This is a genomic window from Plantactinospora endophytica, from assembly GCF_016862915.1.
In the GTDB taxonomy this organism is placed as follows: domain Bacteria; phylum Actinomycetota; class Actinomycetes; order Mycobacteriales; family Micromonosporaceae; genus Plantactinospora; species Plantactinospora endophytica.
In genome coordinates this window covers 56,741-113,728 of the sequence record NZ_BONW01000017.1, presented here as the reverse complement: position 1 = coordinate 113,728, position 56,988 = coordinate 56,741, and the positions used below count along the sequence as shown (strand labels likewise).

51 protein-coding genes and 2 tRNA genes (2 of these 53 only partly in view) are annotated in these 56,988 nt (G+C 72.3%); 29 read left to right on the top strand and 24 right to left on the bottom strand.

The features are described 5' to 3' along the window. Positions 1-332, bottom strand: the 5' portion of a protein-coding gene (locus Pen02_RS18925) for an SCP2 sterol-binding domain-containing protein (RefSeq protein ID WP_203867411.1). It extends 121 nt beyond the left edge of the window; only the first 332 of its 453 coding nucleotides appear in the window; its start codon is at positions 330-332; the stop codon falls past the left edge of the window. Positions 333-430: 98 nt separating this feature from the next. Here Pen02_RS18925 and Pen02_RS18920 point away from each other — a divergent pair, with 98 nt between their 5' ends. The 4 genes from Pen02_RS18920 to Pen02_RS18905 all read left to right on the top strand — a co-directional run bounded on the left by Pen02_RS18920 (position 431) and on the right by Pen02_RS18905 (position 3,758). Continuing rightward, positions 431-1,078, top strand: coding sequence for a TetR/AcrR family transcriptional regulator (locus tag Pen02_RS18920; protein WP_203867410.1), 648 nt, complete (start codon positions 431-433; stop codon positions 1,076-1,078). 338 nt (positions 1,079-1,416) lie between these two features. Continuing rightward, on the top strand, positions 1,417-1,800 hold the full coding sequence (locus tag Pen02_RS18915) for an ArsR/SmtB family transcription factor (protein WP_203867409.1): 384 nt from the start codon (positions 1,417-1,419) through the stop codon (positions 1,798-1,800). Then, positions 1,797-2,159 carry a hypothetical protein gene (locus Pen02_RS18910; protein ID WP_203867408.1) on the top strand — a complete coding sequence of 121 codons (363 nt, stop codon included), beginning with the start codon at positions 1,797-1,799 and terminating at the stop codon, positions 2,157-2,159. The genes Pen02_RS18915 and Pen02_RS18910 overlap by 4 nt, the downstream gene beginning before the upstream one ends. Positions 2,160-2,198: 39 nt before the next feature. After that, positions 2,199-3,758, top strand: a complete 1,560-nt coding sequence (locus Pen02_RS18905) for a serine hydrolase domain-containing protein (protein ID WP_203867407.1) — start codon at positions 2,199-2,201, stop codon at positions 3,756-3,758. A 152-nt stretch (positions 3,759-3,910) separates the two neighbouring features. Here the strand turns inward: Pen02_RS18905 and Pen02_RS18900 are convergent, their stop codons facing one another. From Pen02_RS18900 to Pen02_RS18890, 3 genes are all read right to left on the bottom strand, one after another. Continuing rightward, a complete protein-coding gene (locus Pen02_RS18900; protein ID WP_239140943.1) occupies positions 3,911-4,888 on the bottom strand; it encodes a pectate lyase family protein in 978 nt (325 codons plus the stop codon). Between the two features lie 394 nt (positions 4,889-5,282). Beyond that, on the bottom strand, positions 5,283-6,158 hold the full coding sequence (locus Pen02_RS18895; RefSeq protein ID WP_203867498.1) for a MaoC/PaaZ C-terminal domain-containing protein: 876 nt from the start codon (positions 6,156-6,158) through the stop codon (positions 5,283-5,285). A 263-nt stretch (positions 6,159-6,421) separates the two neighbouring features. Then, a complete protein-coding gene (locus tag Pen02_RS18890) occupies positions 6,422-7,852 on the bottom strand; it encodes a 3-oxoacyl-ACP reductase (protein WP_203867406.1) in 1,431 nt (476 codons plus the stop codon). 57 nt (positions 7,853-7,909) lie between these two features. On the opposite strand from Pen02_RS18890, the gene Pen02_RS18885 reads away from it, so the two are divergent. Continuing rightward, a complete protein-coding gene (locus Pen02_RS18885; protein WP_203867405.1) occupies positions 7,910-9,202 on the top strand; it encodes an acetyl-CoA C-acetyltransferase in 1,293 nt (430 codons plus the stop codon). A gap of 33 nt (positions 9,203-9,235) precedes the next feature. On the opposite strand, the gene Pen02_RS18880 is transcribed toward Pen02_RS18885, so the two are convergent. Together Pen02_RS18880 and Pen02_RS18875 are read right to left on the bottom strand one after the other, a co-directional pair. Next, positions 9,236-9,796, bottom strand: a complete 561-nt coding sequence (locus Pen02_RS18880; protein ID WP_203867404.1) for a hypothetical protein — start codon at positions 9,794-9,796, stop codon at positions 9,236-9,238. After that, entirely contained in the window at positions 9,793-10,125 is a 333-nt protein-coding gene (locus Pen02_RS18875) for a hypothetical protein (RefSeq protein ID WP_203867403.1), read from the bottom strand. Before Pen02_RS18875 ends, Pen02_RS18880 begins: the two co-directional genes overlap by 4 nt. A gap of 168 nt (positions 10,126-10,293) precedes the next feature. On the opposite strand from Pen02_RS18875, the gene Pen02_RS18870 reads away from it, so the two are divergent. The 7 genes from Pen02_RS18870 to Pen02_RS18845 all read left to right on the top strand — a co-directional run bounded on the left by Pen02_RS18870 (position 10,294) and on the right by Pen02_RS18845 (position 17,674). Continuing rightward, positions 10,294-10,839: a GntR family transcriptional regulator gene (locus Pen02_RS18870; RefSeq protein ID WP_203867402.1), complete on the top strand. Its 546-nt coding sequence runs from the start codon at positions 10,294-10,296 to the stop codon at positions 10,837-10,839. A gap of 16 nt (positions 10,840-10,855) precedes the next feature. Further along, entirely contained in the window at positions 10,856-11,578 is a 723-nt protein-coding gene (locus Pen02_RS18865) for a GntR family transcriptional regulator (protein WP_203867401.1), read from the top strand. Positions 11,579-11,756: 178 nt separating this feature from the next. Beyond that, positions 11,757-12,341: an ArsR/SmtB family transcription factor gene (locus Pen02_RS18860; RefSeq protein ID WP_203867400.1), complete on the top strand. Its 585-nt coding sequence runs from the start codon at positions 11,757-11,759 to the stop codon at positions 12,339-12,341. A gap of 2 nt (positions 12,342-12,343) precedes the next feature. Continuing rightward, positions 12,344-13,741 (top strand): MFS transporter, encoded by a 1,398-nt coding sequence (locus Pen02_RS18855; protein ID WP_239140942.1) that lies wholly within the window; start codon positions 12,344-12,346, stop codon positions 13,739-13,741. Between the two features lie 103 nt (positions 13,742-13,844). Next, the gene (locus Pen02_RS42995) at positions 13,845-14,147 is read left to right on the top strand and encodes a pentapeptide repeat-containing protein (RefSeq protein WP_372445629.1); all 303 of its coding nucleotides are present in this window, start codon (positions 13,845-13,847) and stop codon (positions 14,145-14,147) included. Next, complete coding sequence (locus tag Pen02_RS18850; RefSeq protein WP_203867398.1) at positions 14,087-15,859, top strand: ABC transporter permease family protein; 1,773 nt, start codon at positions 14,087-14,089, stop codon at positions 15,857-15,859. The genes Pen02_RS42995 and Pen02_RS18850 overlap by 61 nt, the downstream gene beginning before the upstream one ends. Before the next feature lie 126 nt (positions 15,860-15,985). Next, positions 15,986-17,674 carry a sugar ABC transporter permease gene (locus Pen02_RS18845; RefSeq protein ID WP_203867397.1) on the top strand — a complete coding sequence of 563 codons (1,689 nt, stop codon included), beginning with the start codon at positions 15,986-15,988 and terminating at the stop codon, positions 17,672-17,674. Positions 17,675-17,708: 34 nt separating this feature from the next. On the opposite strand, the gene Pen02_RS18840 is transcribed toward Pen02_RS18845, so the two are convergent. Further along, positions 17,709-18,140, bottom strand: a complete 432-nt coding sequence (locus tag Pen02_RS18840; protein WP_203867396.1) for an uL11 family ribosomal protein — start codon at positions 18,138-18,140, stop codon at positions 17,709-17,711. A gap of 261 nt (positions 18,141-18,401) precedes the next feature. On the opposite strand from Pen02_RS18840, the gene purB reads away from it, so the two are divergent. Both purB and Pen02_RS18830 read left to right on the top strand, forming a co-directional pair. Next, positions 18,402-19,826, top strand: coding sequence for an adenylosuccinate lyase (gene purB, locus Pen02_RS18835; RefSeq protein WP_203867395.1), 1,425 nt, complete (start codon positions 18,402-18,404; stop codon positions 19,824-19,826). A gap of 132 nt (positions 19,827-19,958) precedes the next feature. After that, the gene (locus Pen02_RS18830; RefSeq protein WP_203867394.1) at positions 19,959-20,483 is read left to right on the top strand and encodes a hypothetical protein; all 525 of its coding nucleotides are present in this window, start codon (positions 19,959-19,961) and stop codon (positions 20,481-20,483) included. On the opposite strand, the gene Pen02_RS18825 is transcribed toward Pen02_RS18830, so the two are convergent. The 3 genes from Pen02_RS18825 to Pen02_RS18815 form a co-directional block, all read right to left on the bottom strand. Continuing rightward, complete coding sequence (locus Pen02_RS18825) at positions 20,446-20,760, bottom strand: hypothetical protein (protein WP_203867393.1); 315 nt, start codon at positions 20,758-20,760, stop codon at positions 20,446-20,448. The genes Pen02_RS18830 and Pen02_RS18825 overlap by 38 nt on opposite strands. Positions 20,761-20,797: 37 nt before the next feature. Further along, positions 20,798-21,316: a YbjQ family protein gene (locus Pen02_RS18820; protein ID WP_372445628.1), complete on the bottom strand. Its 519-nt coding sequence runs from the start codon at positions 21,314-21,316 to the stop codon at positions 20,798-20,800. Positions 21,317-21,569: 253 nt separating this feature from the next. Next, complete coding sequence (locus tag Pen02_RS18815) at positions 21,570-22,232, bottom strand: S1 family peptidase (RefSeq protein ID WP_372445627.1); 663 nt, start codon at positions 22,230-22,232, stop codon at positions 21,570-21,572. 380 nt (positions 22,233-22,612) lie between these two features. Here Pen02_RS18815 and purS point away from each other — a divergent pair, with 380 nt between their 5' ends. Genes purS through Pen02_RS18795 form a run of 4 tightly spaced genes read left to right on the top strand, consistent with a single transcriptional unit; the run spans position 22,613 to position 27,343 of the window. Beyond that, a complete protein-coding gene (gene purS / locus Pen02_RS18810) occupies positions 22,613-22,876 on the top strand; it encodes a phosphoribosylformylglycinamidine synthase subunit PurS (RefSeq protein WP_203867390.1) in 264 nt (87 codons plus the stop codon). Continuing rightward, complete coding sequence (purQ, locus tag Pen02_RS18805; protein WP_203867389.1) at positions 22,873-23,556, top strand: phosphoribosylformylglycinamidine synthase subunit PurQ; 684 nt, start codon at positions 22,873-22,875, stop codon at positions 23,554-23,556. The genes purS and purQ overlap by 4 nt, the downstream gene beginning before the upstream one ends. Before the next feature lie 17 nt (positions 23,557-23,573). Then, entirely contained in the window at positions 23,574-26,489 is a 2,916-nt protein-coding gene (purL, locus tag Pen02_RS18800) for a phosphoribosylformylglycinamidine synthase subunit PurL (RefSeq protein ID WP_203867388.1), read from the top strand. Positions 26,490-26,539: 50 nt separating this feature from the next. Continuing rightward, complete coding sequence (locus Pen02_RS18795) at positions 26,540-27,343, top strand: 2-phosphosulfolactate phosphatase (protein ID WP_203867387.1); 804 nt, start codon at positions 26,540-26,542, stop codon at positions 27,341-27,343. Between the two features lie 224 nt (positions 27,344-27,567). Here the strand turns inward: Pen02_RS18795 and Pen02_RS42580 are convergent, their stop codons facing one another. Then, positions 27,568-29,508, bottom strand: a complete 1,941-nt coding sequence (locus Pen02_RS42580; protein WP_275413589.1) for a carboxypeptidase regulatory-like domain-containing protein — start codon at positions 29,506-29,508, stop codon at positions 27,568-27,570. A gap of 245 nt (positions 29,509-29,753) precedes the next feature. Here Pen02_RS42580 and Pen02_RS18785 point away from each other — a divergent pair, with 245 nt between their 5' ends. The 5 genes from Pen02_RS18785 to amcA all read left to right on the top strand — a co-directional run bounded on the left by Pen02_RS18785 (position 29,754) and on the right by amcA (position 34,704). After that, positions 29,754-30,107 carry a sterol carrier family protein gene (locus Pen02_RS18785; protein WP_372445625.1) on the top strand — a complete coding sequence of 118 codons (354 nt, stop codon included), beginning with the start codon at positions 29,754-29,756 and terminating at the stop codon, positions 30,105-30,107. A 152-nt stretch (positions 30,108-30,259) separates the two neighbouring features. Next, entirely contained in the window at positions 30,260-31,828 is a 1,569-nt protein-coding gene (gene purF, locus Pen02_RS18780; RefSeq protein ID WP_239140940.1) for an amidophosphoribosyltransferase, read from the top strand. 142 nt (positions 31,829-31,970) lie between these two features. Beyond that, on the top strand, positions 31,971-33,116 hold the full coding sequence (gene purM / locus Pen02_RS18775; protein ID WP_203867385.1) for a phosphoribosylformylglycinamidine cyclo-ligase: 1,146 nt from the start codon (positions 31,971-31,973) through the stop codon (positions 33,114-33,116). 273 nt (positions 33,117-33,389) lie between these two features. Further along, complete coding sequence (gene amcB / locus Pen02_RS18770; protein WP_307837723.1) at positions 33,390-34,496, top strand: cyclophane-forming radical SAM peptide maturase AmcB; 1,107 nt, start codon at positions 33,390-33,392, stop codon at positions 34,494-34,496. Further along, the gene (gene amcA / locus Pen02_RS18765) at positions 34,465-34,704 is read left to right on the top strand and encodes a multiple cyclophane-containing RiPP AmcA (protein ID WP_203867383.1); all 240 of its coding nucleotides are present in this window, start codon (positions 34,465-34,467) and stop codon (positions 34,702-34,704) included. The genes amcB and amcA overlap by 32 nt, the downstream gene beginning before the upstream one ends. Before the next feature lie 188 nt (positions 34,705-34,892). Here amcA and Pen02_RS18760 read toward each other — a convergent pair whose 3' ends face one another. Together Pen02_RS18760 and Pen02_RS18755 are read right to left on the bottom strand one after the other, a co-directional pair. Next, the gene (locus Pen02_RS18760; RefSeq protein ID WP_203867382.1) at positions 34,893-35,108 is read right to left on the bottom strand and encodes a DUF3073 domain-containing protein; all 216 of its coding nucleotides are present in this window, start codon (positions 35,106-35,108) and stop codon (positions 34,893-34,895) included. Between the two features lie 338 nt (positions 35,109-35,446). Continuing rightward, positions 35,447-36,529 carry a Glu/Leu/Phe/Val family dehydrogenase gene (locus tag Pen02_RS18755; RefSeq protein ID WP_203867381.1) on the bottom strand — a complete coding sequence of 361 codons (1,083 nt, stop codon included), beginning with the start codon at positions 36,527-36,529 and terminating at the stop codon, positions 35,447-35,449. A 206-nt stretch (positions 36,530-36,735) separates the two neighbouring features. On the opposite strand from Pen02_RS18755, the gene Pen02_RS18750 reads away from it, so the two are divergent. Further along, a complete protein-coding gene (locus tag Pen02_RS18750) occupies positions 36,736-37,575 on the top strand; it encodes a DUF8083 family protein (RefSeq protein ID WP_203867380.1) in 840 nt (279 codons plus the stop codon). Positions 37,576-37,840: 265 nt separating this feature from the next. Beyond that, entirely contained in the window at positions 37,841-38,050 is a 210-nt protein-coding gene (locus tag Pen02_RS18745) for a BldC family transcriptional regulator (RefSeq protein WP_007073996.1), read from the top strand. A gap of 81 nt (positions 38,051-38,131) precedes the next feature. Here the strand turns inward: Pen02_RS18745 and Pen02_RS18740 are convergent, their stop codons facing one another. From Pen02_RS18740 to Pen02_RS18710, 7 genes are all read right to left on the bottom strand, one after another. Then, positions 38,132-38,845: an ABC transporter ATP-binding protein gene (locus tag Pen02_RS18740; RefSeq protein WP_203867379.1), complete on the bottom strand. Its 714-nt coding sequence runs from the start codon at positions 38,843-38,845 to the stop codon at positions 38,132-38,134. 55 nt (positions 38,846-38,900) lie between these two features. Further along, positions 38,901-39,890, bottom strand: a complete 990-nt coding sequence (locus Pen02_RS18735; RefSeq protein ID WP_203867378.1) for an ATP-binding cassette domain-containing protein — start codon at positions 39,888-39,890, stop codon at positions 38,901-38,903. 25 nt (positions 39,891-39,915) lie between these two features. Next, entirely contained in the window at positions 39,916-42,657 is a 2,742-nt protein-coding gene (locus Pen02_RS18730) for an ABC transporter permease family protein (RefSeq protein WP_203867377.1), read from the bottom strand. Positions 42,658-42,776: 119 nt separating this feature from the next. After that, a complete protein-coding gene (locus Pen02_RS18725; protein ID WP_203867376.1) occupies positions 42,777-45,983 on the bottom strand; it encodes an FtsX-like permease family protein in 3,207 nt (1,068 codons plus the stop codon). Between the two features lie 318 nt (positions 45,984-46,301). After that, the gene (locus Pen02_RS18720) at positions 46,302-46,550 is read right to left on the bottom strand and encodes a hypothetical protein (RefSeq protein WP_203867375.1); all 249 of its coding nucleotides are present in this window, start codon (positions 46,548-46,550) and stop codon (positions 46,302-46,304) included. A gap of 249 nt (positions 46,551-46,799) precedes the next feature. Then, positions 46,800-47,429 carry a hypothetical protein gene (locus Pen02_RS18715; RefSeq protein ID WP_203867374.1) on the bottom strand — a complete coding sequence of 210 codons (630 nt, stop codon included), beginning with the start codon at positions 47,427-47,429 and terminating at the stop codon, positions 46,800-46,802. 192 nt (positions 47,430-47,621) lie between these two features. Further along, positions 47,622-48,986 carry an ABC transporter substrate-binding protein gene (locus Pen02_RS18710; RefSeq protein WP_203867373.1) on the bottom strand — a complete coding sequence of 455 codons (1,365 nt, stop codon included), beginning with the start codon at positions 48,984-48,986 and terminating at the stop codon, positions 47,622-47,624. 169 nt (positions 48,987-49,155) lie between these two features. On the opposite strand from Pen02_RS18710, the gene Pen02_RS18705 reads away from it, so the two are divergent. From Pen02_RS18705 to Pen02_RS18695, 3 genes are all read left to right on the top strand, one after another. Then, a complete protein-coding gene (locus Pen02_RS18705) occupies positions 49,156-49,545 on the top strand; it encodes a hypothetical protein (protein ID WP_203867372.1) in 390 nt (129 codons plus the stop codon). 85 nt (positions 49,546-49,630) lie between these two features. After that, entirely contained in the window at positions 49,631-50,344 is a 714-nt protein-coding gene (locus Pen02_RS18700; RefSeq protein WP_203867371.1) for a DUF2786 domain-containing protein, read from the top strand. Between the two features lie 546 nt (positions 50,345-50,890). Beyond that, entirely contained in the window at positions 50,891-53,077 is a 2,187-nt protein-coding gene (locus Pen02_RS18695; protein WP_203867370.1) for an FUSC family protein, read from the top strand. 20 nt (positions 53,078-53,097) lie between these two features. On the opposite strand, the gene Pen02_RS18690 is transcribed toward Pen02_RS18695, so the two are convergent. After that, positions 53,098-53,619: an SRPBCC family protein gene (locus tag Pen02_RS18690; RefSeq protein ID WP_203867369.1), complete on the bottom strand. Its 522-nt coding sequence runs from the start codon at positions 53,617-53,619 to the stop codon at positions 53,098-53,100. Positions 53,620-53,698: 79 nt separating this feature from the next. Next, positions 53,699-55,858, bottom strand: coding sequence for an MMPL family transporter (locus Pen02_RS18685; RefSeq protein WP_203867368.1), 2,160 nt, complete (start codon positions 55,856-55,858; stop codon positions 53,699-53,701). 173 nt (positions 55,859-56,031) lie between these two features. Between Pen02_RS18685 and Pen02_RS18680 the strand changes: the two genes are divergently transcribed. Further along, positions 56,032-56,574, top strand: a complete 543-nt coding sequence (locus tag Pen02_RS18680) for a hypothetical protein (protein ID WP_203867367.1) — start codon at positions 56,032-56,034, stop codon at positions 56,572-56,574. Positions 56,575-56,752: 178 nt separating this feature from the next. Here Pen02_RS18680 and Pen02_RS18675 read toward each other — a convergent pair. Both Pen02_RS18675 and Pen02_RS18670 read right to left on the bottom strand, forming a co-directional pair. Next, positions 56,753-56,826 (bottom strand) — tRNA-Phe (locus Pen02_RS18675). A gap of 103 nt (positions 56,827-56,929) precedes the next feature. After that, a tRNA-Asp gene (locus Pen02_RS18670) sits at positions 56,930-56,988 on the bottom strand (it continues 18 nt past the right edge of the window).

The window sequence follows — 56,988 nt, the reverse complement described above, 5'->3', positions numbered from 1 at the left end:
AGGAACTCGACCGGACCCATCGTGAGGGTCAGCTTCGGCTCCCGGGCGGGGGTCTCGGAGACCTGGCAGGTGCCGTTCTCGATGACGATCTCGTAGGTGTCCGAGCCGCCGTCGGGCCGGCCGGTGATGGTCCAGTGGATGACCGTGTTGGTATTGCCGGCCCGGTCGGCCCGGAACAGCGACGGCATCCGGCTGAACACGGCGTCGAGGATCTTGTCGCGCTTGTCGCCGCCCATAACCTCGGCCAGCTTGTCGTCCGGGGTGGACTTGACGATCTGGGCGAACTGCTTGGGCTCGAGCGAGGCGAAGTTCGCCGGGTCGAAGTCGGTCATGCGGAGGCCCTCCGGGCTGCTGATGGTTACCGCTGTTGGGATCAACTTTATTGGTTACTCATGCGTAACCTTACGCACGAGTAGGTAAGCTCGCAAGGGTGTCCACCACCCCCGCCTTCCGGCGGCTGCCCCGGGCCGTACGGGAGCGGCAGATGCTCGACGCCGCGGTCCGGGTCTTCTCCCGGCGCGGCTTCCACGCGGCGAGCATGGACGAGATCGCCGACGAGGCAGGCATCTCCAAACCCATGGTCTACGCCTACCTCGGCTCCAAGGAGGAGTTGTTCACCGCCTGCCTGCACCGGGAGGGCACCCGGCTGCTGGAGGCGATCGTCGGCGCGGTCGTACCGGACCTGCCGTTCGAGGAGCGGCTCTGGCGTGGCCTGCGGGCGTTCTTCCGGTTCGTGGGGGCGCACCGGGACGGCTGGGCGGTCCTCTACCGGCAGGGTCGCGGCGAGCGGCCGTTCGCCGGTGAGTTGGCGGCGATGCGGCACCGGATCATCGAGGTGGTCGCCGGGATGCTCGACCGGGGCCTGGCCGCCGACGGCCGCGAGGTCCGCCCGGCCGAGCTGGAGATAATGGCGTACGCCCTGGTCGGCGCGTCGGAGTCGGTCGCCGACTGGCTGGCGGACCATCCCGACGCCGACCCGGACGTGCTGGCCGGCCGGATGATGGACTTCGCCTGGACCGGCGCCGGCAACCTGCTCGCCGGCCGGCGCTGGAGCCCACCGCCCGCCCCGACGGACTGACCCGCCCCGGACCCGTCGCCGTCACCGGCGTCCTCCCCGTGGCCGCGCCCGCCGACGACGGCCGCCTGTCGGCCGGGCGGGTGTCCGCCTGGCTTCCCGCCTTCCCGCCTGGCTTCCCGCCTTCCCGCCTGGCTTCCCGCCTTCCCGCCTGTCCGCTTGCCTTCCCGCCTGTCCGCCTGCGCGGATGTCCGTGTGTGCATTGGCTGTGGGCGTCGGCTGTGGCGTTGGCCGTTGCGTCGATTGTGGAATTGCCGCTTGACGGCTGGCGCCGGGGGTGTCAGTCTCATCTGACAGGGGGGTGTCAGTTCAAGCTGACACCCCGGAAGGGAACCGGACGCATGGACCAGGACCCGCCGCCGGGCGAACACCTGCTGCGGATGCTCACCGCGCTGGCCAGCCCGCACCGGCTGCGGATCGTCGCGGCGCTCGCCGAGGGCCGCAGCTACGTCAGTCAACTGGCCCGCCGGCTGGAGATGAACCGGCCACTGCTCTACATGCACCTCCAGCGGCTGGAGGCGGCCGGCCTGGTCGTCGGCGAACTGGAGACGGCCCGGGACGGCAGCTCGGTGAAGTACTTCGAGGTGGTGCCGTTCGCGCTGGCACTCACCCCGCAGGTGATCGCCGAGGCCGTACCGACGCTGGAGGTGGCGGAGCCGGGAGCGGCCGGGCGAACGAGGAACGGCCCGGCATCGGGCGGATCGGGAGAGGACACGAGTACGTGACCACACTGTTGGCAGCCGAGCTGGACATCGCGCGGACCACCGGCATTGCCTCGGCCGCGCTGGACATCGCGCAGACCGCCACCATCGCCTCGGCCGCGCTGGGGGTCGCGGTGGCCGCCGTCGTCGGCTTCGTCGGGCTGGGCTTCTACCGCGCCCGGCGGAGCACGGCCGGGGAGGCGGCGTACCGCGTACTGGTGGAGCGGGTGGTGGAGGCGGAGGGCCGGACGGCGGAGGCCACCGCCGCGACCGCCGAGGAACTCACCGGCCTGCGTGCCGAACTGCGCGGCACCCGGGACGAACTGACCGAGGTCAAGCAGCGGCTGGCCGAGTTGGAGCGGCTGCTGAGCCAGATCGGCTGAGCCGCCGACCAGTCACATCCGCACGGGGGAGGAACAGAAATGGGCAACAGACTGCGACGCGTCGCCCTGGCGGCGGTGCTGACGCTGGTGGCGCTGCCGGCGACGATGGCCGCCGGGAGCGTACCGGCGGCCGGGGTGGCGCCGCCGGACGGCGAGGTCGCCCGGGTGGAGAGCTACCTGCGGCGGTACATGTCCGAGGTCCGGACACCCGGACTGGCGTACGCGGTGGTGCGCGGGGACCAGGTCGTCGGGCAGGGCGCCTGGGGGGTCGACGGGGACGGGGCGCCGATCACCCCGCACACACCGTTCGTCATCGGCTCGGTCAGCAAGTCGTTCACCGGGCTGGCGGTGATGCAACTCGTCGAGGCCGGTCGGGTCGCGCTCGACGCGCCGGTCCGCCGCTACGTCCCGTGGCTGCGGCTGGCCGACGAGTCGGTCGCCGCCCGGATCACCGTACGGCAGTTGCTGATCCACACCACCGGGCTGCCGCAGGTGGTGGCGATGGGGCTGACCGACCGGTACGACAACAGTCCCGGCACGCTGGCCCGCTCGGTACGGGACCTGGCGGCGGTCCGGCTGACGGCCGAGCCGGGCACGGTGTACCAGTACAGCAGCGCCAACTACATGATCGCGGGCGTACTGGTCGAGGAGGTGACCGGGGAGAGCTACGGCGGCTACCTGCGCCGGCAGGTACTCGATCCACTCGGGATGGTCGACTCCGCCGCCACCGGGCCGGAGGCGGAGTCGGTCGGGGTACCGCCCGGTCACCGCTACTACTTCGGCCGGCCGCAACGGTTCGCGCCGACGTTCGACGGTTCCGGGGTGCCGTACGGCTTCCTCGCGGCGAGCCTGACCGACCTGACCCACTACGCGGTCGCGCAGCTCGCCGACGGCCGGTACGCCGACCGCACGATCCTGTCGCCGCAGGGCATCGCCGAACTGCACACCGGTCAGGTCTCCGCCGGCGGCGACAGCCGGTACGGGCTGGGCTGGCGGGAGAGCACTCTCGACGGCCCGGACGAACGGATCGTCTGGCACGCCGGGGCGACGGCCAGCTCGTTCGGCCACCTGCTGCTGGTACCCGGATCGGACCTGGCCGTGGTGGTGCTGGCCAACGTCTACAGCCTGGCGATGGACGGTCCGCTGGTCTCGGCCGCCTTCGACGTCGCCCGGATCATGCGTGGCGGCGAGCCCGGTCCTGCGGCGACGGCGGATCCGATCTTCGGTTGGCTGCTCGCGGGGCTGGTCGCGGTCGTACTGCTCCTGCTCGGCCTGCTGGGCTGGTCGCTGGTCCGGGCCGTCCGGTGGCGTCGCCGGCCGGTGCGCTCACCCCGCCGGACCGTCGCCGGTGCGGTCGGCTGGGTCGGCGGCTGCGCGGCGTTGGCCGGCGTCGTGACCTGGGCGGTTCCGGCGAACTGGGACGGTGCCGGGCTGGCTCAGGTACGGCTCTTCGCACCGGACATCGGCGACGCGATCGTGGCGGTGGCCGTACTGGCCGGCCTGTTGGCCCTGGTCCGCGTCGTCCTCGCCGGACTCGTCCTGGCGGCCTGGCGTCGCCGGGTGCCGGTCGATGGGCCGTCCTACGAGGCGGTCGGCTGATCCTCCCCGCCCACCGTCGACGGGTGTCGATCGTGCGGGGCGGAGGGTCGGTCGGGGAGAACGGGGGGTGCGGGTGCTCCGGTCCGGTGGGACCGGAGCACCCGCGTCGTCGCCGTCGGCGCGGGTCGGATCGCCCCACGCCGTGCCGTCGGTCAGATCCGGCCGGTGCCGGCGCCGCCGGTGACGATGGACTTCACGTTGGCCGCCGGGTCGACGGTCACGCTGTACGGGAGGCTCCGGACGCTGCCGCCGGCCTGGCCGCTGCCGGAGTTCACGAAGTGGTTGTTGCGGGCGACCAGGGTGCCGGGGCCGGAGCTGGCCTCACCGAGGTGGTACGGGTCGTCGGTGTTCTCGAAGTAGTTCCCCTCGACGAGCACGCCCGCGCCTTCGGTGGAGGCGACGCCGTAGCCACCGACGTTGTTGTAGTAGTTGTTGAAGACGTGCACCGGGTTGCCGAAGCGGACCCGGGGGTGACGCTGGTTGGAGCCGTCGAACCAGTTGTTGTGGTACGTCACGCGCAGCTTGCCGCTGTCCTCGCCCGAGTTGTCGTCGGAGTGGCCGAGCAGGAACGACTTGTCGTGGCCGAAGACCCGGTTCCAGGAGACGGTGGCGCAGTCCGAGGCGCGCTTGATGTCGACCGCGCCGTCGTTGCCGTTGGTGAAGCTGTTGTGGTCGATCCAGACCCGGGTCGAGTACTGCACGTTGATCGCGTCGTCGCTCCAGTTCCGGAAGTTGATGTTCCGGATGATGACGTTGCTGACGCTGGCGACGTTGAGCCCGCCACCGGTGATGGCGGCACCGCTGCCCACGCCGATGATGGTCTTGTTGGCGGCGACCTTCTGCATGCCGCTGATCGACAGGCTGCCGGAGACCCGGATCACGCGCGCGCCGCTGGCCTGCATTTCGCTGACCAGTTGGCTGCCGCTGGTGACTGTCACCGGGGAGGCGCTGCCGCCGCCGGTGGTGCCGCCGCACTGGGTCGCCCAACCCTGCATGTTGAACGAGGCGGCCGACGCGGGGGGCGTCGCGACCAGTGTGCTGGCCACGAGCGCGGCGGCGGTGGCCGCGGCGAGCAGCGGTGCCCGGGTGATCCGCCGGGTGCGGCGGGTGGTGGCTTCGGTGCTGGACACAGGGAACCTCCGAGCGGAAGGGGTCCACACCGGCGGCCGGGTCGCGGGTGGGACGCGGCCACCGCCAGCGGGGGGTGGACGTGCGGCCGGCCGTTTCCGGCCGCACCGGGACGGTAAGCTGGAAAGCGCTTTCCAGCTATCAAGCGAAGACTATCGATGTACTTCGCCCCTGTCAACGACGGATGTCGATGCTTTTCCCGTCCTGTCGGTGTTGGCCCGAGAGCGTGGTCAGTCCGGTTCGAACGCTCGTGGCGACGCCCACGGAACCGCCCGGCCGGCGGCACGGGCTGGTGGCACAGGCCGGTAGCACAGGCCGGGGGCAAAGGCCGGTAGCACAGGCTGGCGGGCAGTCGGCCGGGTGCCAGGGCAACCGGCTCGGCTAGTTGCCGGCCGGCTACTCCTGACGTACCGGCCCGAGGGTCGCGGTGAGATGCGGTCGGCGGGTTGCCAGATCGTGCAGACCGAAGGTCCGACCCGGGGCGGCGGAGAACGCGACGGTCCCGGGCAGCGACACCGGCGACTTGAACGCCACGTCCACGGTGTACGCCTCCGGTAGCCGCCCCTCCAGCGCGGCCAGGCAGCGGGCCTTGCTCCACATGCCGTGCGCGATCGGGCGGGGAAAGCCGAAAAGCCGGGCGGCGATCCGCGAGGTGTGGATCGGGTTGTGGTCCCCGGACACCCGGGCGTAGTCCCGGCCGACCCGGGCCGGTACCCGCCACATCGCCGTCGGGGCCGGCGCCGCCGGACGGTCACCGGAATCGCGCCGGGCACCCTTCGCCGCCGTACGCTCCCGGCGCAGGTACGTCGACACGCCGCACCACACCACCTCGGCACCGACCGAGGCGGTGCAGACCACGTCGAACTGCCGCCCCCGGTCGTGCGGGCGCAGGTCGACGGCGCGTACCGCGAGGTCCAGCGGTTCGCTCGCGTCCACCCGGCGGTACGTGGTGATCCGGTTGGCGACGTGCACCAACCCGACCAGCGGCAGCGGGAAATCCGGCCCGCTCATCAGGCGCAGCGCCAGCGGAAAGGCCAGTACGTGCGGATAGGTCGGCGGCAGCGCGTCGGCGAGCCGGAACCCGCACACCCGGTCGTACGCCGCCAGGTGGTCCCGGTCGACGGCGACTCCCCGGACCAGCAGCCCGGCCTCCGGCAGCCGGTCGGGCCGCCGGCCCGGCCCCAGGCGCGGCGCGAGGCCGATCGCCGCCCGCCGGTAGAGCGGCCCGGCCGCCGGCAACCCCGGCAACTCCACCCCGGCCAGCTCCGACATCTCGGCCCCGGCCCGCTCGGGTCCTCGCACAGGCTCCGGTCCTTGCTCAGGTTCCGATTCTTGCCCGGATTCCGGTCCTTGCTCAGGTTCCGGTCCTTGCTCAGGTTCCGGTTCTTGCGTGGGGGCCGGTCTTTGCGCAGGCTCCGGTTCTTGCGTGGGGGCCGGTCCTTGCGTGGGTCTCGGTCCTTGACCGGGCTCCGGCACGTCGCGGGGCTGCCCGGGGTCCGGCGGCTCTGCTGCGACGGCGTTCGGTGGGCCGGTCATCAGGCACCCAGCAGGCTCTGGCCGCAGACCCGGACCACGTTGCCGGTGACACCGGCCGAGCCGGGCGAGGCGAACCAGGCGATGGCCTGCGCGACGTCGACCGGGAGGCCACCCTGGGCCATGCTGTTCATCCGCCGGCCGGCCTCGCGGAGCACCAGCGGGATCCGGGCGGTCAGCCGGGTCTCGATGAAGCCCGGCGCGACGGCGTTGACGGTGATCCCGCGCTCGGCGAGTACCGGGGCCATCGAGTGCACCAGGCCGATCACCCCGGCCTTGGAGGTGGCGTAGTTGGTCTGCCCCCGGTTGCCGGCGATCCCGGCGATCGAGGAGACCCCGACCAGCCGGCCACCCCGGGGGATCAGCTCGCGGTCCAGCAGTACGTCGTTGATCCGTTCCTGGCTGGAGAGGTTGACCTCCAGGACCGAGTCCCACCAGTCCGGGTTCATCCGGCCGAGCGTCTTGTCCCGGGTGATTCCGGCGTTGTGCACCACCACGTCCACCCGGCCGTGCCGGTCGGCCAGGTGGTCGGCCAGCCGCAGCGGCGCGTCCGGCGCGGTCAGGTCGAGCTGTACCGCCGTACCGCCGACGGCGTTGGCGACCTCGGCGAGCGCGTCACCGGCGGCCGGTACGTCCAGCGCCACCACCTGGGCGCCGTCGGCCGCGAGTACCTCGGCGACCTTCGCGCCGATCCCCCGGGCGGCGCCGGTGACCAGCGCGATCCGGCCGTCCAGCGGGCGGGTCCAGTCGACCTCCGGCACCTCGGCCCGACCGATCCGGACCACCTGCCCGGAGACGTACGCCGAGCGGCCGGAGAGCAGGAAGCGCAGGGTCGACTCGACGGCCCGTTCGGCGCCGGGCGCGACGTAGACGAGTTGCGCGGTCGTACCCCGGCCGAACTCCTTGCCGATGCTCCGGGTCAGCCCTTCGAGGGCGCGCTGGACGGTGGCCTCCCGGGGCGTGGTGCAGGACTCCGGCGGTGTGCCGAAGACGACCACCCGGCCCGACGGCTGCAACGACCTGGCCAGCGGGTGGAAGAAGTCGAAGAGTGCGCGGAGCCCGGACGAGTCGGTGATGCCGGTGGCATCGAAGAGCAGGGCGGCCTGCGGTGGCACCCGGCTGCCCGCGCCGTCGCCCGGTCCGGTCGCGGTGCCGGCCGACGCCGTTGTGCCGCCGACCGGGGTTGCGGTGCTGCCGGCCGGTGTCGTCGTGCCGCCGGCCGGGCCGGAGATCTCGACCCCGGCCGAGTCGAGCAGCTTCGCCAGTGGCTCGACCAGCCGGCCGCCGGAGGCGGCGTCGAGGCGTACCTGGGCGGTGGTCAGCGGGTCGCCGGGGCGGTGCCGGCGCAGCCTGGGCGGGTCGGGCAGGCCGAGGCGCTTGACCAGCGCCCGGCCGGGACCGGTGTGGGCGAAGCTCGCGTACCTGTCACTCATGGCCGTAGCCTACCGGCGGGTAAGGTAGTGACAACCCTGCGTTCTGGAGGCGTCACCATGGAAGCCGTACGTCGCGTCGCGATCCTCGGCGGCAACCGGATCCCGTTCGCCCGCTCCAACGGCCGGTACGCCAGGGCGTCCAACCAGGACATGCTGACCGCCGCCCTGGACGGGTTGATCGCCCGGTTCGGTCTGGCCGGCGAGCGGCTCGGCGAGGTGGCCGCCGGTGCGGTGCTCAAGCACTCGAAGGACTTCAACCTCACCCGTGAGGTGGTACTCGGTTCCCGGCTCGACCCGCGCACCCCGGCGTACGACCTCCAGCAGGCGTGCGGCACCGGCCTGGAGGCCGCCATCCTGGTCGCCAACAAGATCGCGCTCGGTCAGATCGAGGTCGGTGTCGCCGGTGGCGTGGACACCACCTCGGACGCGCCGCTGGCCGTCAACGAGGACCTGCGGCGCACCCTGCTGGAGATCAACGCCGCCCGAACTCTCGGCGGGCGGCTGCGGGCCGCCACCCGGCTGCGCCCGGGCCAGCCGTTCCGGCCGGAGATCCCGCGCAACGCCGAGCCGCGTACCGGACTGTCGATGGGCGAGCACGCGGCGGTCACCGCCCGGCGGTGGAACGTCGACCGGCAGGCCCAGGACGAGCTGGCGGTCCGGTCGCACCAGCGGCTCGCCGCCGCGTACGACCGGGGGTTCTTCGACGACCTGGTCACGCCGTACCTCGGGCTGACCCGGGACGCGAACCTCCGTCCCGACACCAGTGTGGAGAAGCTGGGCAGCCTCACGCCGGTCTTCGGCACCCGGGGGCCGGACGCCGACCGGGCGAGCATGACCGCCGGCAACTCGTCGCCGCTGACCGACGGGGCGTCCACGGTGCTGCTCGCCTCCGAGGAGTGGGCCAAGGCGCACAACCTGCCGGTACTCGCCTGGTTCGGCCCGTCGGCGACCGCCGCCGTGGACTTCGTACACGGAGACGAGGGGCTGCTGATGGCGCCCGCGTACGCCGTGCCCCGGCTGCTCGGCCGGGCCGGCCTCACCCTGGCCGACTTCGACTACTACGAGATCCACGAGGCGTTCGCCTCGCAGGTACTGGCCACCCTGGCCGCCTGGGAGTCGCCGGAGTTCTGCAAGGAGCGGCTTGGCCTGGACGCCCCGCTGGGGCCGGTCGACCCGGCGAAACTCAACGTCAACGGCTCGTCGCTGGCCGCCGGGCACCCGTTCGCCGCCACCGGTGGCCGGATCGTGGCCACCCTGGCCAAACTGCTCGCCGAGCGCGGCTCGGGTCGCGGGCTGATCTCCATCTGCGCTGCCGGCGGCCAGGGCGTGGTGGCCATCCTCGAACGCTGAACCCCTGGCGCGTCGGCGAGGTCCCGCCATGGATCAACCCGATCCGCCAGCCCAATCGAGAAAGCGGGAACGCAGTTCCTCGGGCGACAGGTCGGGCAGTTCCGCCACAGCCAGGGCCGCGTACCGGCCGAGGTGGCTGAGCAGCGCCAGCCGGTTGTGCTGATAACGAATCAGGAATCGTGCCTGCTGATCGGGGCACGGCCAGTCCTCGTCGCAGCCGGCGCAGGTCCAGTCGGGACGTCTCGGAAGGTGTGCCCGCCGAGGGCTGGTCGTGCCGTCGAAGGGTTCTGGTGATCGCTGGCCGGGAGCGTGTCGCTCGTCGGCTCGTTGTTCGGGTGGATGTCGGCGCGACAGTGGACCCGGTCGGATCGCCAGGGCGTCCAGCCGGACCAGTAGGCGCCGCTGGCGTAGTCGTACTCCGTCCGGGGGTTGCAGTTCGACCCCACGGAGGTGGAGCCAGAGGCCGTCGGTGTGTCGCTCCCGGCGGCCCAGCTCGATGACTTCCAGAATCAGTCTGCCGAGGCCGAAGCAGTAGTCGCCTTCGGCGACCTCCAGGATGTCGCCGACTCGGATGTCGGGCCGACGGGCACTCACGTCTTCGGGGCCGTGGCGGTCGTACTGAGGCGGCGTCGGCGGGCGGCGGTCAGCAGCGGCGCGGTGCGCGCCAGATATCGCCGGAGTGTGTCGGGCCATCCATGCCAGCCGCCCGATCGCGGCTGCGCGGGTTCGGGGGCGAGGACCTGCCGACCCAGCGCGACGAGGCGGTTCGCTGCCGCGTTGGCCGGCCGGCACGGTCCAGGCGTCAGACATACCAGGCAGAGCCCGGTCTCCCGATCGAGTACGTGTGTGTCGAGCGTGCCGTACGCCGTCTGCGCGTCGGTCGAGTCCCGCTCGGCAGGGCTGCTGGACAGGTAGGCGGTCATCGGCTCGCCTCTCGTCCGCAGTCGACCCGCTCTCAAACCTTACTGCCTTTCGAATAAGGTAGCAAGGATCACTTGTCCTGGACCGATCCGACGGGATTGGGCGGGCCTAGTCTGTGACGGGGTGTCGGGCTGCTCGTCGCCCTGGCGGGACCATCACAGGAGTCGGTCATGGAGAGTTCGGAGTGGGTCAGCATCGCGACCCCGTACCTGACGCCGCGATCGAGCGGGGATCTGGACGCCTGGAGTGCGGAGGCCGCAGCGAAGGGCGGTGTCGGCAGTCAGCGCCTGCTGGAGGTGAGTGAAGTTGTGCCCGGGCCAGAGGTAGCGGAAGCCCTGGGCATCGACCCTGGAGCTCGGGCTGTGGTGCGTCGTCGTTTGATGTTGTTCGACGACCAGCCTGTCGAACTGACGGACTCCTACTATCCGTTGTCCATCGCGCTGGGAACCGCGCTCGCCGAACCTCACAAGATCAAGGGTGGTGCGATCACGCTCCTCGGCCAGTTGGGCTACCTTCCCGTGAAGGTGCGCGAGGACGTGTACACCCGGCAGCCGAGCGAGACGGAACGGGTGACGCTCGGGTTGAGCGATCATGAGTGGGTACTGGGGCTGAGTCGGGTGTCGAAGACCGGTGATGGGCGGCCGGTCGAAGTAAGCGTGATGGCGATGGTTCCCTGGGGCCGCCGACTACGTTATGAGTTGTCGATCGACCGATGATGAACGGAGGGCCGCCGTGGCCAGCGCGGGTGACGGGCGGCCTCGTCACGAGCAGATAGCGGCCGACATTCGTGCCCGGATCATGGCCGGTGGATTTCCGCCCGGCACACAGTTGCCGTCGATCCCGACGCTGGTGGCGACCTACCACGCGGCAACCGCGACCATTCAGCGCGCTCTCGGGGCGTTGAAGGCAGAGGGCTCCGTCTACAGCGAAACGGGCAGGGGCGTGTACGTGCGGGATCGGCAGCCGCTCGTCGTGGACGCTGTCGCCTACATCACGCCTGCCCACGATGGCTACGAGTACCGGCTGATCAACGTTGCCGAGGTCGTGCCACCGACCGAGGTCGCGCAGGCACTCGGCTCGGGTGGCGATCTGGCCGTTCTGCGGCACCGGCTGCTGTTGCAGGGTAACGAGCCGGTAGAGCTCTCCTGGTCGTACTATCCGGCAACGATCGCCAGGGGCACGGAGCTGGCCGGTCGCCGGAAGATCACCGGTGGCGCCGCTCGCGTGCTGGCGGACAACGGCCAACGGCAGCGGGATCTGCACGACCGCATCTCGGCGAGGATGCCCACCACCGAAGAGGTCGAGGCACTGGCGCTGCCGCCGTACGTGCCGGTGATCCGACAGTTCCGCGTCGTTCGCGCCGAGTCCGGCCGCCCGGTCGAGGTGTCGATCCTGATCAAGGGCAGCCACCTGCACGAACTTCAGTACCGTCAGGCCATCCCGTCGGAAAGCTGACCGTCAGTCTGCCGACTGGCGGTCGTGGTCGTCGCGGTAGCGGTAGCACAAGCGGGGCAGTTCGACAGTTGCTGAGGCGGCATCGTCACCGGCCGTGCCAACCGGAACGAGAGTTCGTCGGGCGCCACTCCCAAACAAATGTTTGATAGTCGAGCTCGCGTCTCCTACACTCCCAAACATGTCTTTGGGAGTTGGCGATCCGCAACACGGGCCGGAGCACGGACCCGAGCCGGCCGACGGGCCGGATCCGACGGCCCGGCTGCGGGCGCTGGCCCATCCGGTACGGCTGCGGATCCTGTCGTTGCTCACCGCGTCCGCGCTGACCGCCGCCGAGATCGCCCGCGAACTGGATCTCACCCACGCCAACGCCAGCTACCACCTGCGGCACCTGCTGGCCGCCGAGGTGATCGAGGTGGCCGGCGAGGAACGCATCCGGGGCGGTGCCGCCAAGCGCTACCGCTACGACCCGGCCCGTGCGGCGAGCCGGCCCGCACCGGCGGCTGGCGGTACGGCCACCCCCGACCACCAGCTCGTCTACGCCGCGCTCGCCGCCGAACTGCGTCGCCGGGCCACCGGCATGCGGCCCGGCCCCGGCAACTTTCTCACCGACGCCGAGTTCTGGGTCGACGACGAGACCTGGGACGAGATCCGGAACACCATCGCCGAGGCGTCGGCCCGACTGCACCACGCCGCCCGGCCCGCCCGTACTCCCGGCACCTCCCGGGTGAGCGCCACCGTCGCCCTGTTCCGGATGGAGGAATGATCGTGAACACCCGGGACAGCGCCCTCGCCCCGCTGCGGCACCGACCCTTCCGCTACCTGGCGCTCGGCCGGGCCGCCACCATGCTCGGCAACGCGGTCGCACCGATCGCGCTGGCGTTCGCCGTACTCGATCTCACCGGAAGCGTGCGTGACCTCGGCCTGGTGGTCGGCGCGCGGTCGCTGACCAACGTGTTGTTCCTGCTCTTCGGCGGTGTGCTGGCCGACCGGCTGCCCCGGCAGGCGGTGATGGTGGTCTCCTGCACGCTCGCGGCGGCCACCCAGGGTGCGGTCGCGGCGCTGGTGCTGACCGGTACCGCGACGATTCCGGCGCTGATCGCGCTCGGCGCCGTCAACGGCGTCGTGACCGCGTTCGCCTGGCCGGCCGCCGCCGCGCTGGTCCCGCAGACCGTGCCGGCCCCGCTGCTCCAGTCGGCCAACGCGGTCAACCGGCTCGGCACCAACGCCGCGATGATCGGCGGCGCCTCGCTGGGCGGCGTGCTGGTGGCCGGCGTCGGACCGGGCTGGGGCCTGCTGGTGGACGCCGCGACGTTCGCGCTGGCCGGGCTCGCCTTCGCCCGGGTACGGGTCGAGCGGGTGACTCCCCGGAGCACCGAGCGGGCCAACCCGTTCCGCGAGCTGCGGGAGGGCTGGACCGAGTTCGTCGCGCGCTCCTGGGTCTGGGTGGTGGTACTCGGCTTCCTGCTGATCAACTTCGCCTACGCCAGTTCGGTGAACGTGCTCGGTCCGGCCGTCGCGGACGACACCATCGGTCGGCCGGCCTGGGGTCTGGTACTCGCCGCCCAGACCGCCGGGATGGTGCTCGGGGCGCTGGTCGCGCTCCGGATCCGGGTACGCCGGCTGCTGCTGCTCGGCGTGCTCTGCATGCTCGCCGACGTGCCGCTGCTGCTCGGGCTGGCCTGGGCGCCGTCCGTCGCCGGGCTGGTCGTGGCCGGCTTCGTCGCCGGGATGGCCGTCGAGCAGTTCTCGGTCGCCTGGGAGACCTCGATGCAGCAGAACATCCCCGCCGATCGGCTGGCCCGGGTCTACTCCTACGACGCACTCGGCTCGTTCATGGCGATTCCGCTCGGCCAGATGGCGATCGGCCCGGTGGCGATGGCCATCGGTAACCAGGTGACACTGCTGGTCGCCGCCGGAGTCGTCCTGGTCGCGGTGCTCGGCATGCTGGCAAATCCCGGGGTACGCCGGCTCTCCGCCGAATCTCCGACTATCGCCGAACCTCCGGCCGCTGCCGACACCTCGGCTGCTGCCGATCCTTCGACCGGTGTCGGGATGCCCGATCCCGCCGACGGTCCGGTCCCCGGGGCGGTGCCGATCCCCGCCCCACGCTCGAATGTGGACGAACGTCCGGTAGGTGCTGGCCGCGCCGCAGATACCGTTTGATCAACGGCCCAGTACCCTCCGCTTGGTCAACGCAGCGAACCACGAACGGGGCGGGTACGAATGATCGGTCCAGCGGTGCCGTCGGCATCCGACACCAGCCCGACTGACCAGCCGGAAGGACCGATGCTGCCAAAGCACCCTGAGCCTGAGCAACCTGAGTCGAAGCAGCCTGAGCAAGAGCAGCCTGAGCCCGAGCGACTTGAGTCGGAGCAACCTGAGCAGAAGCAGCTTGAGCCCGAGCAGCCTGAGCAGCCTGAGCAGCTTGAGTCGGAGTCTCCTGATCCGGAGTTTCCGGAGCCGGCGTTTCCGGAGCCGGCGTTTCCGGAGCCGGCGTTTCCGGAGCCGGTGCGGCGGCGCTCCCGGCTGCTCGGGTTCGCGCTGGTGGCCCCGGCGCTCGCCGCGCTGATCCTGTCGTACGTGGTGCCGACCTTCTCGACGGCGGTGTCGAGCTTCCAGCGGGTGAACCTATTCGGGCCGTCGGAGTGGGTCGGCCTGGACAACTACCGCTCCGTCGTCGAGGACGGCGTACTGGGACAGTTCGCCTTCGCGCTGCTGCTCGGGGTACCGCCGCTGGTGTTCGCACTGTTGGTCGCACCGCTGCTCGCCGTGCTCGCCGACCGGGCCGGGCGAGCGGCCCGACTGGTTACCCGGAGCGCGCTGGTGCTGCCCGTCGCCGGGTACGCCCCGATCGCCGTCTTCCTCGCCTGGGCGATCGACCGGATGGATCTGTCCACCCTGGACGGTGCTCGGGCCGAGCTGCTCTGGATGCTCTCGGCCACCTCGTTCGGGCTCGTCGTGGCGGTCGCGACCACGGCGTACCTGGGTGCGCTCCGGCCGGCGACGCCGGGCCGACACCCGACGCCGGCGATGCTGGCCGTCGGCGGTGTGCTCACCCTGGGCGTACTGGCCATGGCGTTGCAGGTGGTCACCGGGCCGAGGCTGATCACCGGCGGCGAGCCCGGGGGTACGACCCGGACACCGTTGCTGGGGGCGCTGACGAACTTCTCGATCGACAGCCTCGGGATCTCCGCCGCGACCTCCGCGCTGTTGCTGGCCGTGCTGGGACTGCTCGGTCTCGGTGCGGCCGGGCTGCTGCTGGCGACGCAGACGAGGATCGAGTTCGACGGCTGGCGGGACGCCCGGCCACCCTCGTCGGGCTCGGGCTCGGGCTCGGGGTCGGGCTCGGGATCGGCGGTTGCCGGACGGCGGCGGTACGGCCGGCTGGGCGTCCTGGTCGTCGCGCTGGCCGCCGTCCTCGGCATCGTCGGCTGGGCCTGCGCACCCTGGCTGACGAGGGTGTTCCCCGGCGACGGCGTACCCGGCAACCTCGACATCACCGTGCTGTTCGCCGACACCTGGCTGAAGCCGTTGACCGGGGCGCTGGTCTCGGTGTGCCTGGCGGCGGTCGCCGGCTTCGGCATCGGGGCGCTGCGCCCGCTCGGACGGTGGAGCGAACTGCTCCTGCTGCCGTTCGCGCCGTGGCTCTTCGTCGGTCTCGGCCCGGTGGTGCTGGACCGTGGCCCCCGTCTTCTCCTGCTGCTCGGATTCGAGCGTGGCCTGCTGGAGCTGGTCCCGATGACCGCGCTCTCCGTACCGGCGCTGTTCGCCTTCACCCTCCTCTTCCGGGTACAGCAGCGACGCTGGCGCGGCGACGACGACCTCGGACGGGCCCTGCTGCTGCCGGCGCTGCCGATGGTGGCCCTCGCCGTACTGCTGACCACGCTCTTCAACGCCCAGCAGTCGAACTGGGGAATGCTGACCGGCGGGCGGCCCACCGACACCGCACCAGGTCTCGCCGAGCAGACGACGTTGGAGACGGGCGAGTTGGACAGTGGCCTGCTGGGTCTGGTGCTGCCGCTGCCGATCTTCCTGGTGCTGCTGGTGGGGTTCGTCGGCATCCAGCTCGGCTACCTGGACCGGCTGGCGATCCGGGTCGGCAGCCCCGCCCCGGAGTCGCTGGCGGCACCGGCAGCCGCCCCGGAGTCGCTGGCGGCACCGGCAGCCGCCCCGGAGCCGGCCGCAGCACCGGGAGCCGCTCCGGAGCCGGTCGCAGCATCGGCAGCCGCCCCGGAGCCGGTGGCGGCACCGGCAGCGACGCCGGACCGGCCGGCCGACTGACAGACTGACCGACCCGAGCCTGGCGGGATCGGCAACTCCCGGTCAGCCGGTGTGGGTCCGTCGCACCGACCGCCGCCGGCCGGTACGGTCGCGGGTGGCCAGCGAGTCGAGCGCCGGGGGTACACGATGGGTCATCCGGGGCCACCACCGCCGCCGGGGCACGCTGTCCCGCCCGTCGGCGAGCACCTGCCCCGGCAGGCCGGAGCCGGCCCGGTGCAGTGGTCCCTGCTCGGCTTCGTGCTGCTGCTCCCGGCGCTGGTCGCGCTGGTCTGGTCGTACGTCGTGCCGACCCTCGGCACGATCTGGACGAGTTTCCGGCACGAGGACCTGATCCGGGATTCGCAACCGGCCGGTGTCGAGAACTACCGGTCGATCTTCGAGGACGGCTTCCTCGGCCAGCTCGGCGTCGCACTGCTGCTCGGTCTGCTGCCACTCGCCTTCGGACTGCTGGTCGCTCCACTCCTGGCCGTGGTCGCCGACCGGGCCGGCCGGCTGGCCCGGCTGGTCACCCGGGCACTGCTGGCCCTGCCGGTCGCCGGGTACGCCCCGGTCGCGCTGCTGCTCGGCTGGCGGCTGCGGCTGACGGAGTCCGGCTCCCCGGGCCAGCCCGGCCTGCTCACGCTGACCTGGGTACTCGCGGCGACCTCGTTCGGGCTGGTGGTGGCGGTCGCCGCGACGGCGTACCTGAGCGCGCTGCGGCAGCGCGAGGCCGGGCGTTGGCCGACACCGGCCCTGCTCACCGTCGGCGGGTTCGTCGGTCTGGCCGTACTCGCCGTCACGTTGCAGGTCTTCACAGCTCCGGCACTGCTCACCGGGGGCGGTCCGGGCCGGTCCACGGTGACCCCGGTACTCGGGGCGGCGCGGGACAGTTTCACCACCTTCCGGCTCGGCCTCGGCGCTGCCGCGTCCACGGTGCTGCTGGTGCTGCTCGGCCTGCTCGGGCTCGCCGCGACCGGGCTGCTGCTGGTCACCCGTACCCGGATCGAGTTCGACGGCTGGCGGGACGCGGTAGCCGAACCCGGGTCCTCGCGTGCGCCCGCCGTGGCGCCGGCCGGCCGTCGGGCCGTCGCAACCGTCCACCTCGGGATCGTCGTCGCCGCCCTGGTGGTGTTCGTCGGAATCGTCGGCTGGGCCTCCGCGCCCTGGCTGCGGTACGCCGTCGCCGATCCGGGCCTGCCGCCCGGGGTCGACGCCTCGGGCGTACTCGTCAACACCTGGCTGCCGCCGCTCGTCTCGGCACTCGTCTCGGTCGGGCTGGCGGCGCTGGCCGGCTTCGGCATCGGCGCGTTGCGGCCGCTCGGCAGGTGGAGCGAACTGCTGCTGGTGCCGTTCGCCCCGTGGCTCTTCGTCGGCATCGGCCCGCTGGTGGTCGACGGGTTCAAGCGGGCCGCCGAGGGTGGCGACCTCGACACGTTCCTCGGGTTGATCCCGCCGGTCTGGCTCTCCGTACCAGCACTGTTCGTCTTCACCCTGCTGTTCCGGGGGCTGGCTCCGAACTGGCGGGCCGGCGGCGACGCCGGTCGTACCCTGCTGTTGCCGGCGCTGCCGATGCTGGTCGGCGCGGTCCTGCTGACCTGGCTGGTCGGCGCCCAGCAGTCGCTCTGGTCCCGGCTGGTCACCCCGGACGCGGAGCGGGCGCCGGCGCCGCTGCTCGCCGAGGTGCTGCTCGGCCAGCGGGACCAGGCCGACGCCGGCATCCTGAGCCTGGTCCTGCCGCTGCCGCTGGTCGTGCTGTTCCTGCTGGCGTTCGCCGCGCTCCAACTCGGCTACCTGGACCGGCTGGCCGTCCGCGTCGGCCCCCCACCGTCCCCCTGACGCGACACCCAACCCCCGGTCTTCGCGACGCTGCTCAGTCGTCGGCGACGAGTACGCCCATCGAGCGGGCGGTGCCGGCGACCTGCCGCATCGCCGCCGCCACGTCGTCGGTGTTGAGGTCCGGCAACTTCCGTTCGGCGATCTCCCGCAACTGCTGGCGGGAGATCTCGGCCACCGCCTGGGTGCCGGGCCGCGCCGAGCCGCCGGCCAGGCCGAGCACCTTCCGGATCAGGTACGCCGTCGGCGGCGTCTTGTACCGAAGCGCGTACGAGCGGTCCTCGTAGACCGTGACGACCACCGGTACGACGTCGCCGCGCTGGCCGGCGGTGGCGGCGTCGTAGTCGAGCTTCATTTGCCGGGTGTTGACGCCGGTCGGGCCGAGCATCTTGCCGATGTCGACCATCGCCGCATTGCCGGCGTCGAGTTCCAGGGTGAGCTGCCGGGAGATCTTCCGCTGTGCTGCCATGCCGGCGAAGCTATGGACTCCCGTAACCGGAGGGTCAAGGCGGTTTTCTCGCCGTTGATGTCCTGTTACGGCTTCCGCATTCGGATCGATCCCGGCAGAACCGCCGGGATCCACCAGTTGCTCGTCTAGCAGGCCGGCCCCGTGCTCCTAGTCGAGCAGGCGGGCCCCGTGTTCCTCGTCGAGCAGGCGGGCACGTGCCGGCGGTCCCGGGCAGCGGATGCCGCCGGGCCGGCCGACGGCGGGATGGTCGAGAATGGCGGGGTGACCAGCATTCCCAACGTCCTCGCCACCCGTTACGCCTCGACCGAGCTGACCGCCATCTGGTCCCCGGAGGAGAAGATCCGGATGGAGCGCCGGCTCTGGCTGGCCGTACTCCGGGCACAGCGTGATCTCGGCGTGCCGGTGCCGGACGGGGTGGTCGAGGCGTACGAGCGGGTGCTCGACGATGTCGACCTGGCCTCGATCGCCGCTCGGGAGCGGGTGACCCGGCACGACGTGAAGGCGCGGATCGAGGAGTTCAGCGCGCTGGCCGGGCACGAGCACGTGCACAAGGGGATGACCTCGCGGGACCTGACCGAGAACGTCGAGCAGCTCCAGGTCCGGGCGTCGCTGGAGCTGGTCCGGGACCGGGTGGTCGCCACCCTGGCCCGGCTGGCCCGGCTCTCCGTCGAGCACGCCGACCTGGTGATGACCGGCCGCTCGCACAACGTCGCCGCCCAGGCGACCACGCTGGGCAAGCGGTTCGCCAGCGCCGCCGAGGAACTGCTGATCGGGTACGAGCGGCTGACCGACCTGATCGACCGCTATCCGCTGCGCGGCGTGAAGGGGCCGGTCGGCACCGCGGCCGACCAGCTCGACCTCTTCGACGGGGACACCGGAAAGGTGGCCGAGTTGGAGCGCCGGGTCGCCGAGCACCTCGGCTTCGCCCGGGTACTGGCCAGCGTCGGCCAGGTCTATCCGCGCTCGCTCGACTTCGACGTCCTCTCCGCGCTGGCCCAGACCGCCGCCGCGCCGAGCAGCCTGGCCACCACGATCCGGCTGATGGTCGGCCAGGAGTTGGCCACCGAGGGCTTCCGGCCCGGCCAGGTCGGCTCCAGCGCGATGCCGCACAAGATGAACACCCGGTCCAGCGAGCGGGTCAACGGTTTCGCGGTGATCATCCGGGGCTACCTGTCGATGGTCGGCGAGCTGGCCGGCGACCAGTGGAACGAGGGTGACGTCTCCTGTTCGGTGGTCCGCCGGGTGGCGTTGCCGGACGCCTTCTTCGCCGCCGACGGGCTCTTCCAGACCTTCCTCACCGTGCTCGACGAGTTCGGCGCGTACCCGGCGGTGATCGCCCGGGAACTCGACCGGTACCTGCCGTTCCTGGCCACCACCAAGATCCTGGTCGCGGCGGTCCGCCGGGGCGTCGGCCGGGAGACCGCACACGAGGTGATCAAGGAGCACGCGGTCGCGGTGGCGCTGTCGATGCGGGAGAAGGGCGCCGCCGAGAACGACCTCTTCGACCGGCTCGCCGCCGACGGCCGGCTCGGGCTGACCCGTCCCGAGATCGACGAGCTGGTCGCGGACCGCGCCGGCTTCACCGGGGCAGCGTCCGCGCAGGTCCGGGCCGTGGCCGACCGGATCGCCGCAGTGGTCGCCGCCCACCCCCAAGCCGCCGCGTACGACCCGGCGCCGATCCTCTGACCCGCCCGTCCTCTGACCCGCCCGTCCTCTGACCCGCCCGCCCTCTGACCCGCCCGTCCTCTGACCCGCCCGCCCTCTGACGCGCTGATCCTCTGGCCCGACGATCTGGCGGGCGGGTCGCACACTGGGACCGTGCTCGACGACCTGGCTGTCCGGGTGTCCCGGCTGGACCGCGCGCTCGCGCCGATCGCCGACCAACCGGTGGACCTGGCCGACCCGGAGTGGGCGGAGCGGCTGCGTCAGGCGCCACCCGCCGTCGAACAGGCCGGTGTCGCCGACGAGGCGGCCGTCGTGCTGGCCGCGCTCCTCACCCGGTACGCCGAAGGGGACGAGCCGACGCGTACGGCGATCCGTGGGCTGTTCCGCAAACACCGGTCGTTCCAGTGGGGAGTGGGGATGTCCTTCCCGGCCGACACCGTCGAGCGGTTCCGCCGTCACCTGCTGCTGCTCTCCGCCCGCGACCAGGGGATGGACACCCGGGACGAGTTGCTGACACTGGCCGAACTGTGCCGGCAGGCGTCGGCGGCCGGGGTGCCGACCGGGCCGGTACTGCGTGTGGTCGCCGAACTGTCCAGCGACGTCGACCGGTACGGGATGGGCTCGACGCGGCAGATCCTGCTCAGCCGCGTTCCCGGCGGGCGATCCGGCGTCCCTTGATGATCAGCCCGATGCCGACGCCGATCGTGACCAGCCCGACCAGTCCGCTGACCGCGGCGACCGAAGCCAGCCACACCAGGTAACTGGTGCCCTGGGCCGGCGCACCCGCCGGGGTGTGCTTCGGCGCCGGTATCTCGTAGCCGAGGGCCGGGCCGGCGACCTCCGCCGCGGCCAGGATGCCCAGCGGGATCAGGACGCCCAGCGCGACCAGCAGCCAGCCCAGTTCCTGGCGCCAGTTGGTCCAGCCGAGGCGCAGCAGCAGTCGGGGGGCGGCCACCTGATCATCGTAGGTGTCCCACGGCCTGGCGGTGGGGTCAGTCGCGCGGTGTGGGAGTGCCGGCGGCGCTGCCGAGGTTCGGCGCGCTGGGCGCCTCGGCGATGGCCCCGGAGTCCAGCGGCTCCGCCAGGTGCGCCGTCTCGGCGGCGACCTTCGGCTGGTCGGTGGGTGGATTGACCGGTGGCTGCCGGACCGCCACCACGGCCGTACCGTAGGCGCACAGTTCCATCCACATCTCGCCGACCTCGCGGTGGTCGAACCGCATCCCGATCACGGCGTTGGCGCCGAGCCGGGTGGCCTCCTCGCCCAACTTCTGCACGGCGTCGGTACGCCAGCGGGTCAGGTTCTCGGGCGCCTTGGGGTCGTAGGCGCCACCACGGAGGTTCTTCACGCCTTCCCGGTACGGGTTCCGGGTTCGGGCCTGGGAAGATACGACCTCGCCGAGTACTGCGCGGATCTCGTACCCCGGTAGATGATCCGTCGTCACGACCAGCACAGCTTGATGCTGGCAGAGCGGGGGGCACCCGCTTCGCGAGGACTGTTCACATCGCTCCAGTTTGCGAAACGGCGCGGCCACCGCGAAAGGTCCCCGGGAGCCCGACAGGACCCGACAGGGTCCGACACCGACGCCTCGTCGCCAAACGGCACGTGGACATCGGAACCGGCGCGGGCATCGGAAACGGCGCGTGGGCATCGGAACCGGCGCGGGCATCGGAAACGGCACGCCGATCCGGAAACGGCGCGGCGCGGACGTCCCGACCCAGTCGGTACGTCCGCGCCGAACCCCTGAGGAGGGTTTGGTTCGGGGTCTAGACCCCGGCCACCGAGGTGATCCAGGAACGGTTGAAGGCGACGCTGCCGTAGTTCTGGATGTTCACGCCGTCGGCGGTGGAGGCGACGCCCACCTGGGCGCCGTTGTAGACCTGCGGGCCGCCGGAGTCACCGCGCCAGGCGTTGCCGTTGACCCGGGTGCTGCGGATGGCCCGCCCGCCGTACGCGTCGGTGACGTTGGTGCTGGTCACCCGCACGGTGGCGGTCTTGAGGGTGGTGGAGGCCGAGCACCCGCTGTAGCAGGTCATGCCCCAGCCGTAGATCGAGTTGGTCGAGTTGACCGGCGGGTAGGCGCTGGACAGCGGCATGTAGCTGGTGCTGATCGAGGTGGACAGGTTGAGCAGCGCCAGGTCGTACCGGGAGTAGCTGGCGGTCACGCCGCTGGTGACGCCGCCGGAGGACCGGTTGACGCTGCCGACCCGTACCGACATCGTGCCGCTGACGCAGTGCCGGGCGGTGAGCACCCAGCGGGCCGCGATGATGGTGCCGGAGCAGGTGAACGAGCCGTTGCTGAGCACGGCCGCGGCCCACGGGGCCGAGGAGACGGTGCCGCCACCGATGATGAACGGGGTGACGGGGGCGGCGGAGGCGGAGGCGACGGACGGCGCGACGAGCGCGCCGGTCAGGGCGGTGGCGAGCATCACCAGGGTTCGGCGAAGACGCACGGGGGGCTCCTTCCGGGGGGTTTACCCGGGGTCACCGGGTCGGTCGAGCCGCCGTAGGCGGGAGGATGTCCGCCGTACGGATCTGGACAGTCAACGTTCGGTGTCGAGGACCGGACGTTTGACGCCACACGCTAAGCCGTTCGTCACCTATTCACAAGGGTGAACCTCTGCGGTCGGTTTCGGACCCTTCCCGACGGGTGAGCCGGTCCACCGGAGACGCCCGTCGGGCACCCGTGGGCCACCGGGGCATCGACGCGCCGGCCCGTGCGTCAACTCGCTGGTCGGCCGGGTACGCTGGCTCCGCTCGCCCCTTTCGTGGGCCGGCACCCAACTGCGTACACAGTCAGGAGTGCCCAGTGCCTCGCGTCGTCGTCGACGTCATGCTCAAGCCGGAGATTCTCGATCCCCAGGGCCAGGCCGTCGCGAATGCGCTGCCGAGGCTCGGAGTCACGGACGTGTCCTCCGTCCGCATCGGCCGGCGGATCGAGATCGAGTTCACCGGCCAGCCGGACCTGGACCGGGCTCGGGAGATCGCGGACAAGCTGCTGGCCAACCCGGTGATCGAGGACTTCTCGATCCGGGTGACCGAGGCCGGGGACGCCGAGGAGAGCCATCCATGACCGCCCGGATCGGCGTGGTGACCTTCCCCGGCTCGCTGGACGACCGGGACGCGGCACGGGCCGCCCGGATCGCCGGCGCCGAGGTGGTCCCGCTCTGGCACGACGACCCCGACCTGCACGGCGTCGACGGGGTGGTGCTGCCCGGCGGCTTCTCCTACGGCGACTACCTGCGCTGCGGGGCCATCGCCCGGTTCGCCCCGGTGATGGAGACGATCGCCGCCGGAGCCCGGGACGGGCTGCCGGTGCTCGGCATCTGCAACGGGTTCCAGATCCTCTGTGAGGCGCACCTGCTGCCCGGCGCGTTGACCCGCAACCAGCACCTGCACTTCCGCAACCGTGACCAGGTGCTGCGGATCGAGTCGGCCGGTACCGCCTGGACCAACGCTTTCCAGCCCGGTCAGGAGATCCTGATCCCGGTGAAGAACGGCGAGGGCTGCTACGTCGCCGACGGGCGCACACTCGACGAGCTGGAGGCGACCGGCCGGGTCGTGGCCCGTTACCTGGGCGGCAACCCGAACGGCTCGCTGCGCGACATCGCCGGCATCAGCAACGAGGCCGGCAACGTGGTCGGGCTGATGCCGCACCCGGAGCACGCCGTCGAGGCGCTGACCGGCCCCTCCCTCGACGGGCTCGGCTTCTTCACGTCGATCCTCAAGCATCTCGCGGGAGCGCCCGCATGATCGAACGGAGTGAGGTCATGGGCCAGCCAGAGCCCGCCCTCGCCGACCACCCCTCGGCATCCGACCCCACCACGGCACCCGGCCCGACCGTCGACCCGGTGGGCCAGCCGGCACCGGCGGAGTCGCCCGTGCCGGGCCAGGCGGTGCCGGTGGGCGTCGCCGACGAGCTTCCGGTCAACGGCTACCCCGGCGGTGTGGACACCGTGTCGAACGCCGGTGCCACCCCCGGCGACCTCCAGCCCTACGCCGAGCTGGGCCTGCGCGACGACGAGTACGACCGGATCCGGCAGATCCTCGGTCGCCGTCCCACCCAGTCCGAACTGGCGATGTACTCGATCATGTGGAGCGAGCACTGCTCCTACAAGTCGAGCAAGGTGCACCTGCGGCAGTTCAGCGAGAAGGCGCCGCCGAGCGACCGGATGCTCGCCGGGATCGGCGAGAACGCGGGCGTGATCCAGATCTCCGAGCAGCTCGCGGTGACCTTCAAGGTCGAGTCGCACAACCACCCGAGCTTCGTCGAGCCGCACCAGGGCGCGGCGACCGGCGTCGGCGGCATCGTCCGGGACATCCTGGCCATGGGCGCCCGGCCGGTCGCCGTGATGGACCCGCTGCGGTTCGGCGCCGCCGACCACCCCGACACCGCCCGGGTACTCCCCGGCGTGGTCGCCGGGATCGGCACGTACGGCAACTCGCTCGGCCTGCCCAACATCGGCGGCGAGGTCGTCTTCGACTCCTGCTACCAGGGCAACCCGCTGGTCAACGCGCTCTGCCTCGGCGTGCTGCCGGTGCAGCGGCTCCAGAACAAGGCCGCCGCCGGAGCGGGCAACGTCGTGGTGCTGCTCGGCGCCAAGACCGGCCGGGACGGCATCGGCGGAGTCTCCGTACTCGCCAGCGCCACCTTCGACGACGGCAGCGAGCAGCGCCGCCCGTCGGTCCAGGTCGGCGACCCGTTCATGGAGAAGCTGCTGATCGAGGCGTGCCTGGAGCTGTACGACGCCGGACTCGTCGTCGGCATCCAGGACCTCGGCGGCGCCGGACTGACCTGCGCGCTCACCGAGACCGCCGCCGCGGCCGGCACCGGCATGCGGGTCTGGCTGGAGCGGGTTCCGCTGCGCGAGGCGTCGATGCAGCCGCACGAGATCCTGGCCAGCGAGTCGCAGGAGCGGATGCTGCTGATCGTCTCCCCGGAGAAGCTCGACGCGGTGCTGAGGATCGCCGAGAAGTGGGGCGTACCGGCCAGCGCGATCGGCGAGGTGACCCCGGCCACCCCCGCCGCCGACGGTACGACCGCCGAGCCGGGCCGGCTGCTGGTCACCTGGCAGGGCCACACCGTGGTCGACGTGCCGCCGGGCTCGCTGGTGGACGACGGCCCGGTCTACGCCCGCCCGATGCGGGAGCCGGCCGACCTCATCCTGCTCCAGGCGGACCGGGCCGAGACGCTGCCCCGACCGGCCACCGCCGAGGCGCTCCGGGAAACCCTGCTGCGGATGATCGCCTCGCCGAACCTCTGCGACAAGACCTGGGTCACCGAGCAGTACGACCGGTACGTGCTCGGCAACACCGTGCTGGCGCAGCCGGAGGATGCCGGGATCATCCGGATCGACGAGCAGTCCGGGCTGGGCGTCGCCATCTCGGTCGACGGCAACGGCCGGTACACGCGACTCGACCCGTACAACGGGGCCAAGCTGGCGCTCGCCGAGGCGTACCGGAACGTGGCGGTGACCGGCGCGAAGCCGGTCGCGGTGACCGACTGCCTGAACTTCGGCTCGCCGGAGGACCCGGGCGTGATGTGGCAGTTCGCCGAGGCCGTACGCGGGCTCGCGGACGGCTGCGCCGAGCTGGGCATCCCGGTCACCGGGGGCAACGTCAGCTTCTACAACCAGACGGGTGCGGCGGCCATCCACCCGACCCCGGTCGTCGGCGTGCTCGGCGTGCTCGACGACGTCGCCCAGCGGGTGCCGATGGGCTTCGCCCGGACCACCGGGAACGACCACGACCTGATCTTCCTGCTCGGCGAGACCCGGCTGGAGCTGTCCGGCTCCGAGTGGGCCTGGGTCACCCACCAGCACCTCGGCGGGGTGCCGCCCCGGGTCGACCTGGCGGCCGAACGTACCCTCGCCGAGCTGATCGCCGAGGCGGCCCGGGTCGGGCACCTCCGGTCCGCGCACGACCTCTCCGACGGCGGGCTGGCCCAGGCGCTGGTCGAGTCGAGCCTCCGGCACGGCGTCGGGGCCCGGATCGCACTGCCGGAGGGCTTCACGGCCGGCTCGATGCCGTTCGTCTTCCTGTTCAGCGAGTCGGCCGGCCGGGCGATGGTGGCGGTGCCGCGCGGGCACGAGAAGGCGTTCACCGCGCTCTGTGCCGAGCGGGGCGTGCCGTGGACCCTGATCGGGGTCACCGACACCGCCGGCAACGAGCTGGAGATCCGCGACCAGTTCACGATCGGCCTGTCGGAGCTGCGTACCGTGCACGGCGCCACCCTGCCGAGCCTGTTCGGCGACGGTGCGGGCGCGCCGCTGGCCGACGCCGCACCGAGTGGTTTCGAGACCGGCGACGCGGCGGTCGCGCCGACCGCCACAGAGCAGGACGGCACGCCGCCGGCCGCCACGCCGACCGGCACCGACCAGCGTGCTGCCGCCGACCAGGGCGGCTCTGACCAGAGCGGTGCTGACCAGGATGGCGCCGCGCCGACCGGGTCCGACCAGGCCACGTCCGCATCGGCCGCCGGGGCGGACGAGCCTGCCGGCTCCTCCACCGGCCCGGCCACCGCAGCCGGCCCGGCCACCACCAGGGCCGACGACACCACCACCACCGCTGCCGACACCGCCGCCGGTACCGACGCCGCCCCGATCGACGGCGCGTCGGTCGCCACCGGGCCGGGCCAGGACCAGGACGCGGCCCGGACGGGCGACGGGGAACGCCCGACGGCTTGATCCGACTGTTCGGCGGTCGGGCCTGCCGGTGGTGGCGAAGGAAGCGCATCGTGACGGAGGAGACCGGAACAGGAGCCGGGCCGGCCGGGTCGGTCGGCTCGGCCGAGTCGGTCTACGCCCAGCCCGGCACCGGCGCCAGGCTCGACTGGGGGCTGGCCGGTGCCGCCGAGCTGAGCCGGGTCTGTGCGGTACTCGTGGTCGTGGACGTGCTCTCCTTCACCACCTCCGTCGAGGTGGCGACCGCCCGAGGGACCCGGGTACACCCGTTCCCCTGGGGCGCCCAGGCCGCCGAGTACGCCACCCGGGTCGGGGCGGTGGCCGCCGTCGGTCGTCGGGCGGTGACTCCGGAGCACCCGTGGTCGCTCTCCCCGGCGGCCCTGTACGCCGCCCCCGCCGTACCCGAGTTGGTGTTGCCGTCGCCGAACGGCTCGGCGATCAGCGCCGCCGCCAGCGCCACCGGGCTGCCGGTGGTGGCGGCCTGCCTGCGTAACGCCACCGCCGTCGGGCGCTGGCTCCTCGACCAGGGGTACGGCTCGACCACCGCACCGATCGGAGTCGTGGCGGCCGGTGAGCGCTGGCCGGACGACAGTCTCCGGCCCGCCGTCGAGGACCAGCTCGGCGCGGCGGCGGTACTGGACGTACTCTCCACGGTGTCCGGTGGGCTCTCCGTCGAGGCGGCGCTGGCGTTGGCCGCGCTGAACAGCCTTCCCGACGTACCGGCAGCGGTCCGGGGCAGCGTGTCGGGACGAGAACTCGTCACCCGGGGCTTCGGCCAGGATGTGGAGATCGCGGTCCAGGTAGGCGTCTCGGACGTCGTGCCGGTACTCCGCAACGGGGTCTACTCACCGGCCTGAGCCGGCGATCGCGCACCGGAGACCGGCGCTGGCTGTCCACGAACCACAGACCAGCCGTCCAGGAACCGTAGCCGGAACCACAGACCGTCGTCCGGGAACCGTAGCCGACTGTCCGCTCGGGAACCGGCCGGCTGTCCGGAGACCACAACCTGTAAAGCGTGGGGGCCCGGCTCGCTGTCGCGAACCGGGCCCCCACGTATTTCAGGTCGTGCGGGTCGTGCCAGTCAGTCGTCCAGCCAGTCGAGCGACCGGCGCTCCGAGCGGCTCGACTGCTGCGGCGCACCGGACCGGCTGTGCCCGGCCTGCGGGGCGTCGTCGTAGTAGCCACCGCCGCCCTGCTGCTGGTCGTAGCCGCCGCGGTCGTCGTACCCGTTCTGCTCGTCGTAGCCGCCACGCCGCTGGTCGTACCCGCCACCGGTGCTCGGCTGGTCGTAGCCACCCCGGTCGGCGTCGTAGCCCTGCTGGTCGTAGCTGCTGGTCCGGTTGTCGTAGCCCTGCTGGTCGTAGCCGTCGCCAGCGCGGTCGTACCCGGCGCCGGTACGCGGCTCGTCGTCGTAGCCGCCCCGGTTTCCGCCGTAGCCCTGCTGGTCGTAGCCGTCGTCGTCGCGGCCGTACTGCTGGGTGGGCTCGTAGCCACCGTGCTCGGCACCGCCGCCGGGCGCGCGGTAGTTGGTCGCGTACGGGTCTGCGGCCGGGCCGTAGTCGTCGGCACCGCCCCGGTCGCCCGTGTACCGCCCGGTCGGCTCGTCGTACCCCTGGTCGTAGCCGCCCGCCCCGTTGTGCGGGTAGCCGCCGCCGGAGACCGGAGCGCCGTAGCCGGCACCCGAACCTGGTGCGTTGCCGTAGCCACCCGCACCGGAACCAGGCGCGTTGCCGTAGCCGGCCCCGGACGCGGGTGCGTTGCCGTAGCCGCCGGCACCCGAGCCGGGTGCGTTGCCGTAGCCGCCGGCACCCGAGCCGGGTGCGTTGCCGTAACCGGCCCCGGAGGCGGGACGGTCGCCGTAGCCGTTGGCGTTGCCGCCCCAGTCCTGCTGTGCACCGGCGTAACCCGGCGACTGCGGCCCCGGCAGCGGCGCGCCGTACGGATCCGGGAACTCGTCGTCGACCAGCGGCGCACTGTGCATCATGGTCGGCGCGTCGGCCAGGTTGCCGCCCCGGTTGACCATCGTCGCGTCGGCACCGGCCCCGGCCCGGTTGGTAACCCGGGTTGCGTCGTCGCCCCGGAAGCCACCCGCGCCACCGCGCGGTCCCGCTCCGCCCGGACCGTCCTCGTCGTCATCGCCGCCGTCTTCCTTGCGGCGCATCAGCAGCAGCACGATCGCACCGACACCGAGCGCGACCAGCAGGCCGCCGGCCAGGATCAGCACCCACGAGCCGAGCCCGCCGGACTCCTCGTTGGCGGCCTGCTCCTGCCCGCCCGCCGCCTCCTCGCTCGCGTCGGCGCCGGCCTCCTCGGTCGGCTCCTCCTCGGCGGCGGCATCGTCGGTCGGTTCGGCCGATGCCTCCGGCGACGCGCTCGGCGAGGCGGCCAGGGCGAGCTGGATGCCCTGGTTGTTCAGCCGGGCCCCGGCGTTGCCGGTGACGTCCTTGGTGTCGGTGGTGCCGTTCTTGGTGGCCCGGATCTGCAGCCGGCCGGGCGCGATCGGCCGCTCCTGTGACCCGGTGAACCGGTAGTTGCCGCTGCTGCTCGTGGTGGTGTTGTGCGTCCGGCCCTGTCCGTCGGTGAGCCGCATGCTCACGCCGGAGATCCCGTCACCGGTGGTCTCGTTGGTGACCCGCCCCGACACCTCGGCAACGGTCTGCACCTCCGGCGGCGCCTCCGGCCCGCGCACGGTGATGTTCCGTTGCGCGGAGGCATCGTCGCCGCCTACCGAGGCGGTGATCCGCACGCTCCCAGACCGGTTCTGGCCAGCCGCGACATTGCCGGCACGCAGCGTGACGCTGTAGGACTTCGTGGCACCGAGGTCGATGGTGTCGGTGAAGTCGCAGCTGTTGCCCTGGCACTGCAACTCGTTGAAGCTCGTGGTCACGTTGATGTCGAACGAGGTATCCCCGCCCAGCACACCCCCGTTGTTGTTCTTGACGCTGAAGCTGAGCGTGGTCGTCTGCCCGGCGTTGAGGCTGCCGTTCACTCCGGTGATGGTGACCGTTGGGTCATCAGCCAATGCTGGTGTGGTGGGTAGAGCGAATAGAGCGCTGGTTGCCAGCGCCACGACCACACCGGCCCGGGAGATCCAGGCTCGTCGGTGTGCTGTCACGTCCACCGCCTTCCGGGGCTCCACCGCCGACCCGTCGTCCGCGGGGATCAACCCATACGACTACACCGTCGGCAACTATGCCTTGTCTGACCGGATGAGCGCGACCCAGGGGCGCCGAAAAATGCCACGAAGCCGGGTCGTATCGTCCCGACGTGTCCTCTCCGCACAGTAAGTCCGCAGCTCTCACGGCCGTGCTGGCGGATCTCGACGCCGGCCGTACGCCCGAGCGGGCGATGTTGCGGGACGCCGTTCGTGCCCTGCTGAGCGAGCTGGCCCGTAGCGTACCGGGCCGGGCGGTAGAGGTTCGGGTGCCACCCTATGGGGCGGTCCAGTGCTGTGCCGGGCCACGACACACCCGTGGCACTCCGCCGAATGTGGTGGAGATGGCACCGGTGACCTGGATCCGGCTGGCGACCGGACGGATGTCGTGGTCGGAGGCGGTCGACGGCGGCCTGGTGCAGACCAGTGGCAATCGTTCGGATATCTCCCCCTATCTTCCTATTTGACCCCACTCCTCCATCACCATCTGTCACTTACGGGGGTCGTGACGTGGCTCTCTGTATCGGCTGCGGTTCGCGTACACTGTCTGAGTCGACGAAACCCGAAATCACCCGGGCGACAAGGCGAGTCCGAGCAGATCAGCAAGAGGGAGCGGCAGGTGCCCCGAGGCGACGGCCGGTTGAGCCATGACCTCGACCCCCAACGACCCGGCCCACAGGACGCGTGCGGCGTGTTCGGAGTCTGGGCTCCGGGCGAAGAGGTGGCGAAGCTCACCTATTTCGGTCTCTACGCGCTCCAGCACCGGGGTCAGGAAGCTGCCGGCATCGCCGTCAGCGACGGGTCGGGCGTGGTGGTCTACAAGGATCTCGGGCTGGTCGCCCAGGTCTTCGACGAGCCGACGCTGGCGAGCCTGCGCGGCCACCTGGCGATCGGGCACACCCGATACTCCACGACCGGCGGCTCCACCTGGGAAAACGCCCAACCGACCATCCGGGCCAACACGGCGGGCACGACGATCGCGCTGGCGCACAACGGCAACCTGGTCAACACCGCCGAACTTGCCCGGGACGCCGTCGAGCGCGGCATGGACTCCGACGGGTCGACCTCGGACACCGCCCTGGTGACCACGCTGCTGGCCAGCCGCCCCGACCTCTCGGTCGAGGCCGCCGCGCTGGAGGTGCTGCCGACGCTGCGCGGCGCGTTCAGCTTCGTGTTCATGGACGAGACCACCCTGTACGCCGCCCGTGACGCGTACGGGGTCCGTCCACTGGTGCTCGGTCGGCTGGAGCGCGGCTGGGTGGTGGCGAGCGAGACCGCCGCGCTGGACATCGTCGGGGCGAGCGTCGTCCGCGAGATCGAGCCCGGCGAGCTGATCGCCATCGACGAGCACGGCCTCCGGTCGGCCCGGTTCGCCGCGCCCGAGCCGAAGGGCTGCCTCTTCGAGTACGTCTACATCGCCCGGCCGGACACCACGATCGCCGGCCGGAACATCCACTCCGCCCGGGTCACCATCGGCCGGCAGCTCGCCCGGGAGCACCCGGTCGCAGCCGACCTGGTGATCCCGGTTCCGGAGTCCGGCACTCCCGCCGCGATCGGCTACGCGGAGGAGTCCGGCATCACCTACGGCGCCGGCCTGATGAAGAACCCGTACGTCGGGCGCACCTTCATCCAGCCGTCGCAGACCCTCCGCCAGCTCGGCATCCGGCTCAAGCTCAACCCGCTCCGGGAGAACGTCCGGGGCAAGCGGGTGGTCGTGGTCGACGACTCGATCGTGCGCGGCAACACCCAGCGGGCGATCGTCCGGATGCTGCGCGAGGCCGGCGCGCTGGAGGTACACGTCCGGATCTCCTCGCCGCCGGTGAACTGGCCCTGCTTCTACGGCATCGACTTCGCCACCCGGGCGGAGCTGCTCGCCAACGGGCTGGACAACGAGGGCATCCGACGGTCGATCGGGGCGGACAGCCTCGGGTACGTCTCCCTGGCCGGGCTCATCGCGGCCACCGAGCAGCCGAAGACCCGGCTCTGCCGGGCCTGCTTCGACGGCGAGTACCCGATCGAGCTGCCGGCGGGGAACCTGATCGGCAAGCACGTACTCGAAGGAGTTGACCGCCGGGTCGCCGGCGCCGGGGGCGAGGAGGTGGGCCCGGGTGGGGCCACCTCCCGGGGGCCGGGCGGTCAGTCGTTCGCGAGCAGTTCCACTGGCGGCGACGTGTCGTCGCACGCGTAGGCACCACGCCGGGCGCGGCTGATGGGCACGTAGCCGGCGACAGGACCGGCCCGACCGGGAAACCGACCGGGCGAGCACGAAGTCGAGCGATCCTCGACCGCTACCGACGCGGCCAGCCGCGAGAACCACTAAGGGGAGAACCGTGACGCACGTGACCGAGCGCAGTGGTGCAGGAAGCGGCCCGGGTGGCACCCATCAGCCCTGGACGGCGGGGATGGGTCGGTCCGGTCGCAAGCGCACCGTGTCGTACGCGGACGCCGGCGTCTCGATCCAGGCCGGTGACCGCGCGGTCGAACTGCTCCGCCCCAAGGTCAAGAGCACCCGGCGCCCCGAGGTGATGGGCGACATCGGCGGCTTCGCCGGCCTGTTCCGGCTCGACGTGCAGAAATACCGCAACCCGATCCTCGCCTCGTCCACCGACGGCGTCGGCACCAAGCTGGTCATCGCGCAGCAGATGGACATCCACGACACGGTCGGCATCGACCTGGTCGCGATGGTGGTGGACGACCTGGTCGCCTGCGGCGCCGAGCCGCTGTTCCTGCTCGACTACATCGCCTGTGGCGAGGTCGTCCCGGACAAGGTCGCCGAGATCGGCGCCGGGATCGCCGACGGCTGCCGGTACGCCGGCTGCGCGCTGCTCGGCGGCGAGACCGCCGAACACCCCGGCGTGCTGCGCCCGGACGAGTACGACGTGTCGGCGACCGGCGTGGGCGTGGTGGAGGAGAGCGAGATCCTCCGCCCGGAGCGGGTCGAGGTCGGCGACGTGGTGATCGCGATGGGCTCCTCCGGCCTGCACTCGAACGGCTACTCGCTGGTCCGGCACGTGCTGCTCGGCGCCGGCCGGATGCGGCTGGACAGCGTGATCGAGGACTTCGGCCGGCAGCGCACCCTGGGTGAGGAGCTGCTGACCCCCACCAAGATCTACGCGCAGGACTGCCTCAAGCTGATCGCCGAGGCCGAGGTGCGGGCCCTGGCGCACGTCACCGGCGGCGGCATCCCCGGCAACCTCGTCCGGGTGCTCCCCGAAAACGTCGACGCGGTGGTCAACCGGGCCACCTGGCGACCGCAGCCGATCTTTGACCTGGTGCAGTCCAAGGGCCGGATCGAGGACCCGGACATGGAGTCCACCTTCAACATGGGCGTCGGCATGTTCGCCATCGTCTCGGCCGAGGACGCCGACCGGGCGCTGGCCTGCCTGACCGGCCGTGGTGTCGAGGCGTGGCAGGCCGGCGAGATCATCGAGGGCACCGGTGAGGTGCACATGATCGGCCAGCACACCCGGGGCTGATCCGCCCGTACGATTCCGGTGGCCGGCGGGCGCGACGCCCTGGTGGCCACCGGAGCCGTCGTTAGGTGATCACCTGTGCGACGCCGCCACCCGGAGTGCGACGCTCGCCGAGTACAGCAAAAACGCCAAAACCCGCATCCGCGATATTTGCCCGTGATTCTCGGCATACCTGGTCAGGACTTCACCGGGGTGGCTACCGCCACCTAGCCTGAGGGGCACCTCAGAGGCGGGGGAGGAGGGGCCATGGCTGTCCGTGGACAGGAGTTTTCCGGCATGCGGGGGATCGCTGCGGTCCCCGGTTACGTGGTCATGCAGCCGACGACGCTGTGCAACCTCGACTGCGCGTACTGCTATCTTCCGCTTCGGGCGGCGGACCACCGGATGACGGTGCCGGTGGCGGCCAGCGTGGCGGACTCGGTCAACCCCTGGGCCCGACAGGGGCGGTTCTCGGTGGTCTGGCACGGGGGCGAGCCGCTGGCCGCCGGCCGGGAGCACCTGGCGGCCCTGCTGGCGCCCTTCGATCCCGCGGTCGAGCACCACGTGCAGACCAACGCGACGTTGATCGACGACGCCTGGTGCGAGTTCTTCGCCACGCACCGGATCCGGGTCAGCGTCAGCGTCGACGGGCCCCGGGAGCGCAACCTGGAGCGGGTCGGCCGGGGTGGCCGGCCCTCGTACGACCGGATCATGGCCGGCGTCGACGCGCTGCGCCGGCACGGCATCGCGTACTCGGCGCTCTGCGTGGTCAGCCGGCCCGAGCCGGGGCTCGCCACCGAGCTGTACGACTACTTCCTCGACCTCGGCTGCGACGTGCTCGGCATCAACATCGAGGAGATGGAGGGGGTCAACACCCGGCGGAACGCCCATCCGGCCGAGCTGGTCAGCGGCTTCTGGGCGGAACTGGTCGCCGCCTGGCGCCGGGAGCCCCGGATCCACCTCCGCGAGATCGAATGGTCGCTGCGGTACGCGGCGGCCGTCCTCGACGGCACCGAGGACGCCGTACTGCCCCGTCAGCTCGACCCCATCCCGACCATCGGGTACGACGGCTCGGTCGTGCTGCTCTCGCCCGAGTTGGCCGGCTTCTCCGATCCGGACTACGGGGACTTCACCAGTGGAAACGTCCTGGAAAACCCGTTGGGGGACATTCTCGCCACGGCGTTGCGGACGACGCCCTGGGTGCGCGAGTTCCTGGCCGGCGTGGAGAGCTGCCGCACCCGGTGCCCGTACTTCGGGTTCTGCGGCGGCGGTCACGCCGCCAACCGCTACTTCGAGCACGGGCGTTTCGACGGTACGGAGACCAACCACTGCCGTAACAGCAAGATCCGTCTACTAGAGGGAGTGTTGGACCATGCCCGGAACCACGAGCCAACGGCCGCCTGAGCCCGGCGAGGCCGGACCGCACGAACCGGTGGCGGCCCGGGTCCTGGGTGCTCGGGCCGGACTCACCACGCTGCTGCGGGAGGCGGCGGAGGCGCGACGGCTCCGGGCCGAGGTGGCGACCGCCGGGGACGGTGCCAGCGCCGTCTGCGCCTGGAACCACTTCGAGAACATCCCGACGTTCTACAACTGGAACAACCGCCCCCGCTGAACCACCGGTAAGGGCCGTACCACCGCAGAACGGCTGTGCCAGCGGTAAGGACCTGCCGACGGGACCGGAGTCAGGCTCCGGCCCCGGCAGGTCCTTACCGGATGGCGTCCCGATCGGCGGTACTGCCCGCAGGCACTCGGACACGCGTGAGCACGCGGTGTTACCGCGTGCTCAGATGTGACCAGAGGTCAGCGGGTCGACGCCCAGTTACCCGGGTCGTCGTCCGCGTCGTGATCCTCGTCATCGTCGTCGACATACTCTTTGTAGTCGTCGTCGAAGTCGTGGTCCGACTTGCGGCTGCCGCCGAGTTCTCGCTGCAAGGCGGCGAGGTCGGTGTTCGGGGAGTGGTACTTCAACTCCCGGGCCACCTTTGTCTGCTTGGCCTTAGCACGGCCGCGCCCCATGGCTCGACCCCCTCGCACAGAATTCGGGGCAGCCCGAAGGCGGGCCCCGATGACGTCAGGCATCTCTCGTGGCTCTTACGGTACATGGGGATGCCCCGGTTCGGCACCTCGGGTTACCACCGCCCGTGCCCGCGCGTCGCGCGGGCATCGACGGACGGTCCCATCCTACTCAGTAAGGAGCGCCTGCCCGGCCCGGCCGTGACTTGTTTGCGGCCTCCAGACCCATCGGTCCAGTACAGCGTACTTTCCGCCTGATTACCCGGCAATCCACCCGAGCGTCGGTACGGCCGGGGCGGCGGGCCGGTACCGTACCCGCTCCGCGCCCCGGCCGGACGGGGTCAGCGCAGGTGGATGGTGCGCAGCCGGCCGACCTCGGCCATCCGGCGCTCGGCGAGCCGGTCGGCGGCGACCGCCGGAGGTACCCCCTCGGCGTCGGCCAGCCGCAGGATCTCCCGGGTGGTGTCGAAGATCCGGGTGGCCCGCAGCTTGGCCCGCTCGAAGTTGAAGCCCTCGATCTCGTCGGCGACCTGGATCACGCCGCCCGCGTTCACCACGTAGTCGGGGGCGTACAGCACGCCCCGGTCGGCGAGCAGCTTCTCGATGCCCGGGTGCGCGAGCTGGTTGTTCGCCGCGCCGACCACCACGGAGGCGCGCAGCGCCGGCACGGTGGTGTCGTCCAGGGCGCCGCCGAGGGCGCAGGGGGCGTACACGTCGATGTCGGAACTGACCAGGGCCTGCGCGTCGGCGACGACCTCGACCTGCGGGTACGCCTGCCGCACCCAGGCGAGGGCCTTCTCGTTGACGTCGGTGGCCAGCACCGATGCGCCGTCGTCGACCAGGTGTCCGGTGAGGTGCTTGCCGACCTTGCCGAGCCCGGCCACCCCGACCCGGCGCCCGGCCAGGGTCGGCGACCCCCACCTGTGCTCGGCGGCGGCCCGCATGCCCTGGAAGACGCCCCAGGCGGTCAGCACGGACGAGTCACCGGCGCCGCCGTGCTCGACGCTGCGGCCGGTCACGAAGCGGGTCTCCCGGGCCACCACGTCCATGTCCGGGACGTACGTGCCGACGTCGCAGGCGGTGTAGTAGCGGCCGTTCAGCGACTCGACGAAGCGGCCGTACGCCCGCAGCAGCGGCTCGGTCTTGATCCGGTCCGGGTCGCCCCAGATGACCGCCTTGCCGCCGCCGAGGTCCAGCCCGGCCAGCGCGTTCTTGTACGCCATCCCACGGGACAGGTCGAGCACGTCGTGCAGCGCCTCGGCCTCGGTGGCGTACGGGTAGAAACGGGTACCGCCGAGCGCGGGACCGAGCGCGGTCGAGTAGATGGCGATGATCGCCTTGAGCCCGGTCTGCTTGTCCTGGCAGAACACGACCTGCTCGTGGCCGTCGGATTCCGGACTGTCGCTACTGGCGAATACGTCCATGTCTCGCTCCTGATCTCCGGAGGGCATCCTCGTGGGATGCGGCGGGAGGGGGCTCCCGGTGTGCCGGCGGGGGATGGTGCCGACCTGCTCCGAGCCTAATCGTGATCGGCGCGGAGGTGGATCGCGGCCGGTCTGCCGGCGATGATCGGAAGGTTCATCGGACATGCTGGAGGCAGCCGGCTTCCGTTTCATGGGAGGATCGCGCCGTGCCGTCGCTCTTCGCTTCCTACCTGCGGGTGTACGAGCCGTTGACCGCCTTCGACCGGGACCGGCAGCTCTTCTGGCGTCGGTACGTCAAGGAGGGCAGGGCGGTGGCCCCGATCGAGGGGCCGGTGCGGCAGCGGACGGCGGTGATCGAGGCGCTGGGCGCCGGTTGGACCCGCCTGCCCGACCTGCCCGAGGAGGCGTACGTCCTGGAGGCGGACGACACGCTCCTGGTCTGCCCCTGGAACCTGCGCGTACGGGTTGCGGAGGCGGCGCTGAGCGCCCGGGACGGCGTACCTCCGGTGCTGGCCGACGCGTTCGTGCCGCCGGTGCTGGCCGGCCAGGCCAAGGCGGTGGTGGAGGACTGGCGCAGCGGAGCCCGGGTGCTGGAGCACGGGGTGCCGAGGCTGCACGAGCAGATCGCCACCTGGGGCGTACCGCTGCGCTGGTTCGTCTTCGTCGACCCGGAGGAGCGGGAGCTGACCACCCGGCCGGACCGACGGGTGCTGCGCTACCGCACCGAGATCTCCAAGGCCCGGCGGCGGGCCTCCCGGGGCCTGTCGGTGCTGCGCAAGTCGGTCGGGGACGCCCCGATCACCGAGGCGGTCGAGGAGGGCGCCCGCTGGCTGGAGGAGTTCCATCCCCGGTCGGTGGTGGAGCTGGACTACGGCGGGCTGGTGGACCTGCTGCCGGACGAGACGCTGGCCGCCGACGACTCGCCGGAGCTGGTCGCGGCCGGGCTGGCCGGGCTGTCCCGGGGCGACGCGGACGCGGCCACCGAGGCGTACGAGAAGCTCGTGGCGCGCTGGCGGGCGGTCCAGTTACTGGAGCGTTGCAATTAGCGAACAATGCGGCTCAGGGCCCATTGGGAGCGCACACAGGTGAATGCCCCTCGTAATATCAGCGTCACGAGGGGCAATCGGCCGTCCGGTTAAGTCTTTTTCTGGCATAAAAAAGGCCCATATATCGGTCATTGTTCATCCGTCCATCCAGGGACCTTCGGCCGTTCGGCCCATGTCGGACATCGGGGACTAGCCGGACCATGGGAGACGCGTCGGCCGGCGGGACCCCGGCCGATGTCTATAGGCACCTGTGGAGGAGTGACCGATGGCATCGCGTACGCATGAACCTGAGCCGCTACTCACGCCGGCAGAGGTCGCGTCGATGTTCCGTGTCGACCCGAAGACCGTGACCCGGTGGGCTAAGGCGGGGAAGCTCAGCGCGATTCGAACGCTGGGCGGGCACCGCCGTTACCGCGAGTCGGAGGTTCGTGCCCTGCTTCAGGGCCAGATCCCCCAGCAGCGGCAGGGCGACTGAGACTCGCAACCGAACGTCGGATCAGGGGTGGGGCTCGTACGAGCGTACGAACTCCACCCCTGATTCGTGTCCTGGGAAAGGTCAGCTCCCGGTCAGGACCGTCTCGTCCAGGCCCGCGCCGTCCACCAGTCGGCCGTCCCGCAACGTCAGTACCCGGTCGGCCAGATCGATCAGGGTCGGATCGTGCGTCGCCACCAGCGCCGTCATCCCCCGGGCGTGCACCAGCGCACGGAGCAGGTCCATGATCGAACGACCCGTCTCCGAGTCGAGTTGACCGGTCGGCTCGTCCGCGATCAGCAACAGTGGATCGTTCGCCAGCGCCCGGGCCACCGCGACCCGCTGCTGCTGGCCGCCGGAGAGCTCGTACGGCCGCTGCGCCGCCTGACCGCCCAGCCCGACCAGTTCGAGCAGCATCGTCACCCGCTCCTCGCGCTCCGCCCGGCGCCGCTTCGCCAGCCGCATCGGCACCCCGACGTTCTCGGCGGCGGACAGGATCGGAATCAGCCCGAAGGACTGGAAGACGAACCCGATCGTCGACCGGCGCAACTCCAGCAACTCGGCGCTGCCGGCGGCGGTGACGTCGTGCCCGGCCACCTGGATCCGCCCGTGGCTGGGCCGGTCCAGGCCGCCGACCAGGTTCAGCAGGGTGGTCTTGCCGGCACCGGAGCGCCCCCGGATCGCCACCAGCTCCCCCCGGGCGGCGGTGAACGAGACCTCCCGGACCGCGTGCACCACCCGGTCACCGGCGGTGAAGTCCCGCCCGACCCCCTCGACCCGGACCAGTTCCTCGCCCATCAGTGACCCTCTCCCGCTGTTTCCCCGCTCCGGACGGTGCCGCCCGTGCCGCCGTTCACGACCGCTCCCCGTTGCCGGTGCCGCCCGGCCGGACCTCCACGTGGTCCGGCTCCAGGTTCAGCCGTACCCGGTCGCGCAGGCTCAGCGCGTCCACGAAGGCGGCCGGCAACTGCATCCGGCCCGACCGGTCCAGCAGCGCGTACTCCTCGGTGACCAGCTCCTCGGCGCCGTCCGCGCCGAGCCGGGTGGAACGGCGTACCTCGGAGGCGGTCCGGCCGTCGCGGATCGCGACCGTCCGGCGGACCTGCGACGACACGGCGTGGTCGTGCGTGACGACCACGATGGTGACGCCCAGCTCGGCGTTGATGGTGCGCAGCGCACCGAAGACGTCCGCCGCGGTCGCCTCGTCCAACTCGCCGGTGGGCTCGTCCGCGAAGAGCACCTCCGGGTCGTTGGCCACCGCGACCGCCACCGCACAGCGCTGCTGCTCGCCGCCGCTCATCTGGTCCGGCCGACGGTCGGCGCAGTAGCCGACCCCGACCATCTCCAGCAGCTCGGTCGCCCGCTTCCGGGCCGCCCGGCCGCGCAGCCCCCGGGCCAGCCGCATCGGCAGCTCCACGTTCTCCCGGGCGGTCAGGTACGGCAGCAGGTTGCGGGCCGTCTGCTGCCAGACGAAGCCGACGGTGTGCCGGCGGTACCGCAGCCGGCGCTTCGGGGACATGGTCAGCAGGTCGAAGTCGGCCACCCGGGCGATCCCGGCGGTCGGCACGTCCAGCCCGGAGAGGATGTTCAGCACCGTCGACTTCCCCGAGCCGGAGGCGCCGACGATGGCGAGCAGCTCGCCCCGGTCGACCACCAGGTCCAGGCCCTGGAGTGCGACCACCTCCACGCCCTCGGTCTTGAAGATCCGGACCAGCCCGTCGCAGACGATGTGTCCACGCAGCCGGTCCTCGCCACCGGCCCGGGCCGCCGCCCGCTCCGCCGCCCGACGCTGTAGTACGGCGAGGTCGGGTACTGGCGCGGCAGTCGTCGTCGGACTCGCCATCAGTTCTCGTCCCCTTCCCGAGCCATCAGTTCTCCTCTCCGAGACGGAGCACCTCGCCGAGGCGCATCCGCCGGTTGACCAGATTCTCGACACCGAGGGCGGCGACCAGCGCCACCCCCACCAGCACCAGTACGCCGACCACCAGCAGCGGGTCCAGGTGGGTCCGGGCCGGTAGGCCGCCGGTGAACCCGGACAGTCCCAGCGCCGGCCCGAGCAGTCGGGGCAGGGCCACCCCGACCAGCCCACCGGCCAGCACCGCGACGCCGAGCAGTGGTACCAGCTCGTAGACGAGCAGTCCCCGGCCCTGCCGGCCGGACAGCCCCATGGTGCGCAGCCGGGACAGCATCCGGCCCCGGCCCGGCGCCTCGGCGAGTACCGCGAAGCCGACCGCGAGCAGTGCCAACGCGGTCGCCCCGGCCACTCCGGTGCCGAAGGTGAAACTGAGCAGCCGGTTCACGCCGCTGCGCTCCAGCGACCGGCGGTGCTCCTGCCAGGTGGCGACGGTGACCGCCGTCTGCGGCCGTACCTCCTCGACCGGCTGGGCCAGCACCTTCGACAGGTACTCCCGCTGCGCGGTGTCGACCGTCGCGGCCAGCTCCGGCACCGCGAAGCCGTCCCCGGCCACCACGAACTGGTTGGGCCGGATCGGCTGGAACTCCGGCACCGGCAACGCCTGCCAGGGCAGTACGACGAACCGGCGGGCATCGGCCGCCACCCCCGGGAAGCCGGCCGCGACCTGGTCGACCCGGAACTCGTACCGGCGGCCCTGCACCTCGGTCACCGCACCGGCGCCGACCGCCTCGGCCACCTCCGGCGAGACCAGCGCCGGCACCGGGCCGTCGACCCGCCCCGGCGCCGTCAGCCCGGCCGGCAGCGCGACGTCGACGCCGCTGGCCGCCAGCACCCGGGCCAGGGACGGGCCGTCCACCACCAGCACCTGGGTCTGGCCCAGGTCACGCCCGCCGAGCAGATCCGGGGTCGGCGAGCGCAACGGCTGGCCGACCTCCATCGCCACCGGACTGACCGCGGTCACCCCGGACAGTCCGCCGAGCCGCTCGACGGTGGTGGCGGCGTCGGTGTACGAGCCGTTGATCCGCGCATCGGCGCCGATCTCCTGGTCGGTGACCCGGTCCCGGGCCTCGGCGACGGTACTGGTCACCACGCTGGTGAAGACCCCGGTGGCGATCGCCACCACGAGTACGGCCAGCGGCCCGACGGTCACCGGACCGCTCCGGCCGGCCCGGGCCAGGCCGACGAAGGGCACCACGGCACGGGCCCGGGCGGCGAGCCGGCCGACCTGGCGCAGCGGCCACGGCACCAGGCGCAGCGCCAACAGGGCGGCGGAGACGGCCAGCAGCACCGGCACCGACACCAGGTACGGGTCGACCCCGCTGGCCTGGCTCAGCCCGCGCCGGTGCAGCAGTACCACGCCGAGCACGGCGAGCAGCAGCACGAACAGTTCGGCGGTGAGCCGGCGTACCGAGGGGCGGTGGCGTACCAGGTCCCGCCGTCGGCCCACGAAATCCGCCCGGCGCTGGCTCAGGGTCGCCAGCAGCGGGATGGCCAGGGTGGTGCCGACGGCGACCAGTACCACGCCGAGCGGTTCCACCCCGGCCGGGCGACCCGGTGCCGTCGTGCCGAGCAGCCAGCCGACGAGCACCGCGAGCGGCAGTACCCCGATGGTTTCCCGCAGGGTCCGGGCGCCGATCCCGGCGGCCGTCGCCCCTCGGGCCCGGAGCAGGCTGAACTCCTCCCGGCGGCGCTGCACCGCGAGCCCGGCGGCCAGGGCGACCAGCCCGAGCAGGGTGGCCAGGATGCCGGTCTGCACCACGGCGAGCAGTGCCCGCACCGCGCGGAGTTGGCCGTCGAACCGCTGCACGGCGTTGTCCAGGCCGGTCGCCAGCACCAGGCCGGGCTCCGGCGGCGTACGCCGGCTCACCGCGACCCCGGTCAGCACCTCCGGGATGTCGGCGGTGGTCATCCGCTCCTCGTCGACCCGGTAGCGCCACTCGTAGCCGAGCCCGAGCCGTCGGCCGGCGGCGGTGATCCCGGTCAGGTCGGTCAGCAGCGCGGCCCGGTGGGTGGTGCCCTCGGTCGGGTTCGGGCAGGGCACCTCGGCGACCCGGATGGCGTCCCAGGTCGGTGCGGTCGGGTCGACCGGGTCGTAGAGCCCGACGATTCGGACCGGGACCGAGCCCTGGGTGAACCCCTCGCCGCTGAGCACCACGCCGGTGCCGACCCGCAGCTTCAGGATCGTGGCGGCCTCCCGGGACACCGCCGCCTCGACCCCGCCCGAGGATGCCGGCCACCGCCCCTCGACCATCCGCAGCTCCCGCTCGATGCCGGCCTGGCCGCGCAGTTGCAGCTCCGCCCGGCAGCCCCCGCGCAGCGACGGCGCGTCGCCGGCCACGGCCAGGTCCTGCGGGCCGATCCGGCCGGCGAACCACTGCTGGCCGACCAGCCCGGGCAGCGGTCCGGGCAGCTTCTGCCGGTACCGGTCGAGCTGGCCGGCGGCCTGGTGCGCGTCCGGGCTCTGCATCGCGTCCTGGTCTGCGGTGAAGGTCAGATCCCGGACCTGGTACGGCAGCCCGCGCAGGTCGTGCCGCAGCCCGTCGTCGGCGAACTCGTTCGCCAGCCGGGGTGCCCCGGTCACCAGCAGTGCCGCCACCAGCCCGAGTACGCCGAGCAGCCCCAGGTAGCCCGCGAAGACCCGGGCCCGACGCAACGGCCCCGGCAGTCGCCCCGACGGCCCGGTCCGACTCTGCACCGATCCACCCTCCACGCCTCGCCCACCCACCACCGGTTCCCCGCCCGCCAGCACTCCGCCCACCGGCACTCCGCCCACCGAACCCGGGTCCATCGGTCCGGTGCTGCCTGCTCCCCGGGTCACCGGTCCTCTCCGATCCGGAGCTGGGCGGCGGCCAGCCGTTGCCGCATGGTGGCGGCGGTCAGCCCGCTCAACCCCAGCGCCAGCAGCAGCAGTACGGCGGCGGTCCCGGTGGCCGGCAGCCAGGCGACGTCCAGCAGCGGCGCCGGTACCGGCCGTTCCGCCGACGGGGTGAGGATGACCAGTGGTGCCATGGTCGCCGCCACCCCGATCCCCACACCGAGCCCGACCAGCACGCCGATGCCGGCGAGGAACGCCTGCTCGACCAGGAGCGACCGGGCCAGCAGCCGGGGGCCGGCGCCCAGGGTGTGCAGCACGGCCAACTCGGTGACCCGACGTCGGGCGGTGGCCCGGACGTCCACGGTGATGCCGACCGCCGCCAGCAGGATCGCGCCGAGTGCGGCGGCGAAGAGGGCGGCCCGGGCGCCGACGCCGTACGGGTCGGTGCCGGCGCGGCTGGCCACCTCCACCCGGTCGGCGACCTGGAGTCCGCCGAGCGCGGCGGCTGCCCGGGCCACCTCGGCGTGCTGGTCGGGTCGGGTCGCCAGCCACCACTCCTCGGGTGCACCGACGATGCCCCGCTCGTGGAAGAGCGCGGTACTCAGCGAGGGCAGGTCGACCAGCAGCGCGGCGGACTCCGGCACCCCGGGTACGGCGGCGAGCGTACCGGTGATCCGGACGTCGACGGCGCCGCCGCCCAGCACCAGTACGGTCTGCTCGCCGACGCCCAGCCGCAGCGCCGCCAGCGCCTCCGGAGTGGCCACCACCGGCACCTCGTCCCGCTCGGGCGACACGGCGACGGCGAACGACACCGGCGAGTTGAAGCCCCACGTCCCCGCCCGCTCCGGCAGGGTGTACCGGCTGGTCAGCCCGTTCGGGCCGGCCGACGCGGCAGTGGTGTTGCCGGAGCGTTCCACCACCTGCCAGCCCCCGACGTCGGCGAGTCCCACCGCCGTACCGGTGCCGTCGGCCGGGGCGGCGCGCAGGTCGGTGAGCCGCCAGTCGACGACGTACCCGGACGGTCCCAGGGTGTCCACCGCGAAGCCGGCCAGTTTCGGCGCGGCCGGGCTCTCCGGCAGCGCCACGCTGAACCGCAGCGGTTCGCCGTCGTAGCTCGCGCCGAGCGGCACCCGGAGGTGTCCGCCGTGCGGCTCGGTGAAGACCGCCGTGGTCCGTACCGGGTTGCGGGCCGAGCCGCCGGTGCCGGTGGTGGTGATCTGGCCGGTGAGCCGGCGGGTGCCGTCGGGCAGCGCCACCACCGGGGCGGTGACCCGGCTGTCGGTCATCCCGGCGAAGAGTCCGGCGGCGTCGCCGTCGACCAGGTCGTCCCGGAGCCGTACCACCCGTTCGGCGTCGGCGACGTCCAGCGCGACCATGCCGGCCGGCAGGGCGTCGGTGCCGAGCCGTGGACTGTCCCGCCAGGCCGGCAGCACCAGTTCCGCGCCGGACAACTCGGCGAGCTGGCCGGTCCGGGCCGGCGGCGCCACCCCGCTCGCCTCGACCAGCCGCAGGTCGGCGCCGACCTGGTGGTCGGCCTGGTCGGTCAGGGACCGCTCCGAGGTGGCGGCCAGGCACCAGGCGAGGGTGCCGACGGCCACCGCCAGGGCGAGCAGCAGCACCGGGCCGGCGTGCGGCCGGCGGCCGGCCTGCCACATCCCGAGCATGGTGCCGGTCCAGGACCTCCGGTCGACGTACCGCTCGGCGAGGCGGGCCATCGGCGGCAGCCCGCGCAGTGCGAGTACGGCACCGGCCAGTACGCCGATCGTCGGGGTCGCGGCCAGCAGCGGGTCGATGCCGAGGGCGCCGTCCGAGCGGGACCCGGCCAGCGGTGAGGAGTACTGCCGCAGTTGCAGCCAGCCCAGCACCGCCAGGGCGACCAGCGCCACGTCCAGGCCGGCCCGCTGCGCGACGGTACGCCGGCTGGGCCGGGACCGGCTGGCCATCTCGCCGACGTAACTGCCGCCACGGCGCAACGCCGGCCCGAGCATCGCCAGCGCACAGCCGGCCGCCGCCAGTGCGGCGATCAGCCAGGCCCGGGTGTCGAGCCGGGGACTCAGGTGCAGCGCGGCGGCGGCCAGCAGCGGCGTACGGTCGGCCAGCCGGACCAGTTCGGTGGCGAGTACCGGCGCGATCGCTACCGCCGGCAGCACGACCAGCAGCGCCTCCCGGGTGGCCAGCCCGGCGAGCTGGCCGCGCCCGGCGCCCCGGGCCCGGAGCAGGGCCGCCTCGCCCCGGCGCTGCTCGGTGAGGAGCAGGGCCACCAGCAGCAGCGCGTACCCGCCGAGGACCACCACCAGCAGCATCGGGGTGACCAGGGCCGACCGGCCGACCAGACCGGCCCGGTCCAGTCGTTGCACGAGCTGGTCGAGCTTCGTGGTGACCAGGCCGGAACTGCCGAGCCCGGTGTCGGCGGGCAGGCTGGCGGCGGTCCGCCCGGCGGCCTCGCCCAACCGGCCCAGCGAGGCGGTGGTCGCCCCGGCCAGATCGGGCTCGACCAGCCAGCCGGCGGAGGCGTTGGCGATGAAGTGGTCGAGGAAGTCGGCCCGGTCGACGACCAGCGGCCCGTACGTGGCCGATCCGGTCGCCACTCCGTCGGCCACCTCGGGCACCAGCCGCCAGTACGGCTGCCGGCTGTCGCGCGGTTGCCAGATGCCGGAGACGGTCACCCGGGTGATCCGGTTGGTGACCCGGTCGGTGATCGGGATCTCGTCGCCGACCCGGGCGCCCAGGATGCCCGCCACCGGTTCGGCGATCGCGGTCTGCACCTGCCGCGCACCGGGGTCCGGCCACTCGCCGTCGGTCAGTCGCGCGTACTCGGGCAGATCGTCGAGGAAGACCACCCGGGCGAAGACCAGGCCCTGCGAGTCCGGTACGGCGTTGCCGGTGTTCCCGGAGAACTGCCGTCCGGCGGCGTACCCCGCCCCGGCGATGTCGACCGGCACCCCGCCCAACCCGTCGGCGACCCGGGCCCGTACGGCGTCGTCCCGCTCGGCGAGGCCCTCCCGGGTGCCGCCGGCGGTGCCGCGTACCAGGATCGACCGCTCCTCCTGGGAGGCCGACGCGACGGCACGCTCGGTGCCGGAGTCGACCACCTCCCGGCTGTAGCTGGCGAGGCCGGTGAGCAGGGCGGTGGCGATCAGAGTCGCCCCGGTCGCCGCAAGGAGCAGACTCTTCGCTCCCCGGGCACGCCGAAACACCAGCCTCATCGTTGTGCGTCTCCCCCATGGGCGAGGCGGGCGACGTCGGTCGTCGCCCCTCATGGCTGCGAAGCGCCCGAGGGTCGGCGAAAGGTTGGCGGAGGAGGCGGTGATTTCTCGGACAGGAGGACTTCGTGACCTGATCATGACGAAATCGAGATCGACTCGTTGCCGGTCAGCCCTGGCCCCGACCCTGGCCGCAGCCGGTCCCGACCGGCACCACGCCTGCTGCCCGGCCCGAGAAGCGCCGTGGCGGCGGTTCCCCGGTTCCGTCGTACCCGGGAAACCGCCGCCACGGCGTCTGCTGGTGTGGCGCGGGAGGCGCCGTCAGACGACCGGGGGGTGTCCGCCGTCCCCGTCCACCACCTCGTCCGGCTTGCCGTCCTCGTCGGCGTCGACCATGGTGATGTCGACCTTGCCGTCGCCGTCGGTGTCGAACTGGAAAAGGTCCGCCTTGCCGTCGCCGTCGGTGTCCACCACCCAGACGTCCGTCTTGCCGTCCTGGTTGGTGTCCGCCCGGAGCAGTTCGATCCGTTCGTCACCGCGGGTGTCGACGATCTCCTGCGACTCGCTCATCTGTTGCCCTTCCGTCAGCTTGAAGTTCTGGCCACGCCGGAACCCTCGATCTGCGTGCCGCCCGGACACCCACGAGAACTCTCCGGACACGATTACCCGACTGTGCCACCTCGAACTACCCCGGTGGGGCCCCGGCCATGCCGGCAGGGGCGGGGCACGGCGGCGTCCGGCAGGCCACGACCAAGCTGAACGGACCCGGCGGCGCGAACCGCCGAGGGGTACGCACCCGGCGGGCCGTACCGCCGGCAATCAGTTCGTCGCGTACGGGTTGGTCTCCCGGTCCTGGTAGTTGACCTGGTCGACGGTGCCGTCGTGGTCGGTGTCCACCATCAGTCGGTCGGCGCGGCCGTCCTCGTCGGGATCGACCCGGATCTCGTCCGGCCGCCCGTTGTAGTCGGTGTCCGTCATCCAGGTGTCCGGCCGGCCGTCGAAGTCGGCATCCGCGACCACCCGGTCCACCACGCCGTCCCGGTTCGTGTCGGTGACCACCGAGTCGACCCGGCCGTCCCCGTCGTTGTCCTCCAGCACCTGGTCCAGCTGACCGTCCAGATCGGAGTCCCGCTCGACGCTGTCCAGCCGGCCGTCCCAGTCGGTGTCCTGGTAGCGCACGTCGGCCACCCGGTCGCCGTTGACGTCGAACTCGAGCAGCTCGGCGTAGCCGTCGCCGTCGAGGTCGGTGGCCACCTCGGTGACGCCGCCCGCGTAGTGGGTCACCACGGAGGTGACCTGTGGGGGCTCCTCGACGTCCAGCGCGCCCAGCGAGAGCGGGTCCGACACGAGGTCCGTCGCCGGCCCGAAGCCCTGCTGGTCGTCGACCACGGGCAGTTCCTGCTCCGGAAGCGTGTCGCCCAGCAGGCTGGAATCACCGTCGTAGCTCATGTCGTACCTCCCCGGTCTCCGGTGACCGGCAGGACCGCCGGACACAGGGGTAACGCTAGGCCGACCGTCCCGTCCGGTGACTCCCGGAAACGTGCCACTCCGACGCGGTGTGGCGCGCCTACGCCGCTTCCGGGGCGGGGTGACACGCCCACGCCGCTGCCGGGGTGGGCGTGGTGCGATGAGCGGCCGGGGTTACTGCGGCTGGATGTTCACGCCGGCCTCGGCGAGCGCCTCGATGACCCTCGCCGACTCGCCGAAGCCGATGACCAGGATCGCATCGGCGCCGAACTGCTTGATCTCCTGCGCGCCGCCGCTGAAGTCGACCGGCGGCGCGTCCGGGGTGGCCGGCGGGTCGTAGGTGAACAGGCGTACCTGGCCGGAGCCGTGCCCGGTCCGCTCCAGCTCGGCCCGGACGTTGCCCTGGAGGCCCTCGCCGTACGAGTCCTTCCGGGCGATCAGGGCGATCCGGCTCGGCCCGTCCCGCAGGATCATGTCGGCGAGCGCCCGACCCTGGAGGATGTCCGAGGGCGCGGTACGGAAGTAGAGGCCCTGGTCGTCGATGGTGGTGAGCCCCGCGTCGGTGTTGCTCGGCGAGAAGAGCACCAGCCCGGCGGCCATCACGTCCGGCAGTACCGCCCGGGAGATGCCGGAGGCACCGGCCCCGATGATGACGTGTACTCCCGCGTTGACGTGCTGCGCCACGGTCGCCTTCGCGGTGGCCGGGTTGGTGCCGTCGTCGCCGTCGACCCAGACCACCGGCTCGCCGAGTACGCCCTGGGCGGCGTTGATCTCGTCGACCGCCAGCGCCACGGCCGCCGCCATCGGCGGATAGGCGAGTGCCAGGTCACCGGTACGCGGCAGCAGGCCGCCGAGCTTCAGCGGGGCGCCGCTGCGCTCCATGACCGCCTTCGTCTGCCGCTTGCCGGCCGGCGGCTTCTTCACGCTGGCCGTGGACTCGTCTCCGGCGCCGAGGAACTCGGTCTTGCCGTTGTCGAGCTGCTCGTCGGTGCCGAAGTGCAGGGTGCCGTAGCTCGCCGTGGAGGGCTCGCCGACGTCGGTGAAGCCGCCCCGGTTGAGCGAGACGCCCCGGTAGACGAGGTCGGTGCCGGCCCGGGCCAGTTGCAGACAGGCGGCGATCGAGTCGCAGCGTTCCCCGCCGGTGGTGACCCCGATGATCTGGCTGGCGATCTGGGCCGGATCGGTGGAACCGGCGAGCTGTGCCGCGATCGCGCTGATCGCGACGGCGTCGTACGACTCGGCGGCGTAGAGGAAGTCGGAGAGCCGGGGATCCTTCGTCGACAGCCGGTTCTTGAAGTCCTCGGAGAGCGGGGTGAGCGGTGTGGTGCCCTTCATGCCCTTGAGCAGGCCGGTTTTCTGGTCGAACTCCGCCTTGAAGGAGTTCTGCATGTTGCCGTCCGTGCCGTACAGGCGGACCTGGGCCGGCTGGGTGGCCTGCTCGGCCGCGCCGTCACCGTCCGAACCGCAGCCGGCCAGCAGCAGCGCCGCGCAGGCGGCAGCGGACAGAGCGGCGCGGCGGGAACCGCGTGATGCGAGCATGGGTCGTCCTTCCTCCCCGGAGATCCGTTGCGCAGATTAGCGCGCCTGCCGTCGGCGCGCGCCCGCGGCCGACCGCCAATCGCGGATCGACCAGCGGTATCGTCCTGGATAGGACGCACTCGGGCGGTTTGTCGGACGCGGCTTGACCCGGCGGCATACCCTTCCGCACGTGACGGACGTTCCGCAGGAGACGCTGGATGACGCCACCGCGGTGCTCACCTCCGCGCTGGCCGGTGACAGCGACGGCGTGGTCGGCACGTTCGACGCGGTGGTCGACCGGTGCGGCGTCGCCGGGGCGTACGAGGTGGCCTGGTGCCTCGCCGCCACCATGGTCGGCGACGGGGTGCCGATGGGCGCCTGGACGCTCGACTTCCCCGGCATCGACGAGGCGGGTTACGACGCCCGCTGGGTGGCCCGGTTCGTCAGCGCGTACGCCAACGCCGACGGCGACACGGGTGCCGCGCTCTTCGGGGCCGCGCTCGCGGACGGGCAGTTGCCGGACTGCCTGCTCACCCTCGCCGGGTCGGCCGTCGCCACGCTGCGACACCGGGCCGGATAGATCTCTCATCGACGCCCATCTTTGCATGTTGCACGGCCGGTCTGTCCAGGGGGCATCCGTCCGACCGGTGTGATAGCTCTGGTGCATGTCCGACGCGATGCTCAGCAAGGTCCGCAAGTTGCTGGCCAAGGCGGAGGACCCGGCCTGTACGCCGGCCGAGGCCGAGGCGTTCACCGCCAAGGCGACCGAGTTGATCGCGCGGTACGGGGTGGACCGGGCCCTCCTCGCCGCCCGCGATCCGGGCACCGACCCGGTCGGCGACCGGACCGTCGACATCCCCGCCCCGTACGCCCTGGACAAGGCGGGCCTGCTCGCCGGGGTCGCCGACGCGTTGCGCTGCCGGTCGGTACGGCGCCGTGGCGGCACCGGTTTCGTCATGCACCTGTTCGGCTTCGCCAGCGACCTGGAACGGGTGGAACTGCTCTTCACCTCCCTGCTGGTGCAGGCGGCGCACGGGATCTCGGTCGCGCCGGTGCCGCAGGGCGACCATCCGGCGGCGTTCCGCCGGTCCTGGCTGGCCGGGTTCGGCGTGGCGGTCGCCGGGCGGCTGCGCCAGGCCGAGGCGGCAGCCGCCGCGACGACCCCGCCGGGCTCGGCGCCGTCGGTGGCGCTGGTCCTCGCCGACCGCTCGGACCGGGTGGCCCGGCGTCTCGCCGAGGCGTACCCACGACTGCGGACGGCGGCACCCCGTCGGCTGCTCGGCGGCGGCCTGGAACAGGGCGCGGCGGCCGGCCGCCGCGCCGATCTCGGCGGTACGGAACTGCGCGCCGGTCGATCCAACCCGCTCCCGTCGACCTGACCGGCGGTCCCGCTCGCGGCAATTCCGGATCCTCGGCGGAAGCGAACGCATCCGCCTGCTGAAAATCGTTCGGCAACGCTCGATGATTCCGATCGAATTTCCCCATCCGGGCCCGGCTGGCATAAACCTCTACACCACCCGCCGGGCGGCGCCGGCCGACAGCACACCTGGCTGAGCTGTGAACACGCGCCCTCCAAGGCACGCACCGGCCCGAGCGGAACCGGACAGCGGACCGAATACCGCCCGCGCAGCCGACGCCATTCCGCACCCCTCTTCCGCCGGACCCCGGAAGCGCTGCCGGCGTACGCGCTCCCGGCCCGAGAAACCGCGTCTCCGGCCCGCCCAGAATCGCGATTGAAAGAAGTCCCTCCACCACGCGCCCCGTGACCCGAACCCGTCCGCCGGCCGGGATAAAGCGTCAACGGGGCGACGACCGAGGTGAGAAGGTGAGGGCGGGCGGCCACGGGGGCCGCGTTACGGCGCTGCCCACAGCTTCGTCGGCGTTCCGCCCGGCGGTCGGTCCGGTGGGAGCGGCGGAGGGCACCCATGACCAGGATCGGCGTCGCGGAGTGGCTGCGTCGGCGGGACCCGGGTTACCGGGTGCTCCGTCGGGGCGTCCGACTGGCACTGGTCGCCGCCGCCGGCCTATTCGGCGGCAGGTACGCCCTGGACAACCCGCTGCTGGGCCTCTACACACTGTTCACGGCGATCGCCACCGGGTTCATCTCGCAGGTGCCCGGCGGCCCCATCCAGCGGGCCCGTACGCTGCTCGCCGCACTGCCGGTCGCCTGGGCCCTGGTCACCGTCGGGACGCTGCTCGCGGTCGACATCTGGGTGGCGACGGCCGGGATGCTGGTGGTGGGATTCGTCATCCCGTTCTCCGCAGTCGCCGGACCACGGATCCTCGGCCTCGCCACCGGGCTGCAACTCTTCTACATCGCGGCGTCGTTCCCGCCGTACCAGCCGGACACCCTGCCGTCCCGGCTGGGCGGGGTGACCCTGGGCGTGGGGCTGCTGATCATCGCCGAGCTGCTGCTCTGGCCAGATCCGACGCCACCGACCTACCGGCAGCGGCTGGGTGGGGCGGCCGGCTCGGTGGCCCGGTATCTCGACCTGCTGGCCGGGCTGCCCGGCGGCGGGCCCGTCGACCGGGCCGAACTCGCCCGTCGGAGGGCCGAGGCGGCCAAGGCGATGGACGGGGTGTGGCTGGCCAGGCTGCCGCCGACCCAGCGGCCGGCCTCGGCGGGACGGCGGGACCGGGCGCTGCGGCACGGCGACCGGCTGCTCCGCCAGGTGCTCGACCACGTACACCGGCTCGGCGACCGGCTCGGCGAGGTCCGCGACGACGAACTGGCCGGTCTGCTACGCCAGGCGGCCGGGATCGTGCACGATGCCGGCCGGACGCTGCGCGGTGCGGCAGAGCCGGTCGAGACGACCCGGTTGACCGAGTTGGAGGGTCGGATCCGGGACCTCTACGACCGGCCGCCGGGTTTTCCCCGCCCCGAGTCGGGACCGGCACGACTCCGGATCGAGGCGGTCAGCCTGCGAGCCGCCGACCACGCCCACGCGTTCGGCGTCGTGGCCCGGATCGTCGCCGGGCTGCCACCGCCGGCCCGGTCGCCGGGCGGGCCGGGGCTGGACGAGTTCTGGTACGCCCACCACTCCCCGGTACTGCTCTACTGGCACCAGTTCCGGTTCCACCTCACCACCCGCTCGGTCTACTTCCAGGGGGCGGTACGCGTCTCCCTGGCCCTGGGCGCCGCCCGGGTGATCGCCGGGTTCTTGCACCTCAACCACGGATTCTGGGTGCTGCTGGCGATCCTCACCCTGCTGCGTACCTCCGCCGTCGACACCCGCAGCGCGCTGCGCCCGGTGTTGCTGGGCACGCTGCTCGGTGCCGCCGTCGGCAGCCTGCTGCTGTTCGGTGCGGGCGAGGTGCCGACGGTACTGCTGGTGGCCCTGCCGGTGGCCATGGTGCTGACCTTCGCGACCGGGCCGCTGCTGCCACAGCTCTGGGGGCAGGCGCTGTTCACCGTGCTGTTCGTGATGGTCTTCGCCCAGGCCGGGCCGCCGAGCCTACAGATCGCCGGGGTACGGCTGCTCGACGTCACGATCGGTGCCGTGGTCGGGGTACTGGCCGGCCTGCTGCTCTGGCCGAAGGGCGGCGGTGGTGAACTGCGCCGGTCCATCGCCCGCTATCTGTCGGTGAGCGCCGCCGCGGCCGAGGAGGTGACCCGGACCATGGCCGGCCGGCCCTCCCGGCAGGACGCGGTCGGGGCGGCCCGGCAGGCGTGGACGCTGGCCGAGGCGTCGTTCCTGCAGTACCAGATGGAGCGGGACGATCCCCGGTTGCCGCCGGTCAACTGGCAGGCCGCGCTCGCCGCCGGTCAGCACCTGCATCTCGGTGCGGTGTCCCGGCTGCGTCGTGGCGCGCACGCCCGGCTGACCCGGGTCGAGGACGCCGCCGGCCCGCTCGACGACCTCGCCGGCCGGGTACGGCGCCGCTACACCGACCTCGCCCAGCAGTTGTCCGCCGGCCGGCTCGACCGTCGGGTGGCCCCGCCACGGCCACCGGAGGACTTCGGCGATCGGGTACGCGGCGTGCTGGCGGCGGGCGAGTCCCGGGCCGCCGCACTCAACCTGGTCGACGTGGAGGTGTGGCTGAGCGGTGCCGCAGCCGACCTGGACCGGATCCAGCCGAAGCAGCCGGAGCCGTCGGCGGCGTGCGGGTAGTCCGGTGTGGCGCAGCGGCGTCAGTCCTGGCCGCTTGTCTCCTCGACGGCGGCGGCGTACCGGGAGAGCAGTTCGTACCAGCCGGCGGTGAGCGCCTCCCGGTAGCCCTCGGCGGCCTCTCCGTGCCGGTCGAAGTTCCGGTGTTCCACCTCGACCAGGGTGCTGCCGTCGGCCTGCGGAGCGAACCGGGCCTCCACCTCGCTGCTCTGCGCCGGATCCGGCACCGGGGCCCGGTCCGGGCCGATCTGCCAGTTGAAGACCAGCCGGCGGGGCGGCTGCCAGTCCAGCACCCGTCCCCAGTCGGCGCGGAACCCGTGCGGGCCGATCTCGTACAACATGCCGCCGCTGCCGGGCTCGATGCCGATCTTCGCCAGTTTCTGCGGGCCGGACCAGGTGTATTCCTTCACCCACCAGTCGGCGAGGCGCTCGGTGAAGACGGCGAAGGCCCGGTCGGCCGGGCCCGGGACACGGAGGCTGCTGCGTACGGAGTACGTGCTGGTGTCCTGCTGGATGTCGGAGGCGTTCGTAGTCTCCTGTCCCATACGCCGGGACCATACCGCCTGCTGTTGAGCTGTGCAGCTTTGCAGCGGCGGGCGGTCGATCCCTGCGCCGAGCGGTAGATCATCGATGGCTCGACGACGCCGGAGCCGGCTTTCCGTCGATGCCCGAACCGTCCTTCGGGCTCGTCTCCGGTGCCGCGCGGAGCAGCCGGCGGAGCGGGGTCGGCAGCCACCAGTTCGCCCGGTCGAGCAGGGTGACCAGGGCCGGCGCCAGCACACCGCGTACCAGCACCGCGTCGATGGCGATGCCGAGGGCGAGGGCGGTGGCGAGGATCCGTACCTCCACGGTCGGCACGGTGGAGAGCGCGACGAAGGCGAAGAAGAGGATCAGGCTCGCCGAGGTGACCAGCCGCCCGGTGTACGAGATCCCGTCCACCACCGCCCGCTCGGTGCTGTGGTGCCGGTCGTACTCCTCGCGCATCCGGGCCAGGATGAACAGCTCGTAGTCCATCGACAGTCCGAAGAGGAAGGCGAAGACCGCGATCGGCACCCAGGCGGTGATCGCCCCGCTCGGCTCGGCGTCGAAAAGGAGTTCGGTCAGCCAGCCGTGCTGCCAGATCAGCACCGTGACACCGTACGCCGCGCCGATCGACACCACGTTGAGCAGCAGCGCCTTGACCGGCAGCAGCAGCGAGCGTAGCGCCCGGGCCAACAGCAGCAGGGTCACCACCACGATCGCGGCCAACGCCAGCGGGGTGTTGGCGTACAGGGCCGAGACGAGGTCGGCGTCCTCGGCCGCGCTGCCACCGACCCGGGTACCCGGCAGTTCGGCCACCGCCGTCCGGATCCGTTCGACGGTGGCCTCCCCGTCCGGGCTGGCCGGATCGTCGGCCGTCCACACCTGCACCAGCGCGGTGCCGGCGACCCGCCAGCCGGGGCCGCCCGGCGCGAGCACGGTCGCCACCCCGGGCAGCTCACGCAGCCGTTCACGGACGGCCTCGGGATCGTCGGCCAGCACCTCGACCGGGCGCAGCGCACCGGCCGGCACCCCGGCGGCGGCCAGCCCGGCGTACGCCCGGCCGGCCCGGTCGTCGGTCGGATAGGAGTCGACGGCCGGGGAGCCGAGCCGCAGGGTCAGCACCGGCGCCGCCAACGCCAGCAGCAGCACGGTCGCCCCGGCGGCGGCGAGTCCCGGCCGGCGGGTCGTCGCGGCGGCGATCCGCGCCCAGCGGGGACTGCGCGGATCCCGGGGCGTACGACGCGGCCACTCCAGCCGGGGGCCGAACCGGGCCAGCAGCACCGGCAGCAGAGTCGTGGTCACCGCCACGCTGAGCAGCGGGATCAGCAGCCCGGCGTACCCGATGCCGCGCATGAACGGCACCGGCACCGCGATCAGGGCGGCCAGCGAGACCGCCACCGTCACCCCGCTGACCACCACCGAACGGCCGGCGGTACGCATCGCGGTGCGTACCGCGTCGAGGTTGTCGGTGCCGTGCGCCCGCTCCTCCCGCCAGCGCATCACGATCAGCAGCGCGTAGTCGATGGCGACGCCCAGGCCGATCAACGCGACGAGATACTGCGTCACGAACGAGACCTCGGTGACCGTGGTGAGGCCGAGCAGGCAGAGGAACGAGGTCAGGATCGACACGGTCGCCACCAGCAGCGGCACCCCGGCCAGCAGCGAGGCGAAGACCAGGGCCAGCACCACGAGCGCGCCGCCGGCCCCGAGCAACACCTCGATGAGTACGCTCCGGTCGCCTCCGCCGCCCGCCTCCCGCAACGCCTCGACCCCGGTGACCTGCGGCGCCGCCCCGCCCACCGTTGCGCCGGCGGTGATCCCGTCCAGCACCGGTAACGCCTGGGCGTACGGGTCCGGGCCGGGCACCGGCCGGGGGTAGACGAGCGCGAACGTGGTCCGCCCGCCGTCCGGCCGCAGCGCCGGGTCGTCGACGTCCGGGTACGCCAACACCCGCGCACCGGGCAGCCCGGCGGCGACCCGCCCGACGAGCCCGGTGAACTCCGCCCGCACCTGCGGCTCGGTCACCGACCGGCCGGGCGGGAGCGTGACGGCGAGTACCAGTGGATCGTGCGGCCCGCCGGTGCCGAAGCGTTCCAGGATCTCCTGGTTGGCCTGGTACGCCGGCTGGTCCGGCAGCGCGAAGTCGAAACTCAGCGCGTCGACGGTACGCCCGGCCAGCGCGCCGCCCGCTCCGGTGAGGACGAGCCAGAACAGCACCACCGCCGTACGGTGCCGGAGCACCCACTCCGTCCAGCCGCCCATGCCGCTCCTCCCGATGACCGCGCGGTCCGCTCACCCGCCCGGGACATGTGCAGTACCCCGGACGATCGTCGGTCAGACCGGCGGCCCAGCACTAGCATCGACCGCAACGCTGTCCCAGCGGGTTGACCGGCCGGCACCCCGAGGGCGACGGCGGCATGGGAGGGAGTTCCGACATGCCCGACGATTCCGCCGCCTCCCGCACCGACCCCGATCGCGCGCTGTCGAGCGCCGATACCCGCCGACTCCGGCGTCGCCTCCTCGTGACCGCCGCGTCCTATCTGCTGGCGGTGCTGGTGTCGGCCCTGGTCGCCCGCGCGGGCCTGGCGGCGGGCCGGTCCGGCGCCGACCGGATCGGCCTGCCCTGGGCGGTCGTCGGCCTGGCCGGCATGCTCGGCGCCGGCACCCTCGCCACCGCCGCCTGGTACGCCCGCCGTGCCCTCGCTGGTCCGGACCCGACCCGGTTGGCCCGGGCGGTACTGCTGGCCCGGATCAGCCGGATCGGGATGGTGCTGGTCGCCGCCGTCGCGGCGGTACTCGGGGTGCGGCTGGCGCCCGACGGCACCGAGCGGGGCTTCGCCATCCTGGCCAGTACCGGCCTTGCCGCCCTGCTCGCGCTCTTCGCCCTGGCCGCCAACGACCTCCCCCGACTCCAACGCCAAACCACCGCCCCCACCCCAAAAACCGCCCACCCCAGGACAACTCCAGATAGGACGTAAAGTCTGGCCGGCCCTGACCGGCCAAACCTTACGTGATCAAGGAGGGTCCGGACGGGACGGCGGTTACTCGCAGCTCGCGAAACGGATTGGCGACCAGCTTGCCTCTGACCCGTGAAAGAAAGAACGCCCACCTGCGTTTCCGCTGGTAGGCGCTCTGATAGCCCGGCGAAAGGCTATGTGGCCAGGGGCGGGGTCGAACCGCCGACCTTCCGATTTTCAGTCGGACGCTCGTACCAACTGAGCTACCTGGCCGGGTTACTCGGCACATGTTACCTGTCCGGCCTACCCGCTGCCGCACTGATTACCTGGGCCGAAACGCAGACCGCCGCGCGTTGGTACGCGCGGCGAGCGGCGCTGGCGGTCCTGACGGGACTTGAACCCGCGACCTCCGCCTTGACAGGGCGGCGAGCACTC

Bases quoted from the DNA above. Each gene is read 5' to 3' on its own strand.
- Pen02_RS18870 (WP_203867402.1), top strand. From the start codon at position 10,294: ATGGAGAGTTCGGAGTGGGTCAGCATCGCGACCCCGTACCTGACGCCG.
- purL (WP_203867388.1), top strand. From the start codon at position 23,574: ATGGGCCAGCCAGAGCCCGCCCTCGCCGACCACCCCTCGGCATCCGAC.
- Pen02_RS18710 (WP_203867373.1), bottom strand. From the start codon at position 48,986: ATGCTCGCATCACGCGGTTCCCGCCGCGCCGCTCTGTCCGCTGCCGCC.
- Pen02_RS18760 (WP_203867382.1), bottom strand. From the start codon at position 35,108: ATGGGGCGCGGCCGTGCTAAGGCCAAGCAGACAAAGGTGGCCCGGGAG.
- Pen02_RS18755 (WP_203867381.1), bottom strand. From the start codon at position 36,529: ATGGACGTATTCGCCAGTAGCGACAGTCCGGAATCCGACGGCCACGAG.
- Pen02_RS18725 (WP_203867376.1), bottom strand. From the start codon at position 45,983: ATGAGGCTGGTGTTTCGGCGTGCCCGGGGAGCGAAGAGTCTGCTCCTT.
- Pen02_RS18685 (WP_203867368.1), bottom strand. From the start codon at position 55,858: ATGGGCGGCTGGACGGAGTGGGTGCTCCGGCACCGTACGGCGGTGGTG.
- Pen02_RS18845 (WP_203867397.1), top strand. From the start codon at position 15,986: ATGGGTCATCCGGGGCCACCACCGCCGCCGGGGCACGCTGTCCCGCCC.
- Pen02_RS18875 (WP_203867403.1), bottom strand. From the start codon at position 10,125: ATGACCGCCTACCTGTCCAGCAGCCCTGCCGAGCGGGACTCGACCGAC.
- Pen02_RS18715 (WP_203867374.1), bottom strand. From the start codon at position 47,429: ATGAGCTACGACGGTGATTCCAGCCTGCTGGGCGACACGCTTCCGGAG.
- Pen02_RS18860 (WP_203867400.1), top strand. From the start codon at position 11,757: ATGTCTTTGGGAGTTGGCGATCCGCAACACGGGCCGGAGCACGGACCC.
- Pen02_RS18905 (WP_203867407.1), top strand. From the start codon at position 2,199: ATGGGCAACAGACTGCGACGCGTCGCCCTGGCGGCGGTGCTGACGCTG.
- Pen02_RS18815 (WP_372445627.1), bottom strand. From the start codon at position 22,232: ATGCTCGCCACCGCCCTGACCGGCGCGCTCGTCGCGCCGTCCGTCGCC.
- Pen02_RS18745 (WP_007073996.1), top strand. From the start codon at position 37,841: ATGGCATCGCGTACGCATGAACCTGAGCCGCTACTCACGCCGGCAGAG.
- Pen02_RS18890 (WP_203867406.1), bottom strand. From the start codon at position 7,852: ATGAGTGACAGGTACGCGAGCTTCGCCCACACCGGTCCCGGCCGGGCG.
- Pen02_RS18720 (WP_203867375.1), bottom strand. From the start codon at position 46,550: ATGAGCGAGTCGCAGGAGATCGTCGACACCCGCGGTGACGAACGGATC.
- Pen02_RS18740 (WP_203867379.1), bottom strand. From the start codon at position 38,845: ATGGGCGAGGAACTGGTCCGGGTCGAGGGGGTCGGGCGGGACTTCACC.
- amcA (WP_203867383.1), top strand. From the start codon at position 34,465: ATGCCCGGAACCACGAGCCAACGGCCGCCTGAGCCCGGCGAGGCCGGA.
- purQ (WP_203867389.1), top strand. From the start codon at position 22,873: ATGACCGCCCGGATCGGCGTGGTGACCTTCCCCGGCTCGCTGGACGAC.
- Pen02_RS18695 (WP_203867370.1), top strand. From the start codon at position 50,891: ATGACCAGGATCGGCGTCGCGGAGTGGCTGCGTCGGCGGGACCCGGGT.
- Pen02_RS18680 (WP_203867367.1), top strand. From the start codon at position 56,032: ATGCCCGACGATTCCGCCGCCTCCCGCACCGACCCCGATCGCGCGCTG.
- amcB (WP_307837723.1), top strand. From the start codon at position 33,390: ATGCGGGGGATCGCTGCGGTCCCCGGTTACGTGGTCATGCAGCCGACG.
- Pen02_RS18690 (WP_203867369.1), bottom strand. From the start codon at position 53,619: ATGGGACAGGAGACTACGAACGCCTCCGACATCCAGCAGGACACCAGC.
- Pen02_RS18840 (WP_203867396.1), bottom strand. From the start codon at position 18,140: ATGGCAGCACAGCGGAAGATCTCCCGGCAGCTCACCCTGGAACTCGAC.
- Pen02_RS18915 (WP_203867409.1), top strand. From the start codon at position 1,417: ATGGACCAGGACCCGCCGCCGGGCGAACACCTGCTGCGGATGCTCACC.
- Pen02_RS18885 (WP_203867405.1), top strand. From the start codon at position 7,910: ATGGAAGCCGTACGTCGCGTCGCGATCCTCGGCGGCAACCGGATCCCG.
- Pen02_RS18735 (WP_203867378.1), bottom strand. From the start codon at position 39,890: ATGGCGAGTCCGACGACGACTGCCGCGCCAGTACCCGACCTCGCCGTA.
- Pen02_RS18895 (WP_203867498.1), bottom strand. From the start codon at position 6,158: ATGTCGGAGCTGGCCGGGGTGGAGTTGCCGGGGTTGCCGGCGGCCGGG.
- Pen02_RS18700 (WP_203867371.1), top strand. From the start codon at position 49,631: ATGTCCGACGCGATGCTCAGCAAGGTCCGCAAGTTGCTGGCCAAGGCG.